At 48.3% G+C, this 44,201-nt stretch carries 34 protein-coding genes and 2 pseudogenes; 15 read left to right on the forward strand and 21 right to left on the reverse strand.

All coding sequences use genetic code 11. From position 1 onward, the window contains the following. Positions 1-106: 106 nt before the first annotated feature. Positions 107-1,360, forward strand: a pseudogene (locus H6G00_RS18550) (amino acid transporter); the annotation flags it as partial. A gap of 35 nt (positions 1,361-1,395) precedes the next feature. Here H6G00_RS18550 and H6G00_RS18555 read toward each other — a convergent pair. From H6G00_RS18555 to H6G00_RS18580, 6 genes are all read right to left on the reverse strand, one after another. Beyond that, positions 1,396-2,676 (reverse strand): MSMEG_0569 family flavin-dependent oxidoreductase, encoded by a 1,281-nt coding sequence (locus H6G00_RS18555; protein WP_190797881.1) that lies wholly within the window; start codon positions 2,674-2,676, stop codon positions 1,396-1,398. A gap of 175 nt (positions 2,677-2,851) precedes the next feature. Continuing rightward, a complete protein-coding gene (locus H6G00_RS18560; RefSeq protein WP_190797882.1) occupies positions 2,852-7,849 on the reverse strand; it encodes a CHAT domain-containing protein in 4,998 nt (1,665 codons plus the stop codon). A 74-nt stretch (positions 7,850-7,923) separates the two neighbouring features. Then, entirely contained in the window at positions 7,924-8,649 is a 726-nt protein-coding gene (locus H6G00_RS18565; protein WP_190797883.1) for a DUF928 domain-containing protein, read from the reverse strand. 34 nt (positions 8,650-8,683) lie between these two features. Further along, entirely contained in the window at positions 8,684-11,146 is a 2,463-nt protein-coding gene (locus H6G00_RS18570) for a CHASE2 domain-containing protein (RefSeq protein ID WP_190797884.1), read from the reverse strand. 82 nt (positions 11,147-11,228) lie between these two features. After that, on the reverse strand, positions 11,229-12,170 hold the full coding sequence (locus H6G00_RS18575) for a DUF1822 family protein (RefSeq protein WP_190797885.1): 942 nt from the start codon (positions 12,168-12,170) through the stop codon (positions 11,229-11,231). Between the two features lie 24 nt (positions 12,171-12,194). Next, positions 12,195-13,109, reverse strand: coding sequence for a hypothetical protein (locus H6G00_RS18580; protein ID WP_190797886.1), 915 nt, complete (start codon positions 13,107-13,109; stop codon positions 12,195-12,197). Between the two features lie 258 nt (positions 13,110-13,367). On the opposite strand from H6G00_RS18580, the gene H6G00_RS18585 reads away from it, so the two are divergent. The 6 genes from H6G00_RS18585 to H6G00_RS18610 all read left to right on the forward strand — a co-directional run bounded on the left by H6G00_RS18585 (position 13,368) and on the right by H6G00_RS18610 (position 20,422). Continuing rightward, entirely contained in the window at positions 13,368-14,468 is a 1,101-nt protein-coding gene (locus H6G00_RS18585; RefSeq protein WP_190797887.1) for a calcium-binding protein, read from the forward strand. A 341-nt stretch (positions 14,469-14,809) separates the two neighbouring features. Next, the gene (locus H6G00_RS36160) at positions 14,810-17,332 is read left to right on the forward strand and encodes a serine hydrolase (protein ID WP_190797888.1); all 2,523 of its coding nucleotides are present in this window, start codon (positions 14,810-14,812) and stop codon (positions 17,330-17,332) included. 101 nt (positions 17,333-17,433) lie between these two features. Further along, positions 17,434-17,913, forward strand: coding sequence for a GNAT family N-acetyltransferase (locus H6G00_RS18595; protein ID WP_190645662.1), 480 nt, complete (start codon positions 17,434-17,436; stop codon positions 17,911-17,913). A gap of 210 nt (positions 17,914-18,123) precedes the next feature. Next, positions 18,124-18,882 (forward strand): hypothetical protein, encoded by a 759-nt coding sequence (locus H6G00_RS18600; RefSeq protein ID WP_190797889.1) that lies wholly within the window; start codon positions 18,124-18,126, stop codon positions 18,880-18,882. A gap of 317 nt (positions 18,883-19,199) precedes the next feature. Beyond that, on the forward strand, positions 19,200-19,796 hold the full coding sequence (locus tag H6G00_RS18605) for an isochorismatase family protein (protein WP_190797890.1): 597 nt from the start codon (positions 19,200-19,202) through the stop codon (positions 19,794-19,796). 2 nt (positions 19,797-19,798) lie between these two features. Beyond that, a complete protein-coding gene (locus tag H6G00_RS18610; protein WP_199318581.1) occupies positions 19,799-20,422 on the forward strand; it encodes a flavodoxin domain-containing protein in 624 nt (207 codons plus the stop codon). 41 nt (positions 20,423-20,463) lie between these two features. On the opposite strand, the gene H6G00_RS18615 is transcribed toward H6G00_RS18610, so the two are convergent. From H6G00_RS18615 to H6G00_RS18635, 5 genes are all read right to left on the reverse strand, one after another. Then, the gene (locus H6G00_RS18615; protein WP_190645660.1) at positions 20,464-21,702 is read right to left on the reverse strand and encodes an LL-diaminopimelate aminotransferase; all 1,239 of its coding nucleotides are present in this window, start codon (positions 21,700-21,702) and stop codon (positions 20,464-20,466) included. Positions 21,703-21,735: 33 nt separating this feature from the next. Next, complete coding sequence (locus tag H6G00_RS18620) at positions 21,736-21,909, reverse strand: hypothetical protein (protein WP_190645659.1); 174 nt, start codon at positions 21,907-21,909, stop codon at positions 21,736-21,738. Between the two features lie 718 nt (positions 21,910-22,627). Next, the gene (locus H6G00_RS18625) at positions 22,628-24,964 is read right to left on the reverse strand and encodes a TIM-barrel domain-containing protein (protein WP_190797891.1); all 2,337 of its coding nucleotides are present in this window, start codon (positions 24,962-24,964) and stop codon (positions 22,628-22,630) included. A gap of 101 nt (positions 24,965-25,065) precedes the next feature. Next, a complete protein-coding gene (locus H6G00_RS18630; protein WP_190797892.1) occupies positions 25,066-26,037 on the reverse strand; it encodes an aldo/keto reductase in 972 nt (323 codons plus the stop codon). Between the two features lie 114 nt (positions 26,038-26,151). Further along, a complete protein-coding gene (locus H6G00_RS18635) occupies positions 26,152-26,934 on the reverse strand; it encodes an SDR family NAD(P)-dependent oxidoreductase (protein ID WP_190797893.1) in 783 nt (260 codons plus the stop codon). A gap of 504 nt (positions 26,935-27,438) precedes the next feature. Here H6G00_RS18635 and H6G00_RS18640 point away from each other — a divergent pair. Next, a complete protein-coding gene (locus tag H6G00_RS18640; protein ID WP_190797894.1) occupies positions 27,439-30,639 on the forward strand; it encodes a PAS domain S-box protein in 3,201 nt (1,066 codons plus the stop codon). Between the two features lie 16 nt (positions 30,640-30,655). Here H6G00_RS18640 and H6G00_RS18645 read toward each other — a convergent pair whose 3' ends face one another. Together H6G00_RS18645 and H6G00_RS18650 are read right to left on the reverse strand one after the other, a co-directional pair. Next, positions 30,656-31,414, reverse strand: a complete 759-nt coding sequence (locus H6G00_RS18645) for a lipase family protein (protein ID WP_190797895.1) — start codon at positions 31,412-31,414, stop codon at positions 30,656-30,658. A 313-nt stretch (positions 31,415-31,727) separates the two neighbouring features. Then, a complete protein-coding gene (locus H6G00_RS18650) occupies positions 31,728-33,365 on the reverse strand; it encodes a hypothetical protein (protein WP_190797896.1) in 1,638 nt (545 codons plus the stop codon). A gap of 246 nt (positions 33,366-33,611) precedes the next feature. On the opposite strand from H6G00_RS18650, the gene H6G00_RS18655 reads away from it, so the two are divergent. After that, a complete protein-coding gene (locus H6G00_RS18655) occupies positions 33,612-34,148 on the forward strand; it encodes a hypothetical protein (protein WP_190797897.1) in 537 nt (178 codons plus the stop codon). Between the two features lie 141 nt (positions 34,149-34,289). On the opposite strand, the gene H6G00_RS18660 is transcribed toward H6G00_RS18655, so the two are convergent. After that, a complete protein-coding gene (locus H6G00_RS18660) occupies positions 34,290-34,733 on the reverse strand; it encodes a hypothetical protein (RefSeq protein ID WP_190797898.1) in 444 nt (147 codons plus the stop codon). A 51-nt stretch (positions 34,734-34,784) separates the two neighbouring features. Further along, positions 34,785-35,189 carry an NIL domain-containing protein gene (locus tag H6G00_RS18665; protein ID WP_190645650.1) on the reverse strand — a complete coding sequence of 135 codons (405 nt, stop codon included), beginning with the start codon at positions 35,187-35,189 and terminating at the stop codon, positions 34,785-34,787. A gap of 185 nt (positions 35,190-35,374) precedes the next feature. Between H6G00_RS18665 and H6G00_RS18670 the strand changes: the two genes are divergently transcribed. The 3 genes from H6G00_RS18670 (at position 35,375) to H6G00_RS18680 (ending at position 36,877) form a co-directional block, all read left to right on the forward strand. Further along, entirely contained in the window at positions 35,375-35,977 is a 603-nt protein-coding gene (locus H6G00_RS18670; RefSeq protein ID WP_190797899.1) for a thioredoxin family protein, read from the forward strand. A gap of 89 nt (positions 35,978-36,066) precedes the next feature. Further along, positions 36,067-36,204, forward strand: a complete 138-nt coding sequence (locus H6G00_RS18675; RefSeq protein WP_190645648.1) for a hypothetical protein — start codon at positions 36,067-36,069, stop codon at positions 36,202-36,204. 172 nt (positions 36,205-36,376) lie between these two features. Then, complete coding sequence (locus H6G00_RS18680) at positions 36,377-36,877, forward strand: DUF4149 domain-containing protein (RefSeq protein WP_190645647.1); 501 nt, start codon at positions 36,377-36,379, stop codon at positions 36,875-36,877. A gap of 161 nt (positions 36,878-37,038) precedes the next feature. Here the strand turns inward: H6G00_RS18680 and H6G00_RS18685 are convergent, their stop codons facing one another. From H6G00_RS18685 to H6G00_RS18695, 3 genes are all read right to left on the reverse strand, one after another. Beyond that, complete coding sequence (locus H6G00_RS18685) at positions 37,039-37,335, reverse strand: TMEM165/GDT1 family protein (RefSeq protein WP_190797900.1); 297 nt, start codon at positions 37,333-37,335, stop codon at positions 37,039-37,041. A gap of 7 nt (positions 37,336-37,342) precedes the next feature. Next, entirely contained in the window at positions 37,343-37,648 is a 306-nt protein-coding gene (locus tag H6G00_RS18690) for a TMEM165/GDT1 family protein (protein WP_347278200.1), read from the reverse strand. Between the two features lie 303 nt (positions 37,649-37,951). Next, on the reverse strand, positions 37,952-38,302 hold the full coding sequence (locus tag H6G00_RS18695) for a YkgJ family cysteine cluster protein (RefSeq protein ID WP_190797902.1): 351 nt from the start codon (positions 38,300-38,302) through the stop codon (positions 37,952-37,954). Positions 38,303-38,503: 201 nt separating this feature from the next. On the opposite strand from H6G00_RS18695, the gene H6G00_RS18700 reads away from it, so the two are divergent. Continuing rightward, positions 38,504-38,635 carry a photosystem II reaction center protein Ycf12 gene (locus H6G00_RS18700; RefSeq protein ID WP_190645643.1) on the forward strand — a complete coding sequence of 44 codons (132 nt, stop codon included), beginning with the start codon at positions 38,504-38,506 and terminating at the stop codon, positions 38,633-38,635. Positions 38,636-39,264: 629 nt separating this feature from the next. Then, the gene (locus H6G00_RS18705) at positions 39,265-40,257 is read left to right on the forward strand and encodes a ribose-phosphate pyrophosphokinase (protein WP_347277316.1); all 993 of its coding nucleotides are present in this window, start codon (positions 39,265-39,267) and stop codon (positions 40,255-40,257) included. A gap of 120 nt (positions 40,258-40,377) precedes the next feature. On the opposite strand, the gene H6G00_RS18710 is transcribed toward H6G00_RS18705, so the two are convergent. Both H6G00_RS18710 and H6G00_RS18715 read right to left on the reverse strand, forming a co-directional pair. Then, positions 40,378-41,184: an MOSC N-terminal beta barrel domain-containing protein gene (locus tag H6G00_RS18710; protein WP_190797903.1), complete on the reverse strand. Its 807-nt coding sequence runs from the start codon at positions 41,182-41,184 to the stop codon at positions 40,378-40,380. Positions 41,185-41,195: 11 nt separating this feature from the next. Further along, positions 41,196-43,016 (reverse strand): tetratricopeptide repeat protein, encoded by a 1,821-nt coding sequence (locus tag H6G00_RS18715; protein ID WP_190797904.1) that lies wholly within the window; start codon positions 43,014-43,016, stop codon positions 41,196-41,198. A gap of 115 nt (positions 43,017-43,131) precedes the next feature. On the opposite strand from H6G00_RS18715, the gene rpiA reads away from it, so the two are divergent. Continuing rightward, positions 43,132-43,845 (forward strand): ribose-5-phosphate isomerase RpiA, encoded by a 714-nt coding sequence (rpiA, locus tag H6G00_RS18720; RefSeq protein ID WP_190683466.1) that lies wholly within the window; start codon positions 43,132-43,134, stop codon positions 43,843-43,845. Positions 43,846-44,072: 227 nt separating this feature from the next. Here rpiA and H6G00_RS35540 read toward each other — a convergent pair. Beyond that, a pseudogene (locus H6G00_RS35540) lies at positions 44,073-44,201 on the reverse strand (IS256 family transposase); the annotation flags it as partial.

Raw genomic sequence — 44,201 nt, forward strand, 5'->3', positions numbered from 1 at the left:
CAGCAGGTGAAAGAGAGACTTGATGCTTTAACACCAGAAGTAATCTTCTCGATTGTAGGGCGACGGTCTATTTTAGATGCCTTATCTGTAGCTGAACTTTAGAGAATTGGTATTAGGTGTGGCAGTTCTGCTTTTCCCAAAACTGGCGCTGGGTTTGTCAGGGTTTGAAACGGGAGTCGTTGTAATGCCTCTGGTTAAGGGAAGCAGCAGCGATAGGGAGGACTATCCAATTGGGCGCATTCGCAATACGCGGAAGTTGCTGACTACAGCAGCATTAATTATGAGTTTCTTCTTGCTGAGCAGCAGCTTGGTGACAACACTGCTAGTTCCAGCAGCAGAGTTTGAACCGGGAGGCGATGCCAGTGGTCGCGCTCTGGCTTACATTGCTCACCGTTATCTAGGCAATGGCTTTGGCACAATCTATGATTTGAGTACGATCGCCATTTTGTGGTTTGCAGGTGCATCTGCAATGGCAGGATTGTTAAACATTGTGCCGCGCTACTTACCGCGCTATGGCATGGCACCAAACTGGACGCGAGTCACTCGCCCGCTCGTTCTGGTCTATACCATTATTGCCTTTGCTGTAACTATTCTCTTTAAAGCGAATGTAGAAGCCCAGGGAGGAGCTTATGCTACAGGCGTACTGGTGTTAATGACTTCTGCGGCAGTCGCAGTTACGCTATCCTCTCGTCGCCACGGAACCCAACGAGCAAGATTCGCTTTTGGTGCCATCACTTTAGTATTTATCTACACCACTATTGTCAATATTATTGAAAGACCTGAAGGGATCAGAATTGCTGGCTTTTTCATTGGAGCGATCGTGCTGACCTCTCTGGTTTCGCGGGTATGGCGATCGACTGAGCTACGGGTAGAGCAAGTTGAGATGGATGAAACGGCTCGTCGTTTTATTGCTGAAGCAAGCCAACAGACAATACGGTTGATCGCGAATCGGCTTAATGTTGGAGATGTCGAAGAATACCACCAGAAAGAAAGGGAAGTCCGAGAGGATAATCATATTCCCTTAGAAGATCCGGTCCTCTTTCTAGAGGTTCAAATCGTTGATGCGTCCCAGTTTGCCGATATTGTTCGAGTGAAAGGTACTATGGTCGGGAATTACCGCATCTTGAGGGCTGAAAGTGCTGCTGTGCCAAATGCGATCGCTGCCATCTTACTCTACACCCGTGACCAAACTGGCGAACTTCCTCATGCCTATTTTGGCTGGGTAGAGGGAAACCCAATTCAATACCTGTTGCGCTTCATTCTGTTCGGAGAAGGTGACATTGCAGTTGTGACTCGCGAAGTGCTGCGTAAGGCGGAGAAAGACCCTGAGCGACGTCCCTCAATTCATGTGGGTGGGTAAAGCGGAATCTCTGCCAACTATCTGCCAACTAAAAGCTAAGAGCCAATTAGGAACTCATTGACAACACTCCAAGCATTGGAGTAGGAAACTTTCTTCTTTGCGGTGATGTAATCAGCCAGGTAAACGGCATCTCGTGCAATTCCCGAAAATCTTCCTGACCCCCAGGTGTATAGCCAGGGAAGCCCCAGGAAGTATAAACCCCATACGTCAGTTACGCCTCGATCGTGTCCCGGATAGCCCTTTCCGTCAAATACCGGAATCTCTACCCAGCCAAAATCTGACTGATATCCAGTACTCCAGATCACCGTACCAATATCTGCGTGCTCACAGTCTAGAATTGCAGCTTCCTCCTCTGGCTCCCAAACTGGTTTGTAAGCGGGTTCTGTAGGCGCTTGGATATGATTCTTTTGGATAAAGTTATCAATGGTTTTCTTGATACTCTCGGCAACCGCATCTGCTTGATCCAGGTTTTGCTTTAGATCAGAGTCAAATTTGAGCTTACCGTCGCTGATCTCTTGCAATCTACCATGAAGCTGCATTCCTTCTAGGGCAAACTGGCGCAAATCAATCTCACGTCCACCATCGCGCCCGGTAACGTAGTGATTTGCTTTGGCTCTCACTTTATCTTTTTGGGGATGTTCGCTGATGGACAGGTCATAGTAGCCCATTTGGTCAAGCCAATCTACCACGTCTTTTCCTCGATGTCGACGGGGCGATCGCGGCGCACTGCCCACACACAAATGTACCTTTTTCCCAGCAAGGTGTAGATCTTCTGCAATCTGGCAGCCCGACTGTCCTGTTCCCACGACTAACACCGCTTTGTCAGACAGAGATTGAGGGTTCTTGTATTCAGATGAATGCAACTGCACAATGTGTCGGGGAAACCGTTCAGCAATTCTCGGTATTTTGGGAGAATGATAGCTGCCGGACGCAATCACAACTTGATCGGCTGTAAATTCTCCAATCGAAGTTGCTACCTCAAACTTCCCTTGGGTATCTTTTCTTACTTTTAATACCTCAACGCCTTCTTTCACGGGCGGATTAAATGATGCAGCGTATTCCTTAATATATTGAACGATCTCATCCTTCTTCATGAAACCATTTAGATCTGCACCTGGATAAGAATATCCAGGTAGCTTGCACTGCCAATTAGGAGTCACCAAACAGAAAGAATCCCAACGCTTTGAACGCCATGAGTAACCAATCTGATTTTTCTCAAAAACAATGTGATCGATGTTTCTCTCTTTCAGGCAATAGCTCATGGATAAACCTGCCTGACCACCTCCTACAATGATGACAGAGTAATGATTGTTCATTGGCTTGCTTCTTACTGGTTTAGATAACACATTCAGAGTAGAGGTTGACAAACGAGGTGTTTTGTATCTCTAGCTACGGAAGTTTTAAGTCTAAACATAAGGTCAGGGAAGACAATTCTTTTGATCAAAGCTAGTCCTCTTCATCATTCTCCCCTGTCTAAACTGACAGGTTTCTCTAGCGTTGGGGTGTAGAACCAACCAGAGTAAACGCAGCCCAATCGCGGGGATTAGGATAGGTCTGCATTGCGCTGAGCATGGATTGTCGTAATGCTTGGGCATCATCGAACTGTTGTCGATAGCGGTAGAAATTGACCATCAGTTGTGACGTGGCATCATCGGGAACTTGCCACAGGGAAACCATGACGCTAGGGGCACCCGCAGCAATCAACGATCGCGACAGTCCAACCACTCCGTCTCCTGTAATTTTGCCTCTTCCTGTATTGCAGGCACTTAGGACAACCAATTCTGCATTCAGCGACAGATCTAGAATTTCAGCGGCGGTGAGAAATCCATCTTCTTCAGCAGTGGAAGGAGTAAGGGCGATCGCCCCCTGCAAAGGATGAGTTTCGTTAAACAATCCGTGAGTAGCAAAGTGAATGATTTGAGCATCTGATAAGCGTTGTCTAATCGCAGTTTCAGTTGCATCGGTGCCCGTGATTGCAGTGGTGTTGAGTAGTTGGGCGATCGCCTCAGCTTCAGCTTCAGCATAGGGCAAAGGAGCCAGGGAACCGGGCATGGGAGCAGGATTGCCAACCACAACGGCTGTTTGGGCTGCACTGGCAGGACGCTGTTGACTCAACTCTAGTACCTGAACGGCTGATGTCGTAAGCAAGGTGTGTTGTTCAATCAAATATTGTCCATCTGGGGCTTGTAGTGCGGCGAAGGGAACCAAAAACAGGTACTCTTGTGGCACAAAAATCACTCGTTCGTTGGGGTCGTTAGGCAACAAGTCAGCAATTGGCTCAATCAGAATTTGATGAAGCTGCTGTAAGCGACGATATTGAGAGCGACGAACCTGAGGACGCTGCGATTCGACGGGATACACTTCTGCCAGAGCAACGGGGGCAGGCAAGGTGATTTCAGGATGGCTGAGGGTGACGGTACCTGCATCTAAGTCAACTGCTGTAACTTGATAAGGTTGCCAACTAGACGGTTCGCCCAACCGTCGCACCAAGTCTCCGGGGTTGAGCGCAGCATTGTCTCCTGTTCTAGATTCATGGGTGCTGGAATCACGGGCGACTCCTTCACCTCGAATGCCTTGTCGCGCCACGTTTGCCAATTCTGCGAGAGAAGCATTGGATAAACTGGGTAGCGATCGCAAATCAACCCGTCGAAACGTCACCTCTCCCGTTGGCGCAATTACCCAGATGAATAACTCCGACTCCTGGGGTTCGTTCAGGGATTGCTCAGATGCGCCATGAGGGGTATCTACTGCCTGTTCTCGGATAATGCTGTATTCGACTAGCGTGGCGTTTTGGTCGATTGCGGTTTGACGCAACTGGCTTAAGTTAGGAGGTTCTACAGCGAATTGCTCCAGATCAACACCTGCTGCATCTCTAGCAATGAGTTCCACAAATGCCCTTGCCCGTCCTCGTTCTGAGACTTCCAGGGCGATCGCAGCTTTATCCTGATCGGCTAACACTTCCTGGAGGTTGCGGTAGGTTGCTGATTGCGTTTCAAAGATTGATACTTTCAAGGCATCATTGTTGCCTAACCCTGCCCGCAACGACTCCCACACTTCTATCCCTGCAAATAGGGCTTGTTCTGCTTCAGGTAAGCGATCGAGATTAAACAAAGCATCCCCCAAGTTAGTCAGGGCAATACCTTCTCCCAGTCGTGCTCTCAGTTCGCGCATGATGATTAGGCTTTGTTCATGGTGAGTGACTGCCTGGATGTAGTCGTGGCGATAGGAGTGAGTCGTTCCCAAATTCAATAAGGCTTGGGCTTCCTGCAAGCGATTGGTTAATTCTCGCGCTAAAGCAATGCTCTGTTGGTGGTAGGTAATGGCCCGATCAAATTCCCTTGTGCCGGTGTAAGCATTGCCCAAATTTCCTAATGTTTGCATCTCACCATAGCGATCGCCAACTGACTGAGAGAGGGTTAAACTCGCGTTTTGGTAGGCGATTGCCTGTTCATAGTCCTTTTGCATGAGGTAAGCATTTCCCAAGTTCCGCAAAGTGAGCGATCGCCACTGTGGTGCAACGGTAACTGAAATTTTTTCCAGTCCTTGCGTATAGTAATCAATCGCAGTTGGGTAGTCCCCCAACGCTCCATAAGCCGCACCAATGCCCGATAGGGCAATCCCGACTTGAGTTTGGTCGCCTGCCTCTTGAGCAAGCTGTAATTGTTGTTCGTGATAGTCAATCGTCTGCTGATAATTACCAATGACAAAGTGAGAGATGGCTAAATTGTTCAGTGAGTAAGCCTGCCACTCAAAGTCCTCAGCGGCTTGAGTGATTGCCAAATTTTGCTCGTAGCAATCAATCAACAGTGCATATAGTCCTTCGGTGCGATCGGCTGCACTCGTTGTTTGAATTCGTTCTGCCTGTGCCTGACAATTCTGCATTCGTTGCTCAATCGAACGGCTCGATGCTTCAGCACTTTGGTTGGCAGGTTGATTGGAATTCAATCTAGACGGCGGACTAACCAAATCTGGATCGGCAGACGGTGTAGATTCGGATGACTCCTCAACCGTGGGAGCAACAGCCACAGGTTCAGTTGGTATTGTAGTTACACCCGGATCAGCAGAGGATGTATCAGGCTCGATTGGCTCTCCAGAATTGCTTCCAGGAGGTGCTACGGGCTGTGTTGGTTGAGAAGTAGGCGGACCGGGATCAACTTCTACAAGTCTTCCTGTTTGAGGGGGTGTGGGGTCAATTGAGGTGGTAGGGAGGGTAGGGAGAGGAGATGGATTGACCAGAATGCTTGATGCTCCTGACTGTACTCCAACGCTACTGTCGCTGCCTGAAGTTCCGTTTACAGCCGTGACTCGCAAGAATTGTCTGGGTGACAGGAGGAGAAACATCGGTTCAGGTAAAACCAAATCCAGAACGACTAGCGGAGTTAATTGAGGAAATTGTGCTAGAGGTTCACCTATTAAATGGTCGGTGTTGACCTGTAAGTTGAGCGGAAGTTGCTCAACTGGAAATGCATTTGGAGGAGCGGGCAGATCGGTTCTAGGAGAAGATGGGTCAACCGTTGGAGGATGTTGAACTGACTCAACTACATTGAAGTTAACGGCTACTGGTCTGGAGACGGAAAGGCGATCGCTTGCCCTCACACTGAACGCATCCAAGTCTCCCAAGGTTCCAGCAGGCGGGGTGTAAACTAAAACGTCATTGGGGCTAACAGTATCTCCTGGACGCAGCACCACTCCATTGCGGGTGAGTCTACCAGAGGCGATCGCCACAATCTGTATTGTTGTATTGTCTGCATTCGCGTCACTCGCAATTAGATCTAGCTCAGCCAATGTAAATGAAATAGGCTGACCGAGTTCAATCTGAGGAATTTGGGATGCCTGTGGGAGCGTAGGAGCCGTGTTTGCAAAGGTCACAGAAACTTCGTCTCTTGCTCCACGAGTTTCTGTTCCAACAGTTGCAAAGGTTTCATCAGTCAGCGTTAATAAGCCTGTGTTGATTGCTCCTGCTGTACCATTTTCGCTGGCATTCCCGACAATAAATGGGGCATTATCAGGACCTCCATCATGTTGAATGGTAACGCTGCCTCCAGTAGTTAGGCCCTGAGCATTGATAGTCGTTCCAGTACCTGTTCCACGTACCGTTCCACGGGCAAAAATTTCTACATTTCCTCCTATTCCAGACTCACCAAATAGTGAGTTTGCTTGTGCTAAAGTGTTAATTCGGTTGAACTGAATGTTACCGCCATTGATGCTGCTCTCCATCTGAACATTGCCACCTGTAGCGGCAGCAGATGTCACTGATCCACCAGCCTGAGCTAGGGCAGAAGCGTCAAGGATTCCTAAGGTGATATTGCTGTTTGCGAATAATCGGATATCTCCTGCTAACGCAGTCGCATTCATGGCAGTGGGTGAAGCGAAGGCATCGGCAGACGTATTAATCGTTCCTGCGGCGATCGCATTCGTAGACTGAAGCAATACATCACCACTCTCTGCCGTTGCTTCTCCTAAATTCACAGAAACATCTGTTGCGGTGCTGATTCTACTTGTGATGATGTCTCCTGACTCCACTGTTCTTCCGGTCGTTAGTTGCACGATGCCATCAGAGTTAACGATCAAATCAGTGGCGTGATCGATTTCACCTCCAGTGAGTAGTTCTGGAAGTGATGCAGGGGTAAAGGGAAGTGTGTTGGGGCGATCGCTTCCCAAAGGCTGAACCTCCAGCCTCAGGAGTGAACCTTCCTGACTGATTCGCACTAAGTTTTCCCCTGGTATGGTGGCGATCGTGATGTCTCCTCCTGGAGCAGTCAGCGTTCCGGTGCTCACGACTGTGCCGCCGATGAGTGATAGAGAGTTGCCATTAGTGACACTCAAATTACCTGAATTGACGATCGCCCCTGGTTCACTTGAGGTAAAAGCAAACTGGTTTGGTGTTCCGACCACGTCCGCGAAATTGTTTTCTCCAGTCGCGCTAAACCAGCCTTGATCAAAACCAATTCCATTGGCAGTTGTAGCGGTGAAGGAAGCAGGCAGGTTCAGGCTGGCGTTAGCTTCAAAGAGAATTCCCGCTGGATTAATCAGATACAGATTTGAGTTGCCGTTTGTTACCTGAATCAATCCATTAATCACAGAAGGATCGCCTCCTGTAACTCGTCCCAAAATATTCTCAACGCCTGCTTCAGAGATGAAACTGGCGATTTGGTTGGCATCTAATCCGAATGCTTCAAAGCTGTGAAACAGGTTATTACCCGATCGCCGACCGTCTTGAATATTAAACTGATCGCCCACCTGATTCACGGTCGTCCCCACTCCATCATCCGCAGGACGCACATTCTGCGCGATTAGCCATTCGGAAGGGGCGATTGCCTCATTCCCAGAATTTGAGAACTCCACCGCAAAGGATTCTGGTGAGTGAGTGGTCGGTTCAGTCGAACTCACTGAACCTACAGCGGCAGTGAGGCTAGAGGAATCGATTGTCTCTGAAGTCGGCAGGATAGGAGGTACAGGAATTTCGGAGGGGAGGGCGATCGCTAGCATAGGAGGTTAACCTCTCAACTAGATGGGGCAAATTGAGAATTAGAAATTAGAAGTGACGTTGTGAACTGCAAACATTAAGAACAACACTCAGTCAGCGGAACGGGCAATAAATCTTCCAGACCGACTACGGGATGCTGCAATAGGCTTTCCCAATCCGACTCAAGGGCTTCATCAGCGGGATTGAGCCGTCGCAGTTGGTTTAACTTCTCTAGTGCGTCATACCAAAAGCCGTGAGCTGCAAGCAAAGCGACCTGCTCTTTGGGTGAAGCAGTTTGTAGCTGCTGAGTGAGTTGAACGGTGGGCGATCGCCTCACGATCACACCCGTCACCTGAAAATGAGACTGGGTTTCAGCATCACATACAAAAGTAAACTGCCAGCGATAAAGGCGATCGGGTTCTAACGCGGGAGCATCTTCGGGTAACGAGAACTGTCCGATTCCCGCTGCTGCGGTCTGAAATGTAGTGCGATAAACCGCCTCCTGGTGTCCCTCATCAGACAGCGTCAGTTCTACCGCACTTGCTGCGTAGGGTAAATAAAGCCAGAAAGTCGGATGAGGGGCGATCGTTTCCCCCCAGTTGGTGGAAGGAGCAAGTGCAGTAAAGGGAATTTCAGAAGTGGGGCAAGCCGGACGACTACCTGCATCCTGAGTTTCTCCGGGCGCACCCCGATTTGGTGGATTGTAAGTAACGTTTTTGGGTTGAGCGAAGTGAGTTCCTGCATTTAACGCGGGAGAGATTAGCGCAACCAGTATTCCTGTTGTGATCAGTTGCGTGGTAAAGCTTATCCAATTGAGATGCATGATTCCTCCTGATGGGGCGGAGTGGAAGTTCAATTCAGTCGAGGTTCGGTCGGGTAGATTGGGCAATGTAACGTCTACCCAGCAGCACTGCACCACTGCTGCTTATTAGCGCCAGCCCAGTGGGAACCAATGGCAACCACCAGCCTGCAATCAATGCACCCCAGGCGATGCTATAGAGGATAACTACCGCTGTACTCAGGGCAATTCCTAATATTTGGTTGCGACGAATTTTCCAGGTCAGCCCAGCGGCGATCGCTGACCACAGAGCAATCCAGACGCGATCGCCCCACTCTGGCAGTGGGTTAAGAATTCTCCTTCCATCCAACGCGGCCGCCAGCAAATGATTTACCATTTGTGCCTGGATGTGAACGCCTGCAATAGGTTTCGCTGCCCAAGTGCCGCTATCAGGAGTAAAAAAATAATCTGTAGGATTCGTTACAGGGGCAGTCATGCCAACGAGAACGGCGCGATCGCTCAAGTCAGGTAGTGATGAGTCGTTCAACAGTTGGGATAAACTTAGGCGATCGGCAAATTGATCCAGTTCTGCATAATTAAGCAATACCTGAAATCCCCAGCGATCGATTCGGTGGTAGGCTCCACCCTGCGTTTCTAGAGGTGTGAATCGGGCATTCCCTAACTGCATCTGGTGATTATCTAACGTTTGAGGCTCAATGCCGTTCTGATCCAGATAGTGGAGTGCAACTATCGTGTTGAGCGAAAAGCGTGTGGCGCAGGGGTCAGCGGGGTCAGGCTGCATAAACATTAACTGTCGTCGCAACACTCCATCAGGATCAGACACCACATTGCTGAAGCCCAGTTGCGTCTCTGGTAAGTCGGGTGGTGGACTGATGCCGGGTCGGTCAGGATTGTCGCTATGACGAACGCTGCACAAAGACACTACATTTGACTGCTGTAACGCTTGATGTAAAGCAGCAGAGGTTTGACTCCGAAAAATATCCAGTCCAATCACCCGAGGTTGTTGTGCTTGCAGTCGTGCGATCGCCTCACTTAACACTTCGTCTGGTAACGGATAGCCGTAGGTATTCACATCGAATTCCGTTGCCTCAATGATCAGGAGCCGTTTGGGTAGAGTTTCTGTTGGGCGCGATCGCATCAACTGATCAAAAGCACTCAATTCCCAGCGCTGCAATAATCCTAGCGATCGCACTCCCATCATCCCTGCTGTGATTACAAGACTCGTGATCAGTGCTATCCATAGCGGCAGTTGACGGGCGATCGGTTGGGGAAATGTAGTGGATGATGAGGACTGTGATGGTGATTGGGGCGTTGCTGGTTGGGTATGTGAATCTCGTAGGGGCGTTTCGCGAAACGCCCCTACATGGGAGATGGATGCCTGTGGATCATCCTCTTGTTTAACAATGCTTGAGCATTGCAACGTGGAATTATGCCGCAGGGCTTGCCAATCTAAAGGGGGTTCTGCGGAAATGTGATAGAGGCAGGGTAGCCAACTGGCGCAGGGGAACTCTCGCTCTAATCCCTGTAACCGTTCCCGTGCCTGACGTACTGCTAGATAAAGGGAATCACCCTGAGAGAAGGCTTTAAGAAACTGCGTGAGAAATGCCTGAGCAATTCGATCGGGTACGGGTTCTCGCATCAGAATGAGTTGCGGCAGGCGCAGTGGCTCTAGCTCACGCGCTAGCCCCATGCCATCACAGGAGTTGAAGATAGCAAGCTGAAGTCCTTGAGCGATCGCCCGTCGCAGTCCATATTTCAACTCTGCCAATGTCAAACTGTCATGAGGATTGATCGCAATACAGCCCTGTTCTGCTTGCGTGTGGCTATGTCCAGCAAAGAATAGGATATGCCAGGGTTGATCCCAGAGATGGTCGTTAATCACGGAACGAGATGGTTCCACCAAAAAGGTTACTTGTGCATCAGGCAAAGCTTGCAGTAAATGGCGATCGACTTCTACATCAATACCGTTGCTATCCCCCAGAATCGCCAGAATTCTAACTATAGGAGGCTCTGAAGGGGATGTGCAGGGTTGCGCTATTCGCTCTAATGTGGGTGCGCCTAATGTCACCTCAGCCTGAGGATAGCGCTCTATCAAATCCCATAAATGCCACGGTAGGTAAGGAATATGAGGGTCAGCACTGCGAATCACAATCCGGATTGAGTCATCCCGATTTAAGGACTCCCGCAATCGCAGATCCAGCACCCGAAATGAGTCGGCAGTGAGCCACTGTTGCAGGCGATCGCCCAATTCTATACCCGCCTGCTGACAGGCTTCTACCAGATGAATTGAGCCTTGATAAACAATCGCTTTTGGTTTGATTCGGGTAGCTCCTTCCAGGCTGCGATAGTGCTGCTGCCAGCGGTGTAACTGTTGCACCAGTTCTGGGCTTGGGGGAAGGGTGCCACTCAGTTCCAAGTCAGGGCGATCGCCATCCGTGCCAATCTCCAAAGTCACCCGAAATCCCTGACGCTGAAAATCGCCATCGAATTTAAAGGTGACTAATTTGGCGATCGGAGCCATAAAGTTTCTTGTTAGTGTTATCCAAGTAGGTTGGGTGAAGCAACGCGAAACCCAACGCCTTCTCAGCGTGGTAGTACACACATTACACCCATCTACTAACAATAAAAGTTTCTGTAATCGAGCAGTCATCTAACACAAGCTGCACCCCAAACTGTTCACCCGCTTCAGCCGTGAACAGAAGCTGCATCGCTTCTGTGCTTCTTGCTTGAGCGTACATCACTTCGGCTCCTGCTTCATCCAGCACCAACAGTTTCAGCGCTGGTGGTAGGTGGGAATGTTCTGCCGCTTCTACCTGCACCCAAATTTCTATTTCTTGATCTGATACAGGCAGCAGTCCCACCAGTAGCGAAACGGGAATTATGCTGGACTCGGTTCTGAGGGTCAAGACCTTTCCACGTCGGATAATCGGCGCAATGGATTCTTCTGCATAAACAGACGGAGCACCCCGAAACTCAAAGGCAGGCTGAGCCGGGTTAAGAATTGGGTCAAAAAACTCACCAATCGCTTGCCAACTGGCATCTGCTACATTTCGCAACCATTCACCTAAATTTACAGGTGCAGAAGCCGTTTGCTGAAGCTGTCGCAAATGGGTCAACAGTTCGGTGAGCGATCGCAACTCACTCAGGGAAACCCGTTCCGCTGTTGCCGTCGGAACAAAGCCAAGGATCGAGGCTTCTCTTAATGATTCATCAAGCTGTACCGCCACATAACCAATGCGATCGCTCCACACATCTGGTGGAATTCGCATTTCGGTTTCATTGGGCAACACTGGGCGACACTCTAATGTGCCACAGTTTTGCACCGTTAAGCCTGCACTATCTATCAACCAGTGGTCATTGGAACTAGAGGAATCTATCTGAAATTCCAAACATTCCAAATAAAAACTCACTGCATAAATAGCCAGTGTGTTTAGGTAAACCTGCTTTGCTTTGGGCAGATCGGTGTGCTGCTGTCGCAACCGCTCCGCCTGCCGATGTGCCGCCAGTGCCAACGTAACCGTGAAAGGTGGATCGAGATGAATCATAGGTTCCCCCGGAAAAAATAGCGATTAACTGAACAGATGCTCCTGAAATTTGGGGGCAAATTTTTGACAACACCGTTGAAAGAAACTGCTCAAAGTGGGAATTTTGATACCCAGACGTACGGAAATATCTTCCCAGCTTTTATCATCAAACCGATCGAGGGCAATGTTGCGAAAGTTAGCATCGGGGCGATCGCGAATGTGAGTGTGTTGAAACACCTGCTCAGCATCTTGCTCAATGTAGTCTCGCAAAAGTTGAACAGGTGAATCGGACTCCTCAGGTTGGGCGAGATGTTCCAAGTCGTTCAGGTTGGGTAATTCAGTGGTTTCGCGATCGCTAAACTCGTGGCGACAATCAATCATCACCCGCTCTAACCGAAAGTTAACCCAGTTCATAAACTTCTTATCTCCCCGCTCCGGGTCGTAGTTGTCGATCGCGCAGCAGATATACGTCAACGTGCGGTTCACCGCCTCGTCATACAGCAATTCATAGAAAGATGGCGTAAAAGTGGTGCGGTGGGGACGAGCCAAACGCCCTGAAAGCTTAATAGCAGTAACCAACTGCGTGAGTGCATGTTGCCGTTCAGCCGTTTGGCGAGGATGACGCTGTGCCTCCATTGCTAATTGTTTTAGCTGGACATCATCTAACACCTGTTTTAATGCAGCCGTTTGTAGGGCGATCGCCCAATCTCGTGCAGATTCTCGTGCAGAATTGTAATGACTTAACGCCTCCACAATTACATCTAATAAGTGGTTACGAGTATGCTCAAAAATCTTCTGATAAACCTCGGATAGCGGTTGTCCGGGTAGCGCTCGACCGACAGGACGCGATCGCAAAATTTCATCCACCAATGTCAATATCGGTAGCTGCACAGGCGATTGCTCACCCTTACTCACCAGCAGTTGGGCTTCCTGCACCAGTTGTGTAAGTCGGTCATCCATAATGGAAACCCTGCTAAAACTGTCTTGCTCAGACTGTCTCGCTCAGCGTTCAATCCTATTTCACCAATATTATGAAACGCTGTTTCGTTTGACGAGTCAAAGCTATTTACCTTTACTCCATACTAATTGCTGCAGATTATGCCATTTGTTTCAAAACTTAAAATTTGATTCCTTTGCATAATTTTGCCACCGTTTCCCGGAGTGATAGTCGAACAGAAAATTTACTGTTCCTGCAATCATCACTTTGGAGAAACTATCATGGCAGTCATTATTGGAACCGCAAATGCAGACGTTCGCATCGGTACACTTAACGACGATGCAATCTATGGTTTTGGAGGAAACGATCGCTTATCAGGGTTGAGAGGCAATGACGTAATCTATGGCGATCGCAGTCCTAGAGGTGTAAATGTCGGTGTTCCCGGAAACGACACCATTTTTGGCGGTGACGGAAACGACACTATTTTTGGCGAGCAAGGCAATGATCTGCTCTTTGGCGGCAATGGCAACGATCGAATGTTTGGCGGAAACGGCAACGACCGCATGTATGGCGATCGCGGCAACGATTACTTAGACGGTGGTAATGGTAACGACAGAATGTTCGGTGGGTTGGGCAACGATACCCTCAATGGTGGATTAGGCGCAGACACCATGTTAGGTGGACTGGGCAATGACAACTATTATGTGACCGCTGGCGATCGCGTCATCGAAGGGGTTAACCAGGGAACTGATACGATTCGATCTGCTATCAACACCACTTTGCCGGATAACGTAGAAAACCTGATTCTGACAGGAGCCGCTCCAGTCTTTGGCTTTGGCAATGTGTTGAATAACGTGATTACGGGAAATAACGCCAACAATATTCTCTCTGGAATGGACGGAAATGATCGGCTATCAGGAAATGGGGGTAACGATAATCTGATTGGCGGTAGAGGTCGCGATCGCTTAAACGGAGGTGGGGGTAACGATCTCTTAACCGGAGTCCGAACCTCTCCGCTCATAGGTGGCAATCCTGGTGCAGGCGAAATCGATATCCTCACGGGTGGTGGAGGTAATGATAGGTTCAACTTAGGTAATACCTTCAATGCCTATTACGCGACGGGAGGCGGCACAGATTTTGCTGTCATCACCGACTTGTCGGCGGGAGACAACATCGTGCTAAATGGAACAGCATCAGATTATGTCGTGCAAAACCAGTTCATCTTCCTTCCAGAATTGGGCGGCAACGTACAAGGGACAGGAATTCGCCGCGTCAATGGCAACTCTTCGGATCTAGTTGGGTTTGTGCAGAATGCAGTGGGGCTGAACTTGAATAGCTCAGTGTTTGACTTTGTTTCACCTCAAATTGCTCCAATTGGGTAAGGCGATCGCAGTTCCTATTATCGAATTTCCTCATCCCCAGAGCCTCTAATATCAAATTCGTCTCCGAGGTATCAGTATCGGTAGGGGCGAAGCATTCGGCAGAAGATTGCGATTGAGTTGTAAGCATTATGTCCGAATGCTTCGCCCGTACACAGAGCCTCGCCCCTGCACAAAGATAGTGCCTCTTTGCGAGGTCAATTCTGTATAACTTGGCATGACTAGGCGCAGCCTCGCAACAAGGGTTTAACAGCCATCAGCGCCACAAAAAATTCTCATTTGCATAAAACACCAGAATTTTTCTGGAGTGAGAGACAACTAACCTCACACTCAGGAGACTCAAAATGGTAACTTCTCTTTCAACATTGCGCGATCGCCTCGACTTTCACACAGACAATGCTTCCGGTCGTTCTGGAGCAGCAGTGATTAACCTCACCACAGGTGCAAGTTCACTCGTTAATCCTGATCAGGCTTTTGGCACATCCAGTACGATCAAAATTGGAATTCTCTATGCGCTAATGCGGCGGATTGACCGCGACCCAAACGTTTCTTACCAGACCACAATTAATTCGGGTAGCCAGTACGGCAATAACCAGGGCAATTCCAATAATCCCATTCCGGGTCTGCGTGCCAACGCAAACTATACCCTCAACTTCCTGGCAGAAACGATGATTGCCAACAGCAACAACTGGGCAACCAATCGGCTCATTGACTTTCTGGGCAGAAATCAAATCAACCAGGAGTTACGTAATTTAGGCTTGAATGTGACGCGGGTAAACCGCTACATGACCGGAACGGGTGCCCCTAGTGCCCATAACACTACTGGTCCGGGAGGCGACTATCGAGCGGGATTTGATAACCTGTCTACTCCACGCGAAATGGTGAGAATGTTGCAGCGTATTCATGCTAACGAGAATTCACTACTCGATCCAATTTCTCATTCTGCTTTCTGGCGCATTTTGGGGTTGGATGCCAACCGTGGTGTGAATACCAAAGGTTTAGCCAGCCGTTCCTACAATAATGCGATTTATCCTTCTCCTAGCAATGATTTCTTGTCGCCTGATTGGGCAAACCTGCTGGAGTTTCAAAATAAAGGGGGCAACAATTCCTGGACAGGAAATCCGGGAGATTTTGTGGCTAAGCCAGCTTTGGGAAATCACTTTCAGCGATCGGAAGCAGGGCGAATCACCTTTAACAACGGGCAGGTCGTCTTCTATGCCGCCTTTGTGGACAATGCCAGCAATGATTCTCGCGCTGCAAATACCCTGGCCTCCATTGGTTATGAAGTCGCGGCTGAATATGCTAATGCGCGAGTCACTCATACCCCTGTAAATAGCCAATTGGATGATGGTCGGGTTGTCACGGTTAGAGGATTTCCAGGTGCGATTGCCGACACAATTGATATTAATTCGGTAGCGGGCGATCGCCTCGATTTCCTCGTCAACCGTGAGAGCATTGTACGCCTCCCCAGAACTCAAATCGAAGGTGTGCGAATTTTACCTGGAGGAGGCAACGACACAGTTTACGGCAGTTCTCTTGCTGATGTAATTCGAGGTGGCACAGGAAATGACGCCCTACGTGGTGAAGGAGGAAATGATTCCATCAATGGAGATGCCGGAAACGACCAGCTTTGGGGTGGCACAGGAAATGATATTTTGTATGGCGGCGAGGGGATTGATGGATTGCACGGTGGTACAGGTAATGATGTCCTGCATGGCGGCAACGGATTTGATTCGGTTCAAGAAATCGGCAATGTTAACTTCACCCTGACCAACACTCGACTCACTGGATTAGGCACTGATACATTGCTCAGTGTGGAATCTGCCTACCTCACAGGTGGAAGCGGAGCTAATATCATCAACGCCTCTGCTTTCACCAATGGCACCATATGGCTTGATGGCAGAGTTGGAAACGATCACCTCCGAGGTGGGACAAGCCACGACATATTGAACGGTGGAATGGGTAATGATCGCCTCTATGGAAATAACGGCAACGATTCCCTGAATGGGGGTGATGGCAATGACTTTATCTCTGGCGGGGCAAACAATGACTCCCTTTTGGGAGGAGACGGCAATGACTCTATGCACGGGGATACCGGTAATGACCGAATCAATGGCGAAGCAGGAAATGATGTAATCACAGGTGGCTCAGGTTGGGACGCCATCAACGGAGGCAGCGGTAGCGATCGCCTCCTAGAGGTCGGAGATGTCCGCTATTACACTCTGACCAACACCCGCCTCACCACACTGGCGATTACCCTCAATACCAACCCCAACACGATTGTTCGTCCCTATGTAGACACGCTCACAAGCATTGAATCCGTGACCTTGATTGGCGGCAACAGCCGCAACCTGATCAATGCTTCTGAGTTTACCGCAGGCAGTGTGATTCTACAGGGCTTAGCCGGTAATGATACGCTGCTGGGCGGTAGCCAGGGGGATACGCTCAATGGTGGAATTGGAAAGCTCAATGGTGGAATTGGAAACGACACGCTCAATGGTGGGGGAGCAGATGATTTACTCACGGGTGGAACAGGACTCGATCGCCTCACAGGTGGAGCAGGGCGCGATCGCTTCAGCTTTAATGCACCCAATGAAGGAGCCGACCGAATCCTTGACTTTGAAGTTGCCACTGATTTGATTCAGCTTTCATCTCGTGGATTTTCAGGGTTGCGAACAGGGTTACTAGCAGCCAACCAATTTACTCTGGGAGCCTCTGCGACTGCCATCACTCATCGCATCGGCTACAACAATACGACAGGTGCCCTCTGGTTTGACCAGGATGGTACTGGTGGTCAGGCTGCAAGGCAATTAGCAACGCTTGCTCCAAACCTCAACCTGACCAACAATCATTTTGTTGTGGTGTGAATGTTATTTTATCCAGGCGCACAGATCTCCAACCTTTCGAGAAAGGTTGGAGATCTGCTTCAATGTTGAATATTTAATAGAAGTCTGAAAGCATTGAAGCGATGGAAATTGACTTTAGACTGACAGAACTGACTGATGTTGATAATCTGCTGATCCTTGTTCAAGAATATTATGAGTACGATGGACACCCATTTGATCTGGTGCAGGTGCGGGCAGCGCTGGAAAATTTGATTCGTCATCCAGAATGGGGACGAGTGTGGTTTATCTGTCGCGAGCTGCAAGCAGTTGGCTACGTAGTTCTAACGCTGGGCTACAGCATAGAGTATTTAGGACGTGATGCGTTTGTAGATGAAATTTATATCCGTGAAAGCGATCGCGGTCAGGGTATTGGCAGAGTAACGTTTCAATTTCTGGAGGACGTTTGCCGTTCCTTGGAGGTGCATACACTTCACCTGGAAGTAGAACATGCTAATACCAACGCCCAAGCTGTCTATCGTAAGCTGGGATTCACGGATCAAAAACGTTATTTAATGACTCGCAAGTTAACGACTACAGAAGCTCAAATTGCAGAGCCTAAGTAAGTTCGAACAGAACGTTTGTGCCAAGTCTTTTCTTAATTAGCAAGTTGTAAAACGCCATTCGGACTACTCCCTTTGTTACATGTAGCTTCACAAAGCATTGGGATAATATGAACTCAATGCAATCCAAGACTTTAGGATTGGAATAGCGTAGGGCATCGCTTCTACCTAGAGATTTTGAGTTTTAATTAAGCCAAATCTATATTGAGAGAGATGACAAACCAGGATAAGAATTCACAGCAAGACCCCTTTAAGGATGCGATCGCCACCGCGATGACCATCGGAGCTTCAGCTGCCAAAGCAACTTCCGATGCCGTCAAATTTGCAACGGACGGCGTTGCTGGCGCTACCACCGCTGTTGGAGACGTGGTCATGCCTGTAGCTCAACAGTTCGTTGAACAAGGCACCACCACTGTGGGACACATGGTCGCCCCCATTGCAGAGCATCCGTTCACCAAGTACGCCTCCAAAGTGCCAGGAATTAATCTGCTCATGACTGCCTTAGGACAGGTTGACATAGAGCAAGCGCAGAAAGAAGTAGATCAACTGCGCCAGCAATATCCTTCAGAAACTTCAGAGCAGCTTGCTCACCGCATCATGGTAGACACTGCTATGAAAGCGGGTGGCATTGGCTTACTGACAAACTTTATTCCACCTTTAGCACTAACCCTTTTTGCCGTTGACATCGCCGCAGTCACTACGCTTCAGGCTGAGATGGTGTATCGTATTGCCGCTGCCTACGACTTTCCGCTAAACGACCCAACTCGACGGGGCGAAGTGCTAGGTATTTTTGGCTTGTCTCTGGGTGGTTCCAGTGCCCTCAAAGTTGGGCTGGGTATTGTCGAACTGATTCCGCTTGTCGGTGCTGCGGTAGGCGCATCCAGTAATGCTGGACTGATTTATACGTTAGGGTATGGCGCTTCTCAGTTTTATGAAGCGAAGAAAACTCGCGCCAATGCAACGTCTCTGTAAGGCTTGATGTGTATGTGGAATTAACACCAACTCCAAGAATTCGGGCTACAGATAGAGAAGCACTCGCGTCACAGGGTGCTTCTCTATCTGTAGCCCGTTTTTCTAGAAACGGCATTAACACCCAACGAAGTCTAGGAGTGTCCCTTAACTTTTGTTAATTTAAAGACTAGCTGTATTGCTAGGCTCATTCGGTTCTAAAGATTAGCGACAGCAAAAAAGCAGATCGCTAAGCTGTAAATCGTGTTCAGCTCAAAGACACTCTGCACAGTCTCTGCTTTGTGAGAACCCGCCAGCATATCTAATCTTAGGAGAATCAAATGAAGAACAAGTTCACCGTTGAGAATGCGGCAATGCTGTTGATTGACCATCAGCAGGGCACCCTTAAACTTGCTCGCAACTTGCCTCGTGAAGAAATTGTGCAGAACACTCGTGCTTTAGCACGTACAGCAGTTGAAAGTGGGATGCCACTGGTGTTAACGAGCAGCATGGAAGATCATTTTCAGGGATTGTTGCTCGACGATTTACAGGAAATCGCGCCTGAAGCCTACAACCAGCGAATTAAACGTCCTGGAGTGGTAGACTGCTGGGAATACGACGAATACAAAAACGCGGTCGTAGCCACAGGCAGAAAAAAGCTGATTATGGCGGGTTTAACAAATGATGTGTGTATTGTTTATCCGGCCATCAGTGCAATCGAAGATGGGTTTGAAGTACAGGTTGTGGTAGATGCAGGCGGCTCACCCACAACGCTAGCTGATGAAACTGCCTTGAGACGCATGGAAAAGCATGGTGTCACACTGACCTCAACTAATCAAGTGATGGCAGAACTTGCCAATTCCTGGTCAGAAGGGGTAGGGCAAACGATTCAAACTATTATGTACCAAGAAATTCTTGCCAAACTAGTCGAGGTGTAGGGATGGATGCCATGACCAGCGTTTTGGTCGTTTACACATCAACATTGGGAAACACCCAAAAAATGGCTGAGGCAGTTGCCGATGGTGCGCGATCGGTAGAAGCAACGACGGTCACTCTATGTGAAGCAACAGAAGCAACGAGAGAAGAAGTTCGTGTTTGTGATGCGCTATTGCTAGGAACACCTCTGCGCCATCGTTCCGCAGATGCAAGGGTGAAACAGTTTATCGAAAACACGATCGAAGTTCTTTGGCTAACCGATGACCTGGTTGGCAAGGTTGGTGGTGTGTTTTCTGTTGGTGGTGGCTATGGCAATGCCGGGGCAGGAGTGGAAATTGCTCAACTGGGACTGCTAGCCGCGATGGCAGGGGCAGGAATGATTTTAGTGCCGTTGCCCAAAACCACTCCTGGCTCAGGCGTTGCTGGAAGTCACTGGGGCGCTCATGGCAGAAGCGGTGGACCTAATATGGAGCCACTGGGCATCACAGATGAGATGCTCCAGTGTGCTTACCATCATGGTGCCAATGTTGCCCGTGTAGCAGCGGCACTTCAGGGCAAGAACTTGATGGCGCGTGGTAATCAGGCACCATCACAAGAGTTAATTGCCCTGTTCTTGGGATCCCCCTAATCGGTAGAACTACAAGGGGCCAGACTTATGTTGGACGAACCCTATGACAGCTTAAACTTCTCGGTGATTCGTGCCATTGCTTCCTCTACGTTTTCTCGACTGTTGAAGGCTGAAATGCGGAAGTAGCCTTCTCCTGCCGCACCAAAGCCTGAACCAGGAGTGCCGACAACGTTCACAGTGTGCAGCAGCTTATCAAAAAACTCCCAGCTAGTGAGATCGTTAGGAGTCTTAACCCAAACATAAGGAGCATTCACACCACCATACACTTGTATCCCTGCTGCGGTGAGTTGCTCCCGAATGATTCGAGCATTTTCCATGTAGAAGCTCACCAGTGCTTTGGTTTGAGCTTGCCCTTCGTCTGAGTAGACTGCCTCGGCTCCTCGCTGCACGATATAAGATACACCATTAAATTTAGTGGACTGGCGACGATTCCATAGCTTCCACAGATCTACATCTGAGCCATCGGCGGCTTTTGCGGTCAGAGCTTTGGGAACGACGGTAAAGGCACAGCGAGTTCCGGTAAAGCCTGCATTTTTGGAGAATGAGCGAAATTCGATCGCACATTCCCTCGCTCCCTCAATCTCGTAAATCGAGTGAGGAATATCAGGATCAGAGATAAAGGCTTCGTAGGCTGCGTCAAAGAAAATGATAGAACCGTTAGTTCTGGCGTAATCTACCCATGCCTGAAGGTGAGTTTTGCTGGCGATCGCCCCCGTCGGATTGTTTGGAAAACAGAGGTAAATCAAATCTACCTTTTCGGTTGGAATCTGTGCGGTAAAGTTGTTTTCAGCTGTGATCGGCAAATAGACTAGACCGCCATATTCCCCTGCCTCATTGACCTCTCCGGTGTGCCCTGCCATGACATTCGTATCGACATACACCGGATAAACTGGGTCAGTCACTGCAATCGAGTTGTTATTGCCAAAGATGTCGAGGATATTGCCACAGTCACACTTAGAACCATCGGAAATAAAAATTTCTGAGGCATCAATTTCACAGCCTCGTGACTGAAAATCCTGTGCAGCAATCTTTTCGCGCAACCAGGCATAGCCCTGTTCTGGACCGTAGCCTCGAAAGCTCTGGCGATCGCCCATGTCCTCGACCGCTTTAATCATGGCATCGCGACAGGCTGGGGGCAACGGTTCCGTTACATCACCAATTCCCAAACGAATAATTTTGGCATCAGGATTTGCCTCTGCAAAAGCATTGACCCGTCGTGCAATTTCTGGAAACAGGTAGCCTGCTTTCAGCTTGAGATAGTTGTCGTTAATAGTTGCCATAGTCTAGATCGCTACAAACACCGTTAAGATAGCTTACCAATTAAAGGTCTGCAGCAGAATCGGGGATTGGGGATTAGGGGTTGGGGATGTGCTGTCCATCATCTGCCGCAGAAATTGCTCTTGCTCTTGTAGCTTTGTCTCTGCTTGCTTGCGTTCAGAGTAGCAGCTTGCAGAATCTAGTTTGTCGCGCGAGTGGATCAAGGGCATTTCAACCTTTACGGGGTGTCCTTTCCTTTATAGCTCCAATTCTTAGAATTTTTAGAAACTGTACTATTACTATTCTTTGAAATTGAACCTGTTCAAATCAGGATAGGAGCGACACAATTTAGTAGATCGCAATTTCTAATTTGAATAACATAGCCTTGATACCGTTTCTACATAAGCTGCATATTTTGGAGCGTGCCCCGCGTACGCGGGGCACGCTCCAAAATATGCAGCCTTAAAGAGAATTGATATGAGCAAGTTTTTATTAGTTATTAATTGCTTATAAAAATGCTATTTTTGGCTTACTAGTTCTGTAAATTTTGCTGATTAGCTAACTGTATGAACGTTATTCATAGAAGCTATTGATTTGCTAGATTGAACACTTTTGAGTTGCTGTCTAAACTTGAATTGTTAACTAAAAAGCCAGGAAAAAAGCAATGAGATCCGTAATTAAGGCTAAGTTCCAATCATTTGAACAACCGCGTCAAAAGAACGTAATTCTACGTGCTATCCAGAAGTTTTGGGAGTTTTCCAACTTTTATGGTGAGTACAATTCACTCGATCCTTCACAAAGACGCAAGTTTGTTTTGGATAAAAATAATGAGGCTTCACATCGTTAGAAACTTTAGTGCTCCAAAAAAGGAAAAGGGAAAGGAATGAAAGCCAGCCAACGGCACTTGCCCTTTCTCTCCCTTTCCCCTTCAATTCAAAGTATTAGGTGTTAGAAGGTAAGGCGGCGATCGCTTCCATCATCCTCAAACTGTTGTTCTCCTTTGCCGACGACTTCTACAATCACCTGGCGCGATCGCGGTTGCCATTCTCCTTGACGGGCCGTGATTTCGACGATTGTTTGTGGTCCGTCACTGTGTACTCGATAGGTTGTGGTTGCCCAAGCTCCGGTGCGGTACTCAAATGAGTGACCATCATCTTCGTAGAGCGTCCATTCTCCTTCACCCGGATAAACTCGTAGCCGCAGTTCATCCATTGGGCGTTCATCCGTGTACTGCATCACGGGTGCCAGAGGAATAATTGCGCCTGCCCGAACAAATAGCGGCATTTTTTCTAAAGGAGCTTGAGCCAGAATGTGGTTTGCACCTTGGTACGTTTCTCCGCTCCACCAGTCGTACCACTCGCCTTCAGGCAGGTATACAAGTCGCTCCTCAACTCCAGGTCTATACACGGGTGCAGCCATTAGTGACGGCCCTAGCAATACCTGATCATAGAGGTTATAGGTTTTGGGATCGTTAGGAAAATGATAAAGCAGTGGACGCAAAATAGGTGCGCCTGTGCTGGCAGCTTCCCAGAATAGCGTGTAAAGGTAGGGCAGCAGCCGATAGCGCAGTTCGATGTATTCTCGACAAATTTTTTCGACGCGATCGCCAAATACCCAGGGTTCATGGCGAGCGCTGGCAGTCGTGGAGTGCGCCCGCATCATTGGATAAAGCATTCCTACCTGCATCCAACGGGCGAATAGCTCCGCCGTTGCGTTGCCTGCAAAGCCGCCAATGTCCTCTCCGACAAAAGCTACACCAGATAGTCCCAAGTTGCAGAGCGCTGGCAATGACATCTCCAGATATTCCCAGAGGGACTGGTTATCGCCTGTCCATACAGCAGACCAGCGCTGCACGCCTGCGTAGCCAGATCGGGTCAACACGAACGATCGCGCATTCGGACGTAGTCGCTCCAATCCCTCAGCGCAGGCCCGCGCCATCATTTGCCCATACAGGTTGTGTGCTTCTGCATGAGTAGTTTGCTCGTCAGCAGGTCCTTGAGGAGCGTCGAGCGGAAACCACATTTTCTTACCCGGATCTCCAAAGGGGCGATCGTTCATAGCGGGTTCGTTCATGTCGTTCCAGACGCCTGCAATGCCGACATCTGTCAGCTCCTTTTGCAGGTTGCCCCACCATTCGCGCACGTCAGGTCGCAAGAAGTCTGGAAAAACGGCACGACCGGGCCAGACATAGCCATGAAAAATTTTGCCCTCAGCCGTTCTCACGAAGTAGTCATGTTCTAAGCCTTCCTCAAACGGTAAGTAGTCGGCTTCCGTTTCCTCTTTTACACCTGGATCGACGATTGTGACGAACTTAAACCCATCCTGAGATAAATCCTTCACCATTGTTTTGGGGTCGGGAAAGCGCTTAGGACTCCAGGTAAACACGCGGTAACCGCGCATATAATCAATATCCAAGTGAATCACATCACAAGGAATTTGGCGTTTGCGGAACTCCTGAGCAAGCTGGCGCACTTCTTCTTCGGAGTCGTAGCTCCAGCGGCACTGGTGATAGCCCAATGACCACCGAGGCGGCATTGGCATTCGTCCAGTCAGTTGAGTGTAGGTTTGCAGGATCTGAGCCGGTTCAGGTCCATAGATGATGTAATAGTCCAGGTCTTTGCTCTGGCTCTGCATCTTCCAGACTCCATATTGCTCAGCACCAATGTCAAACTGGCTCCAGAAAGTGGTGTTGAAAAAGATGCCGTAGCCTAACTGAGGTCGCAATGCCATAAAAAATGGAATTGCCTGATACATCTCATCGGTGAGTGCCGTGTAGTCGAGTGAATCGGTTGTCCAGTTGGTGAGGCGATCGCTCCGTTTATCTAGCAGTCCTGTACGTTCACCAAAACCATAAAAGTGTTCATCTTCTGCGATTTGTTTCCAGTTAGCGCTCGCCCCTTGCCGCCAAGCCATGCCTGGTTCTGCATCCTGGGCGAAAACCCGTCCTGACTGGTCAAAACAGGTAATTTGAACTGGATTACGTCCAACGGTGACGCGGATTTGCTCCGTTTTTAGCTCTAGTGCTTCTGGAGTTTCCTGTAGCTCAAATGGCACCTGCTCCCATTCTTCATCTGCCACGGGTGTAGCCCACGATCGCCTGGGTGAAAACTCACCATTAGGTGCCATTCGCACCCGTACCAAGTTTGCTGCAAGAATGCTAATAATGACACGAGCATTGCCGCAATCTAGCTCTACACCTCGCTCGAATCGCTCAACTCTCTGTACTTCTCCAACAGTTGACCAGGGCTGTTCTGTAATGGGCATTTTGCCCCATATTTCTGGCATTCCAATTCTCCTAAATTGCGTCTAGCGAGTTAGCTTCAGTAAAAACGGCACTGGATTGAGGGGCAAGATCTACAATTTCTTTAAGAAGTCGCACTTAGGTTCTAGTCATCAGTGAGATGAGTGTCTTTAATGATTTTGGCGATCGCCTCCAGTGTCTCTGCTGACAGCTTTTTGCCGACTGCGCCTACATTTTCCTCAACCTGAGAAGGTTTGCTGGCTCCAATAATTACGCTGCTCAACTCTGAATTTCTCAAACACCAGGCTAAAGCCAATTGAGATAAACTCATTCCCTCTTGTTCCGCTAGAGGTACTAGTTTCTGAACCTGAGTGAGAAGCTGTTGATCGAGTTCTCCCCGGTTGAGGAATGCGTTTTGCTTCGGATCACTCGCCCTTGAACCCTCTGGTAGAGGTTGTCCTGGCTTATATTTGCCTGTGAGTAAGCCTTGTGCCAAAGGTGAGAAGTTGATGATACCAATTCCCTCACGTCCGCAAAGCGGCATCACTTCTTTCTCAATCTGTCGCTGAAGCATGTTGTATTGAGGTTGATTAGAGGCGATCGGGCTGAGTCCTGCTAGTCGTGTTAAGTCAGTGGCATGAGCAATTTGCCCTGCGCTCCATTCCGACACACCATAATACAGAATCTTGCCCTGCTTCACTAAGTGATCAAACGCCATCAGCGTCTCAGCTAAAGGCACAGATGTATCATAGCGATGAGCCTGGTAGAGATCGATGTATTCTACTCCTAACCGTTTTAAGCTGGCATCACACTGCTCTAAAATATGTTTGCGTGATAGCCCGCGATCGTTAGGACCATTACCCATTGGAAAGTAAACCTTCGTTGCCAACACATAAGAGTGACGCGGGTATTGTCCCAACACTTTACCAACGACCTTTTCGGCTTCTCCCTTAGCGTAAACATTTGCTGTATCAAAAAAATTAATGCCCAAATCATAAGCTCGCTCGATGCATGATCGCGCTACATCTTCTTCTGTTGCCGAACCGTATGTCAGCCAAGATCCCAAACACACCTCCGAAACCCGGATGCCGTGCTTGCCTAGATGCCGATATTCCACCTGTTTTCTCCTGCTAGAGTTAAGTTGCCGTAGGTTGAGTGGAGCAGAGCATAACCCAACACTCTGAGCTTGTTGCGGTACTACAAACCAAATCGCACCGCTTTTATGCCTTTTTTATGCCTTTAATAACGACTCTGCACCATCAATCCAAACTTCGGTGCCCGTAATGTGACTGGATAGATCTGAGGCTAGAAACATCACTAGTTGAGCAACCTGCTCAGAGGTGCCAGGTTTGCCGTCAGTCAACGGAATTTTACCTTCAGGAAATTCGACAGGTTCCTGGATATGTTCTAGATTTCGGCGGTCAGTGTTTTGATCAATGTTCGTTTCGATCGCCCCTGGACAAATCACATTTACCCGAATCTTATGTTTAGCCAGTTCTAAAGCCACCATTTTAGTGAAAGCAACCTGAGCCGCTTTGGAGCAGGAATAGGCTGTTGCGCCCGTGTTGCTAAAGATTCGAGTACCATTCACCGATGAGGTAATGACGACAGAACCGCCGCGCTGCTTGAGCAAAGGGACGGCATATTTTACAGTTAAGAAAGTACCTTTAAGATTAATGTCCAGCGTTTTATCCCAATCTTCAGGGGTTAACTCTTCCAGGGATGCCCAGACTCCGTTAATTCCTGCGTTGGCAAATACGATATCCAGTCTTCCCCACTGTTGCTCAATTTTTTGGATTGCCTGCTGCATCTGATCCGGTTGGGAAATATCTGCAACTACCGGGATAGCCTCACCACCCTTTGCCTGAATTTCTTCTACAGTCTGCTTTAACTCATCATCGCTGCGGCCCAGTGCTGCTACTTTTGCTCCTTCAGCAGCAAACAATAAAGAGGTCGCTTTGGCAATTCCAGAACCCGCTCCAGTGATCAGCGCTACTTTGTCGGCAAATTGCATATCTTTTCTCCATTTAGACAGACTCTAGAACCGTTTCTCCTGTACCCTAAGCGCTGAACTTTTGATCGTGAACCTATCTCTGGGTAGGTCTAGGGGTTACTAGCTGGGGCAATCGCCAAAAAAAGTTCATCCCAACATTTCTCTTTTCTCTTTTACTAAATTCCTTAAATTTTTAGCCCTCTAAGGAAGTCAAGATCTGCAAACCTCTGCATTGATATCGTTTAGTAATAGATATCATTCCTTTGATACATTAGAATCTATACCAATTGGCATATTCTCGTTACTATAGGACGAGGTGCAGACTGCATGTCCAAGATTTTGAGTAGATCGGTATTTCCTAATCTAAGAATGTATTCAAGTGCAGATAAGATGCCCCCATGTTTCAACTATCTCCACTTAGCAATGCCCTAGATTTGCTTTAGAGGAAAAACATAGCTTATGACTTCTGAAGCGATTGATCTTTCTAGGAAAGATTTCAGAAATTACAAAGAAGAATGCATACGTTTGCAGAAAGAGTTAGACCGCTATAAGCAGGAGTTTCATACCCTTGTAGAAAATTTGCCAGATGTGGTTTTCCGGCTTGACTGCAACTTACGCCACATTTTTATCAGTCCTGTTGTAGAGCGCATTACGGGTATACCCTGGCAAGATTTTTTGGGCAGAACAGGGCGTGAAGTTGGGCTGCCTGCTGAGATTTGCGATCGCTTTGAGGCAAAGTGTAATGAGGCGATCGCCACTCGTCAGGTGACGCAAGTAGAGTTCGATTTTGAGGGAAAGTATTATCAGTCGAGGATTATTCCTCAGCCTGCGTCCGATGGCTCAATTAGTTCAGTGATGGGTATCACCGAAGATATCACTGAGCGAAAACAGGCAGAAAATGCCCTGCGCGAAAGTGAAGCCTTGCTCACTGCACTGTTAAATAGTTCACCTGTAGCGATCGCCTTTTTGGACCAGAATTTGCGCTATGTTCACATCAACGAAGCTCTCGCTGCAATGAATGGCATTCCTGTTCGTGAACATTTAGGACGCACTGTAGAAGAAGTTCTCCCGGGTTGGGCACCCATATTCACCCCTGTTCTACAACAGGTGATGCAAAGCCGAGAACCTTTGCTCAATCAGGAGATCAACGGTGAGACTAACCCTCCTGGGCTGCTTCGTCATAGCCTGGTTGACTACTATCCTGTTTGCCTGCCCGATGGTCAACTTTTAGGAGTGGGTGTCAGCGCAATCGATATCACTCACCTTAAGCAAATTGAGGCAGAACTCCGGTTAGCGAATCAACGCTTTGAACTAGCAACAACTGCTGTCAATTGTCTGGTTTACGATTGGGATCTTGAGCGGGGAACGGTTGAGCGAAGCAATGGGCTGATACACATTCTGGGCTACTCTCCAGAGGAAGTTGAACTTACCAGTGAGTGGTGGTCAGCGCAAATCCACCCAGAAGATTTGCCCCGTGCTAATGCAGAATTTGCCGCAGCAGTCGCAAAGGGCGATCGCTACGCCATCGAGTGTCGAATTCGGCATAAAAACAACCAGTATGTTTATGTGCAGGATCAGGGGTTAGTTGTTTCTCGAAGCGCAAACGGGCAACCGACTCGCATAGTTGGCAGTACAACCGATATCAGCGATCGCAAGCGTAATGAAGCTGAGCGTTTGCAGGCAGAAGCAAAACTGCGTGAGAGCGAAAATCGCTATCGCACTTTGGCAAATGCTGTATCTCAGTTGATGTGGATTAATGAGCCAGACGGGAGGATTGAGTTTTTCAACGATCGCTGGAAAGAATACACAGGTGCAGCTTTAGAACTGGGTGTGGGTCTATGGCGCGAAGTCATTCACCCAGACGATTTTGAATCAACCCTGGCAACCCGGACGGAAGCAATTCAAGCTGGAGAAGCTTATGAAGTAGAGTGTCGCCTGAAGCGGTTTGACCAGACTTACCGGTGGCATTTAGCCCGTGTCGTGCCACTGAAGAATGACCAGGGAGACATTCTCTATTGGTTTGGCACTGCAACTGATATTGAAGAGATTAAGCAAGTCGAAGCAGGGCAGCGCTTTTTGGCTGAATCTAGTTCAGTATTAGCCACTTCTTTAGACTATCAAACCACGCTCACCAGTATTGCTCGTTCGGCAGTTCCCTTCTTGGCGGACTGTTGCTTTTTTGATGTAGTCACAGCAGATAATCAGATTCAGCGAGTTGCCTGTCATCATGTTGATCCGGAGAAACAGGCGTGGTTTGAGCAAGTCCGACAGTACATTCCACCTCACAAGTCTGAGCATCATCCGGTTGCTAAAGTGCTTTTGAGCGGTGATACAACTTTTATTCCCTATGTTTCTGATGAGTGGCTGCAGGCGATCGCACTCAACCCTGAACATCTCCAATTTATGCAAGACTATCAGCCTTGTTCAGTCATGGCTGTGCCGCTGACGGTTCATAACCAGAGGTTGGGGGTGCTGACGTTTTGCTTTACGGCTGCGTCAGGTCGGCACTACACTCAAGCTGATATTGCTTTAGCAGAGGAACTGGCTCACCGCGCGGCGTTGGCGTTGGACAATGCCAAACTTTATCAGCAGGCACAGGAGGCAAATCGGGTTAAAGATGAGTTTTTGGCAGTGCTTTCTCACGAGTTGCGATCGCCTCTCAATGCCATCCTAGGCTGGGCAAAACTGTTGCGATCGCGTCAGTTTAACGAAGCTACAACTACCTGTGCCTTGGAAACCATTGAGCGCAATGCCAGACTACAAACTCAACTGATCGAAGACCTGCTCGACATTTCGCGCATTCTTCAAGGTAAGTTTAGCCTCAATGTTTGTCCTGTGAATTTGGTCACCTGTATCGAAGCGGCAATCGAGACAATGCGTTTGGCAGCAGAAGCAAAATCAATTCACATTCAGTTTTCCTTTAGTCCATCAGTGGGGCTGGTGGCAGGTGACCCAAATCGTCTACAGCAGATTGTTTGGAACCTTTTATCCAATGCAATTAAGTTCACGCCAGCCGGAGGTCACGTTCACATTTGGCTAGAGGCGATTGGCTCTGAAGCACAGATTCAAGTTAGTGATACAGGCAAAGGAATTACGCCTGACTTCTTACCTTACATCTTTGATCACTTTCGTCAGGCAGATGCCTCAATCACCCGCAGCTATGGCGGTTTAGGATTGGGGTTAGCCATTGTGAGACAACTAGTGGAGTTACACGGTGGCAGTGTCTATGCAGAAAGTATGGGCGAGGGACAAGGCGCAACTTTTACCGTAAAACTGCCACTTTTAGCAGATGAGATGGAAAGGAAAGATGAGTTGGCTTCCAATCCTACTTCTCATTCTTCAATGCTTGCAGACAGAAGGATTTTAATTGTCGATGATGATCCGGATACTCGTGAGTTCTTTTCTTTTGTCATAGAAGACGCCGGTGCGATCGCCCTCACCGTCACTTCTGCGAGGGAAGCACTGGTTGCATTACCGCAATTTCAGCCCGATCTACTTATGAGTGATATTGGGATGCCGGAGGAAGACGGCTACAGCCTGTTACGGCAAGTTAGACAGCTATCCCCTGCTCAAGGTGGACTCATTCCGGCGATCGCCCTGACTGCTTATGCTAGCGAAGAAGACCGTAATCGAGCGCTAATTGCGGGCTATCAGGCTCACTTATCCAAACCGATTGAACCCGCAGTATTAGTTGAAGCGATCGCTCAATTACTCACTTCTCACTAAACTTCCCACTAACGTATTATCGCGCCTGTTCTTTTAACGCATTCACATAGTTCTGAATATCGTGATCCTTAAAGCGGCGAGAGAGAAAGTTAAGGCTAAAGCGGGGACCCAGTCTGTACTCTGTATCAACGTGCCGATAACCTTGCCAGGTTCTTGGAAGGGCAGGCACCATGTCCATTCCATAGATAAATCGGGAGCTATTAGGGACGCGACGATTAAAAGATTCTCTAAAGCCGTCGTTACCCACTCTGGGAGTACCAAACGTGTAAATGGCGATCGCTATATTTGGAAAATTGTATTGAATATCCACCGCGCAGAGAGTCGCCAGTGCACCACCCAGACTGTGTCCTGTAACAGTACAGTGAGTGACAGTACTTCGATCTTTTAAGTAGCGATGAATTTGTCCTCGCACAGATAAATAAGCCTCTGAGAATCCTCGATGCATTTTTGCCCCAGACTGGCTAGCGCCTTTGTAGGGGTAGACTTGTTCTCGTTCCTGAACAATTTCCCCTTCAATTACCTCCTGTCGAAATTCAACAACTTCTTGCTCAAAGTCCAGGTTTGTTTCCCAATCCAGCCGCTTTTCACTGCCGCGAAAAGTGACGTAAACAGATTCATTCGTAGCGTCTGACAGCATTGCAAACTGAGTATCAGTATCTGCTTGGTCGATTAAATCTGGCGTGATGTCGGGAAATCCACTAAAGCGAAGCTGGGAAAAATTTCTGTAGACTTCTTGCGAAAGAAGCGCACACTTGAGTGCCTCAGCATAGTCCATTCCTAAAATCTCCTCTTTAGTGAATTAGTGAAGCGTTATCGACCTTCTCAAACCGTCTAACCAGAGTTCAATGACTAATGAGCCAATCCAAAGCTGAGTATGGGTATGATTTACGGATATGAATCCCGTCTGTAGGGGCATTGCAATGCCCCTACAGACGGGATTCATATCAGAGACATGGGACGGCGCGATCGCCATCAAACATCCAAATTCTATCCGCTCAGCTTGAAAAAATCTGATAAAAAATGTGTCTATTTTTACTACGGTCAGTGGCTCTTCACAATCCCCTTAAGAGGGTCACAGATCGGCGCTTTCACAACCCATTTAGAATTGCTGCAGATGAGGAAACATATGAGGAGAAAAATTCTACAGGATTAAATCCAGCCGCCCACGCACCTGCAAAAGCGGCCGAAGCTGCGCCTGTAGACGCTGTCAAAAAGAGCCACCATGCTGCGGTTGCTGCTGCTTTTCGAGTCATTTCAAACTGCTGTTGAGTCTGGCGCTTCACAGTATCAATGCGCTCTTGTGCCGACCGCTGAATTGAATCAATTGGCTGCATTGCTTTTTCCCGCAGCTGAGTAGCCTGTGTAATTAAAGATTGATTTAAATTTGGCAGGCTAATGGATGAAGCGAGTAGTCCTTCAAGTGCTTGCTTAAAGTTAGTGTCGTTTGAGTCATTGTCTTTTGAGGAAGGTACATTTAGGGAAGGCAAATTATCGACTACAGTATCAACTACAGCATTGCCATCAACGGAATCCTTTACCTTGGCAAGCGCGATCGATAGAATCATGGGAGCGAGTCCAACCTCTTTGGGCAGTGACAGATCTGACTGCTGTAAAAGTTTGGGTAAGTGGGTCAAAACCTGATCAACGGTAGTATCCAAAGCCGATTGAAGCAGTTTTGTTGTAGTGGGCGATCGCTCCTCTGACGAAGGTGCTGCAATCGCGTCTGATTCCGAATCAGCAATCTCAGGTTCAGTCATTTCAGCGATCGATGATTCCTGCAAGAACTGTTGCCATGTTTGCTCAAGTTGGTCCAAGATACGTTGCTTTCGATTGTCACTCAGGTCTTCTCGCTGATCGAGGACTTGGGCGAGAGCGTCCAGATCAAGGGCAGGATTGCCAGCTAGTCCGTTAGCTGTGCCAGCTTGCAGCATTTTTTGGAGCTTGCGCTCAACTCGCTTGGGAGTCAAGCTTTTAGAACTGGCATCTTGTAAGTAGGTTGTGATCTGCTGCCAAAGTTCTGTAGTGGTCAGGTTGAGCGAACTGGGTTCTGCATCATTAGCTGCTGAAATAGACCGGGATAGGTGCGATGATGAACCCGCTTGAACCGATGGTAGAGGAATCGTCTGTAATTGTTCTTCGATCATTTGACGCAGATTCACGGTGTCGAGAGCAGCCTGCATTTCTTCTCGAATGCTGCTCAACATCTGTTCTTCGGTAATAGGTTCTGCTTTGTTGCCTGCTAGCGCATTGGCGATCGCTGCAACAATGCGTCGAAAGCCACCCGTTAGCGCATCTAAAATCACTCCAACTAATGAACTTACCGCAGTGGAGCTAAGCCATAACATTAATAGGAAGTAGGCTGACCAGATCACGATGCCTGCGATCGCCCCAGCAATGGGGTCACTAATCTGCCCAAATTTTGTAGCTAAAAAACAGGCTGCAAATAATACAGTATTGACTGTCAGAAAAACTCCAAAACCCGCTAACAGCCCTATTGTGGAAGAATTGGAGGAGCGATCATCCTCGTGAGCGCTTTCAGACGAACCAACTTTGAGTACAGAAATTCCCAGGGCAATTCCCAAAACGGTTAACAAAAGCTGGAATGCAAAAGCTGTGAGCAACCCGATCACCAATACCGTGAACAACTGTGCCCAAATCGGAGGAGCAGTAGAGTAAATAGGATTAATGGGTTGGCTTTGAAGCAACAGCCAACAAAATGAACTCAACAATTTTCCTGAGAGCACAAACACAGCACTACAGCCTCAGTTCATTACTGCCCAGCTTAGCGCTCAGGTGGCGAAAAGCCATCTAGCTAGAAGGAGATAAGTCTGAGTTGAATACGGTCTTTAGCAGCTCTATCTCAAAGCAGAAAGTTCAACCGTGTGATAGGCACCTTAGTGTAGAGCCCGACCTCAAAAAGATAAGTTAGATTGTAGAACTTAACGAAGAAAGTATGAGTTTAAGTTTGAATAATGGCTAAGAAAAAGTCAAAAGATAAGCAGAAGCTGACTAAACAAAAGGACAGCGGTGGTGAAAAAGGAACTTTAGGAGCTAGCTTGCGGCAGGCTGGTGCCGTTGCTGCATCAGCGATCGCGGCTGAAATTGTAGCGGCTACTGTTGATCGATTAGTTCAGAAAGCTTCTCAAGTAAAGAATGGAACGAGTGATTCTAAGGGTGCTGATCAGCATCTTGAACATTCCAAAGGTGCGATGGAGGGCGCCACGTCCAAGGTACAAGATGGGGTTCAGGCGGTAAAGCCGACTGTCAGAGACACGGCTGAGGCGGTAAAGAGTTCGCTTGGCGAGATTAGACCAACCCTAGCTGATGTAGTGGACTCGCTCAAAGAGGTAGCCCAAGAAATACTTCAGCGATCGCTGGCGATCGCCTCTCCCGCTGAGATGACGGTTGAAAGTGCTTTAGGCACCGCCAAAAACGTAATTGGGGCTATCAGCCAAACCGATTCCAAGAAGCCCGAAAAAAAGAGCAAGAAGAACAAGAAAAAAGCGTAAGCTCATTGCCATAAAGGGCGTATCAAAAACGGTAACTTGGCTCTCTTGCAATGCGGTTAGCTCTAATCTAGAGATTAATAGCTCCTCATGTACCAAGTACATACAACAGCAGCCCTCCAAGGCTGCTTTTTTTGTGGCGAATCATAGCGAGTAACTTACAACCCAACCGATTACCAGTCCAGTTAGGGAAACCAGGGTCAAAATGAATAGGGATTGTGCTCGACTAAAGCCACGGTTTTGCAAGTCTAATCGAGCTAAAACTTCGGCTGCAATAACGGTAATGAGATAGCCAAAGACATGAGCCCAAACCAAAACAGTTGTGGCCAAAAAAGCAAGACTGAGGACAGTAGTGAAATAGCCCGTATCAGAGCTTAACCATCTGCCAACCATTGCCTTAAACCCTTGAGCGAAAGTCGTTAGCAATAGCGCTTGCAGTACAGCAAACCCAATAACACAAACCCAGACCACCCAGGTAATCGTGAGATGGTAAACATACCAGCTAAAAGTGCTGTAAGCAGCTAGTAAAAGACTAAGAGACAACCAGGGAAGGAACTTATTGGCGGTTGGCTTCGCGTTATAGGTCATTAGTGGCTGACTACGGAGTAAGAAGTACGCGATCGCAATGAGTCATATTACCTATAGATTAGTAGAAATTGCCTGAACTGGACAAGTCGGAACACACTGTTCACAGACGATACAGCGCGATCGCGTAAAATTAAGCCGAAAAGTTTGGGGATCAAGACTGAGAGCTTCCGTGGGACAAATTCCAGTACACAAACCGCAGTGAACACAGACCTCCTCGTCAATCAAAATTTCTCGACTCGCTAGAGAGATGCCAATATCCTGCGATCGCATCCAGTCCATTGCAGCATCCAGTTGATCGATATCGCCGGATAGCTCTACAACAAGGGTACCAATCTGATTGGGTGCTACCTGCGCTCGAATAATATTTGCAGCAACGTTAAAATCTTTTGCCAACCGATAGGTCACGGGCATGTGAACAGAGCGTTTTGGAAAGGTAAGCGTCACGCGTTTTTTCACAGTCCAGAGCCTTTTGTTAAGTTCGGTTACACTAAAATCAGTGCAAGCTAGATACATTCTCCTAGATTGTAGAAGTTGCAGAAAAAAGCTGTGTAGAAAGGGTAGGTAGGTGGTATGTAGGCAGGAAAAACAGCTTTCCCACCTATTACTAATTACCTACCAGCTGTACAAGAACCCAAATGCCTATGACTGGAAATTCATCTGATTCTTCCAATGAAGCCTCGTTTCAGGCTACCTCTGCTTTTGCTGCCCGCATCAGAAATTTGCTCATTGTGCTGGTGGCAGTGGTGCTAAGTTCAGCGTTATTCTTTGGTTTGCGGTCTGAAACGCCGACCGGAACACTCGAAGACTTGGCAGAGCAGTCTACCCCACTGGAAGTTGCTTTAACCAGCGGCAAACCAACGCTGATGGAGTTCTACGCGAACTGGTGTACAAGCTGTCAGGCAATGGCTCCTGATATTGCTGAAATTGAGCAGCAGTATGGCGATCGCGTTAATTTCGTGATGCTCAACGTAGATAACAGCAAATGGCTCCCCGAAATGCTGCACTATCGGGTAGACGGCATTCCCCACTTTGTATTCTTGGATAATGCTGGGGAGGCGATCGCCAGCACCATTGGCGAACAGCCGCACACGATCATGACCGATAACCTGGACGCGCTGATTGCAGGAGTGCCGCTGCCCCATGCCAAAGCGACGGGGCGAACTTCTGAAGTCAATACCGTTGCTATGCCGAAAGCAAATGTTGACGACCCACGCAGTCACGGCAGTCAGGTCGTTGTTCAGTAGAGATTTGGAATTGCCAAACTCCTGCTCAAATCCGGTACTGATTAAGTTCTATTTCCGTCAATTTAAAACAACTCACTGGTATTTTTCTCATGGCATCAACCGATCGTAAGAAACGAGTGATGGAGCATCTTGCTCGTAGCACAGGCGACTTTATTAAACCTACTGTTCGTCTAACGGATCAGCGTAAACAGCAAATTATGGATCACATCCGCAGAACCAAAGGCTAATGAGATAGCTGATTGACAAAATGTTGAACTAACGAGACAGCAGGCTAACAAGACAGTGAACTAACGAGACAGTTTGAAATGATAATTTATGTTTTCTAGCAACGATAGTTCACGATTTTTACTAGAGATCTTCGCTAGTCTGAAAGAGAAGCCAGAACTCTAAGGAAGGTCTATGACTGCTGTCTCTATCACCAAATTCAAGCAACCTAAATGGCAAGCGATCGCTGTTTTTACCCTGGCTTTTTGGTTAAGTAGCAGCCTGATTCTAGATTTGGTGATCATGCCAGGAATGTATGCAGGTGGCATGATGACTCAGTCTAGCTTTGCATCGGCTGGTTACTCCATTTTCTGGGTCTTTAATCGAATCGAGCTACTGTGCGCTGCCCTGGTACTAACGGGTGTCCTGGTACTTTACAACGTCCAAGCTGACTCAAGCCGCAATCGCCGCCTGACGCTGATCCTGTCCGGTTTGCTGCTCGCGATCGCTCTTGCTTACACCTACGCACTAGCGCCAACCATGAGCACCTTAGGGCTTCAACTCAATTTGTTTGAGCCTGCTGCGGCAATTCCTGCGGCAATGGATCAAATGCACTGGGGCTATTGGACTCTCGAACTGACCAAGCTTGCTGCGGCTGGAACGCTGCTCACCTCCCTCTATCGCAACCCAGCATAAAATTTAGTTACTTCCTTCCCAGCCAAAGATTAGGTATTAAAAGATCAGGGATGCACCCCCGCGTCGTGGGGGTGCATCCCTGATCTTTTAGTGGGAAAGGAGTAAAACGACAAAACAGGAGGCTTGTCCTCCTGTTTTGTCGTTTTAGCAAAACCCAGTTTTTAAGCCTCTTCAGATTGGGTTGAATCTGCCTCAAACCAGAGTAGGCGAATTGCCGTAACTGCAAACCCAATCGCCGCGATCGCCTTAACCCAACGAGTTGGCAAGATTTGGGAAACTCCTTCCCCAAGCATTACGCCCAAAAAGCTAGCCAACAAGAGTGCCGATGCTGCTCCTAAGAAGACAGCCCGCAGAGATTTAGAATTGCCGCTGAGGGCGATCGCCGCTAGTTGGCTTTTGTCTCCAAGCTCTGACAAGAAAACAGTCGCAAAGCTGAGTCCAAGTAAATTCCAGTCCATAATCCTATCAAGCGCTAATTACATCCCACAGCAGTAACACCGAAACGAGCAGCAAAATGGTGCCCGTTGCCGTTTCCAGCACCTTGGGCGAAACTCGCGATGACAGCCATCGACCCAGCAGTACGCCCAGCAAACTCGTGGAAATCAAAGCTGCTCCCGAGCCCATAAAAACAACCCAGGGAGAATTAGACTCTGCGCTCATTAGCAACGTCGTTAACTGAGTTTTGTCTCCTAACTCCGCTACAAAAATCGTAAAGAAGGTCGAAAAGAAAATCTCAATTTCCTGACGACGGGACAGTTGCTTGGATGGAATGGAGGCTTGAGGATTTTCTAGGTCATTCTCAATCAGGTCTTCAGGGAGATTAAGGGGAGGATTCGGCAGCCGCTCGGTCAGCTCCAATTCAGAAATCAACAAGCCAGGCGCAGGAGAAGAAAGTTTCACGGGCGATCGCTTTAGGGATTTTTCATATTCCTTTCATTTTATTCCTGACCCTGCCTGAAAGATCAACCCCTACCGCTAAAGCTTACAAAATCATTAACTCTAATTCTGATTAGAGCGTGACTAGGGCGAACAGCAGTTCGCTCTTATAAGGTGTAAAATTTCCCCGAAACTTGCTTAAATTCCAACTTCCTGGTCAAATCGCAGCATCTCTAGACTGCGATCGCCATACACTCCTTCAATCTGCTCACGACAGCAGTCAATTGCAAAATCGCTCAGTTCTTCCGACTCAATCCCGTACATATCCTGAAAAATCTCCGGCTCAACCCGACAAAAGCGGGGGCGATCGTCATAAATGTTGCACTTTCGAGTGGTATGGTCAAAGTTGACACACCATCCTTCTTCCCCGACCATGCTGAGATATAGCTCTAGCTCAATGGGTGAGAGATATAGCTCCAAGCCGGGGCGATCGCTCGGATCAAGATTACAGCAGGCTCCGCACTGCTGCACACAACGCCAGGTTGCCATAGTTTTAACTAGACCAAAAATCGTTCACTTCCTGAGCTTAGCGATTTTTGTTACCTGTCGGACTCGCTTCTCCATTGAAACAACCTCAAGCTTTTTGGAATTTTGTAAAGTTCCTTAAAATATGAGGACGCAGAACGGGTAGAATATCGGTTGTGTTTTCAGTTTAGAAAATAAACTTATTAGGTTTACTTGGGAGGATCAATGGAGGCTCTGACTAGCGTTTTTAATGGCGTTAACTGGGAAGCAATCGTACAGCTCACGCTGGTAGCAATGATTATGATCTCTGGACCTGTTGTGATTTTTCTTCTGGCATTCCGGGGCGGCGACCTCTAGATCACTCGGCTTTCAAAAGAAGTCAGCACCAGCTACAAGGATTAAAGTCCCTCCACCACTTCAGGAAAAAGCGTGGCGTAGGGCGATCGCGGTTTAACAATTCGCAATCTTAGAGGCACTACATCCTATACAGGTGTGGTGCTTTTTTAAGGAAATTTTCCATTTGTACAGATCAATCTCAGTCAAGAGTGAAGCTACTTAATCTGCCGCAGGAAATCGTATCCATCTCGTCAATGTTTTTAAGTCTTTTCGCTGATCTTCAACGCTATTATTTGTACTATCAATGAGCTTGTCGTACGCAATAGTTTCTCTGGAACGTATTGCAGATTTGTAGTTAAGTTTAGAAATATGCTTGAGAAATTGATCAGGTAGCTTTCTCCCAAAATTTGATCAGCCAGAACTTGATCAAGTGCCAGCAGGAGTGCGTTTGTCGATTTTTTGTACACCCATTGCGATCGCCTTCTTGGAGTTAAAAACTATCAACAATCCTGCATTGTTGCTGAGGCAAATAGGTCGTAGAAGTTATACCCTGTTAAAATTTAACTCCTACAACCCGGTCTAGAATTGCAGCAGAACATGTTTTTGACTCGAAATGATAAGATTGCGGTGATTAGACTTGAGGATTTGTTGTGATCCGCTCTGCAACTCTGACCCTTCAGCCTCCTCTACCTCCCGTCGCGGACAATAGCCGTCTGAGGCTTTTTTCGGGTTCCGCTAATGTGCCCTTAGCCCAAGAGGTAGCTCGTTACCTCGGCATGGATTTGGGCCCGATGGTTCGCAAGCGATTTGCGGATGGAGAACTCTACGTCCAAATTCAAGAATCCATTCGTGGCTGTGATGTTTACCTGATGCAGCCAACCTGCTGTCCGGTAAACGACCACCTAATGGAACTGCTGATTATGGTGGATGCCTGTCGGCGGGCATCAGCCCGGCAAATAACAGCAGTTATTCCTTACTATGGCTACGCCAGAGCCGATCGCAAAACCGCTGGACGAGAATCGATCACAGCAAAACTGGTTGCCAACCTGATTACTCAAGCAGGCGCAGGACGCATTCTAGCAATGGATCTGCACTCCGCTCAGATTCAGGGCTATTTTGACATTCCTTTTGATCACGTATACGGTTCACCCGTGCTGCTGGACTATTTGGCAAGCAAGCAGCTTCCTGATTTGGTTGTCGTCTCCCCAGACGTAGGTGGAGTCGCTCGGGCCAGAGCTTTTGCCAAAAAGCTGAATGATGCCCCTCTGGCAATTATTGACAAGCGTCGTCAGGCTCACAACGTTGCCGAAGTAATGAATCTAATCGGCGATGTCGCTGGGAAAACGGCTGTTTTGGTCGATGATATGATCGACACAGGCGGAACAATCAGTGAAGGAGCTAGGCTCTTACGAGCACAAGGCGCACGTCAGGTTTATGCCTGTGCGACTCATGCCGTGTTTTCGCCTCCTGCGGTTGAGCGATTGTCGAGCGGAGTCTTTGAGGAAGTGATTGTAACCAATACAATTCCTGTCCCTGAAGAAAATCGCTTTAAGCAGCTTACTGTCCTATCTGTGGCAAATCTGCTGGGTGAAACCATCTGGCGGATTCACGAAGATAGCTCTGTAAGCAGCATGTTCCGCTAAAGCTAGGCTGCTCTCACCTCAAACTTCTCACTGCTGATCTCGTCCCCAGGTTTTACCTGGGGATGCTTATACCGAAGCTCTGCCTCGTGAAAAGTGAGGAGGCAGAGCCTCTAGGCGCTACTAGATAGAACCTGGCAATGAGAAAGTGGAGGAAAGCTTGACTTCATCGCCAAGTTTGATGGTTTTGCCTGCTTCCGATGCTGCAACCCGCGTGTTTACAGTTAGCTTGAAGAAGTGATTGAAGCGCTGAGGGACAGCCCATTCAGGCAAAGTTCCCTGGCGTTTAGTGATAAAAGTCTTTTGAAAGTTGGGGTAGCGATCGCCCTTCAACGAGTCTCGCGTAGGCACCACACAGCGCTGACAAGGATTACTCCCGTTTAGCACCACATCACCAATCTGAAACGGCACAAGCTGTCCTGCCTCGCCAAACAGTTGGTCTTCCCAAAATGCTGGAACATCATCGATTTCGAGGTTGGTACGAAATCGACGACGCACTTCTTCTAGACTCAGTTCGGGAAACCAGGAGGTGATCGCCTCTAATGTCGCAGTACTCACCACTGTCGGGCCGCTAGCATCAGGATCATCGGGGAAACCCATGTGAAGGTCTTGTTTTAGCTCAACCGTGTAGCCAAAGAAGTCACTTAACCAAGCTGAGAGTGCCTGTCGCTCGTCGTCCAGATGAAATTTCTGGGACTGGGCGCTGTCTTGATTGGTCATTGTCACCATTCTGGCAGGCAGATCAAACACTGATCTCAATCGATGAATTTTGTCGGTGCGCTTGCCGTTAACAAATTCTCCATGCTGATCGACGATCGCAAACTCACGGTCGTGGGCGATCGCTCCTCCCTTCAAGAAAGTTGCCTGTGTCATCTCCAGACCATCCAGCGATTTGATTGGAAAAATGGTGATGTGCTTCAGGTAAGGCATGGTTTTAGGAATCAGCCGAGAGACTGCTGCAAAAACAAACTGGCAACGAAGCTAACCAAAATCGCATTGTATACGGCGTGGTCGGCAGTGCTAGCCATCACGCCCGCCTCTCGTGCTTGAAGTGGATCGGCGGTTTTGCGTAGCTGGCGATCGTGGACATACTTATAGCGACAGGCAAATAAAAAACCCGGTACGATTAGTACAAACCCACCTAAAATCGGAATTCCAGCTAACAAATGAACCAAGCCAAATTGGGTGGAGCGAATCAGAATTTGCTTCCAGGTATTGGCACCTTGACGGAAGATTAGCTCTTCTAGCTTTGCCCAGAAGGGAATTCCTAGAAGCAACAATAACCAAAATCCAATAATAAAGAGTGAGCTATAGTTAAAGCCAGTAGTTGCCTGGTTCTCGGTAATTTGCGTTCCTAAAGATTGGAGATTTAAAGTCAAAGCTGAGGCGAACTGTAGGGCGATTGCCCCCACTAAATTACTAATTGGAGCAGTTAGATCGCTGATTTCAGTAACAGCAGAACTGAACAAATTAAACGGCTGGAAAATAATATTTCCTGGTTGCCCAAACACCAGGTTTGCCCAGCCCCAACGCATAAAGGGTGGTGCAAAGTAATCGGCGATCGAATACGTCCCAAGTGTAATTACAATAATTGCCGCTGCACGAAAGTAGGTTAAGATGCCGCTTTGGAAATAGGCTTTCCAAACTAGTTCTAACTTAGATTTGTTTTTCCATAAGTCGGCAATCAGCAAAGCGATGATTACGCCGGAAAATAGGGTCGGAACTACTTGCCGAACGGTATCTGCCCAGTCTCCCTGGCTTTGAGATAGGAGAAGAATGAGACCTACAAAAAAGAGCAGGCGATATTTGAGGAAATGAATCACCGTACCAAAATCGTGCAGCAGCTTTCCTCGACTCGCTGGACGGGTGGCATAGGCAAAAAATTGACCCGATAAAACTAAACCGATCAGTTTGTACAGCGCTGCCGGATAGGAACGGGGCTGAAGCTCTAACGCTTTTTCAAAATTAGCGATCGCCCGCTCAAATTGCCCCAGCTTAAGCAACACATAGCCCCAGCTCACCCAGGCGCTAGAGTGCCAAACCTCACGACGAATTGGTGCCTCACTCAACGCTTGCTCAAAGCTGGCGATCGCCTCTGTCTCTTTCCCCAACCGCAACAGCGCCACGCCACGGTTAAACCAGACTCGATTAAACCCAGGCTGAAGTTCCAACGCCTTGTCAAAGTCGGCTAGCGCCTGCTGATCTCGATGCGCCATTAGCAAGACTGCTCCTCGACTGCTCCAGGTTTCCTCGGATTTGGGTTCCAGTTCTACTGCCAGGTTGCAGCTTGCTAATGCCTGTTTCGTCCGTCCCATCATCATCAGCGTCAGACCTCTGCCAGATAGCGCTTTGGGGTGATCAGGCTGAAGGGTCAGCGCTTTTTCATAGCTTTCCAGCGCTTTGACATGGCGAGAGAGATTTCGCAAAGCGTTGCCGCGATCGCTCCAAAGTTGGGCACTGGGATTTACACTCACTCCAATTGCCTGGTCGTAGGCAGCAAGTGCTTGTCGATAGCGTCCCAAATTTTCCAATGCCACAGCCCGATAGTGATGAGTCTCAGCATCATCGGGTTGAAGCTGCAATGCCTGCTCGTAGCTGGCGATCGCCTGCTCATAGTGTCCCGCCTGCATTAATAGCAACCCTTCCCGACAGAGCAGCTTTAGCCGTTCCTGACTAGAACTGGTGCGTTTCAGCCTTTGGCGGCACTGCTCCAGCGAAAATGGCACCCCATCATCAGCGGCGAAATTTGAGCTTGCATTCATAAGGGTTGGATCAATCGAAAACGCTTGAAGTTGAGAGGCTAGGAATTGGGACAACTTTACGTCATGCTAGAAACCGTCTGTCTTTTCGCAGAAGCTTTTCACAGGAGGGTTTGCAATGACTACAGGACTTGATCCCGTTAAGTTGATGAAACAGCAGGTGGGCAAAGCTGCCGCCGATCGTGTGCAGTCGGGTTCCATTGTGGGGTTAGGCACGGGGTCAACTACTGCCTTTGCAATTCAACATTTAGGCGATCGCCTAAAATCTGGCGACTTGAAGGATATTAAAGGCATTCCTACCTCTTTTCAGGCATCCGTTCTAGCAAAACAGTATGGCATTCCTTTAACCACCCTGGACGAAATTGACCAAATTGATATCGCCATTGATGGCGCGGACGAGGTCGATCCGCAAAAGAATCTAATCAAAGGTGGCGGCGCAGCTCACACCCGCGAAAAAGTGGTGGATTCGTTAGCAAAGCTGTTTATCGTCGTGGTAGACAGTTCCAAGCTGGTCGATCGCCTTGGCTCTACCTTTGCGCTGCCTGTAGAAGTGCTGCCGATGGCAATTACTCCTGTCACCAAAGCAATCGAAGCGCTGGGCGGCAAACCAGAATTGCGGATGGGCGTAAAGAAAGACGGCCCGGTCATCACTGATCAGGGCAACATGGTGCTGGATGTGACGTTTGAAGCGATTGCCGACCCTGCGGAACTGGAAAAGACGCTAAACAACATTCCTGGTGTGCTGGAGAATGGGCTATTTGTTGGCGTAACTGATGTGGTTTTGATTGGTGAAGTCAAAGACGGAGAGGCGAGCGTGCGGGAAATGGAGTAACCGCATCCTGAGCAACTTACTTAGACAGCAATCTAGCAATTTGACCTCAAAGTAGGGTGCTGTTAGCGCAGCGTAACGCACCGAGCAATCAGCAACGTGCGTTATGGCAATACCTGATGCACTCCATGCCTGATGTTAGGACAGATAAGCTTTGCTTGACTCGTCCTATGGCTCAGGGTTTGGCTGCTCAGCGGGTATGTAAATAGATCTGTGTCAAAGATCTAAATTTAGAGAGGAAAGCGGTCATCATACATAATTGCAAACTGATTTAGAGCAGGTCTCCAGTCTCGAATCGGCATCGTCCATTTTTTGGAAATATTCTGGATGGCTAGGTAAATGACTTTGAAGGCTGATTC

This window comes from Leptolyngbya sp. FACHB-541 (assembly GCF_014695875.1).
Lineage (GTDB): Bacteria > Cyanobacteriota > Cyanobacteriia > Elainellales > Elainellaceae > JAAUTN01.

Excerpts from the sequence above, each read along its gene's own strand:
- H6G00_RS18555 (WP_190797881.1), bottom strand. The coding sequence starts at position 2,676 with ATGAACAATCATTACTCTGTCATCATTGTAGGAGGTGGTCAGGCAGGT.
- H6G00_RS18560 (WP_190797882.1), bottom strand. The coding sequence starts at position 7,849 with ATGCTAGCGATCGCCCTCCCCTCCGAAATTCCTGTACCTCCTATCCTG.
- H6G00_RS18565 (WP_190797883.1), bottom strand. The coding sequence starts at position 8,649 with ATGCATCTCAATTGGATAAGCTTTACCACGCAACTGATCACAACAGGA.
- H6G00_RS18570 (WP_190797884.1), bottom strand. The coding sequence starts at position 11,146 with ATGGCTCCGATCGCCAAATTAGTCACCTTTAAATTCGATGGCGATTTT.
- H6G00_RS18575 (WP_190797885.1), bottom strand. The coding sequence starts at position 12,170 with ATGATTCATCTCGATCCACCTTTCACGGTTACGTTGGCACTGGCGGCA.
- H6G00_RS18580 (WP_190797886.1), bottom strand. The coding sequence starts at position 13,109 with ATGGATGACCGACTTACACAACTGGTGCAGGAAGCCCAACTGCTGGTG.
- H6G00_RS18585 (WP_190797887.1), top strand. The coding sequence starts at position 13,368 with ATGGCAGTCATTATTGGAACCGCAAATGCAGACGTTCGCATCGGTACA.
- H6G00_RS36160 (WP_190797888.1), top strand. The coding sequence starts at position 14,810 with ATGGTAACTTCTCTTTCAACATTGCGCGATCGCCTCGACTTTCACACA.
- H6G00_RS18595 (WP_190645662.1), top strand. The coding sequence starts at position 17,434 with ATGGAAATTGACTTTAGACTGACAGAACTGACTGATGTTGATAATCTG.
- H6G00_RS18600 (WP_190797889.1), top strand. The coding sequence starts at position 18,124 with ATGACAAACCAGGATAAGAATTCACAGCAAGACCCCTTTAAGGATGCG.
- H6G00_RS18605 (WP_190797890.1), top strand. The coding sequence starts at position 19,200 with ATGAAGAACAAGTTCACCGTTGAGAATGCGGCAATGCTGTTGATTGAC.
- H6G00_RS18610 (WP_199318581.1), top strand. The coding sequence starts at position 19,799 with ATGGATGCCATGACCAGCGTTTTGGTCGTTTACACATCAACATTGGGA.
- H6G00_RS18615 (WP_190645660.1), bottom strand. The coding sequence starts at position 21,702 with ATGGCAACTATTAACGACAACTATCTCAAGCTGAAAGCAGGCTACCTG.
- H6G00_RS18620 (WP_190645659.1), bottom strand. The coding sequence starts at position 21,909 with ATGCCCTTGATCCACTCGCGCGACAAACTAGATTCTGCAAGCTGCTAC.
- H6G00_RS18625 (WP_190797891.1), bottom strand. The coding sequence starts at position 24,964 with ATGCCAGAAATATGGGGCAAAATGCCCATTACAGAACAGCCCTGGTCA.
- H6G00_RS18635 (WP_190797893.1), bottom strand. The coding sequence starts at position 26,934 with ATGCAATTTGCCGACAAAGTAGCGCTGATCACTGGAGCGGGTTCTGGA.
- H6G00_RS18645 (WP_190797895.1), bottom strand. The coding sequence starts at position 31,414 with ATGGACTATGCTGAGGCACTCAAGTGTGCGCTTCTTTCGCAAGAAGTC.
- H6G00_RS18655 (WP_190797897.1), top strand. The coding sequence starts at position 33,612 with ATGGCTAAGAAAAAGTCAAAAGATAAGCAGAAGCTGACTAAACAAAAG.
- H6G00_RS18660 (WP_190797898.1), bottom strand. The coding sequence starts at position 34,733 with ATGACCTATAACGCGAAGCCAACCGCCAATAAGTTCCTTCCCTGGTTG.
- H6G00_RS18670 (WP_190797899.1), top strand. The coding sequence starts at position 35,375 with ATGACTGGAAATTCATCTGATTCTTCCAATGAAGCCTCGTTTCAGGCT.
- H6G00_RS18675 (WP_190645648.1), top strand. The coding sequence starts at position 36,067 with ATGGCATCAACCGATCGTAAGAAACGAGTGATGGAGCATCTTGCTCGT.
- H6G00_RS18680 (WP_190645647.1), top strand. The coding sequence starts at position 36,377 with ATGACTGCTGTCTCTATCACCAAATTCAAGCAACCTAAATGGCAAGCG.
- H6G00_RS18685 (WP_190797900.1), bottom strand. The coding sequence starts at position 37,335 with ATGGACTGGAATTTACTTGGACTCAGCTTTGCGACTGTTTTCTTGTCA.
- H6G00_RS18695 (WP_190797902.1), bottom strand. The coding sequence starts at position 38,302 with ATGGCAACCTGGCGTTGTGTGCAGCAGTGCGGAGCCTGCTGTAATCTT.
- H6G00_RS18700 (WP_190645643.1), top strand. The coding sequence starts at position 38,504 with ATGGAGGCTCTGACTAGCGTTTTTAATGGCGTTAACTGGGAAGCAATC.
- H6G00_RS18710 (WP_190797903.1), bottom strand. The coding sequence starts at position 41,184 with ATGCCTTACCTGAAGCACATCACCATTTTTCCAATCAAATCGCTGGAT.
- H6G00_RS18715 (WP_190797904.1), bottom strand. The coding sequence starts at position 43,016 with ATGAATGCAAGCTCAAATTTCGCCGCTGATGATGGGGTGCCATTTTCG.
- rpiA (WP_190683466.1), top strand. The coding sequence starts at position 43,132 with ATGACTACAGGACTTGATCCCGTTAAGTTGATGAAACAGCAGGTGGGC.